General features: G+C 64.0%; 52 protein-coding genes (2 of these 52 cut by a window edge). 36 read left to right on the top strand and 16 right to left on the bottom strand.

Features of this window, described 5'->3' with window-relative positions; all coding sequences use genetic code 11:
* The 11 genes from J1C48_RS09385 to J1C48_RS09335 form a co-directional block, all read left to right on the top strand.
* Positions 1-1456 carry the 3' portion of a UDP-N-acetylmuramoylalanyl-D-glutamyl-2,6-diaminopimelate--D-alanyl-D-alanine ligase gene (locus J1C48_RS09385; RefSeq protein ID WP_207257575.1) on the top strand. It extends 32 nt beyond the left edge of the window, so the window shows 1456 of its 1488 coding nt (coding positions 33-1488); its start codon lies beyond the left edge, outside the window; its stop codon occupies positions 1454-1456.
* A complete protein-coding gene (mraY, locus tag J1C48_RS09380; protein ID WP_207257574.1) occupies positions 1453-2535 on the top strand; it encodes a phospho-N-acetylmuramoyl-pentapeptide-transferase in 1083 nt (360 codons plus the stop codon). Before J1C48_RS09385 ends, mraY begins: the two co-directional genes overlap by 4 nt.
* Positions 2536-2545: 10 nt before the next feature.
* Positions 2546-3937, top strand: a complete 1392-nt coding sequence (gene murD / locus J1C48_RS09375; protein ID WP_207257573.1) for a UDP-N-acetylmuramoyl-L-alanine--D-glutamate ligase — start codon at positions 2546-2548, stop codon at positions 3935-3937.
* 17 nt (positions 3938-3954) lie between these two features.
* Positions 3955-5109 carry a putative lipid II flippase FtsW gene (ftsW, locus tag J1C48_RS09370; protein ID WP_425523493.1) on the top strand — a complete coding sequence of 385 codons (1155 nt, stop codon included), beginning with the start codon at positions 3955-3957 and terminating at the stop codon, positions 5107-5109.
* Positions 5110-5240: 131 nt separating this feature from the next.
* Positions 5241-5384: a hypothetical protein gene (locus J1C48_RS09365; RefSeq protein ID WP_207257572.1), complete on the top strand. Its 144-nt coding sequence runs from the start codon at positions 5241-5243 to the stop codon at positions 5382-5384.
* A gap of 128 nt (positions 5385-5512) precedes the next feature.
* The gene (gene murG / locus J1C48_RS09360; RefSeq protein WP_207257571.1) at positions 5513-6613 is read left to right on the top strand and encodes an undecaprenyldiphospho-muramoylpentapeptide beta-N-acetylglucosaminyltransferase; all 1101 of its coding nucleotides are present in this window, start codon (positions 5513-5515) and stop codon (positions 6611-6613) included.
* Positions 6614-6642: 29 nt separating this feature from the next.
* Positions 6643-8070 carry a UDP-N-acetylmuramate--L-alanine ligase gene (gene murC, locus J1C48_RS09355; protein ID WP_207257570.1) on the top strand — a complete coding sequence of 476 codons (1428 nt, stop codon included), beginning with the start codon at positions 6643-6645 and terminating at the stop codon, positions 8068-8070.
* Positions 8004-9017, top strand: a complete 1014-nt coding sequence (gene murB / locus J1C48_RS09350) for a UDP-N-acetylmuramate dehydrogenase (protein ID WP_207257569.1) — start codon at positions 8004-8006, stop codon at positions 9015-9017. Before murC ends, murB begins: the two co-directional genes overlap by 67 nt.
* Before the next feature lie 652 nt (positions 9018-9669).
* A complete protein-coding gene (locus J1C48_RS09345; protein ID WP_207257568.1) occupies positions 9670-10956 on the top strand; it encodes an outer membrane protein transport protein in 1287 nt (428 codons plus the stop codon).
* Between the two features lie 281 nt (positions 10957-11237).
* Positions 11238-12962 carry a dihydroxy-acid dehydratase gene (gene ilvD / locus J1C48_RS09340; RefSeq protein ID WP_207257567.1) on the top strand — a complete coding sequence of 575 codons (1725 nt, stop codon included), beginning with the start codon at positions 11238-11240 and terminating at the stop codon, positions 12960-12962.
* Positions 12949-13788: a tetratricopeptide repeat protein gene (locus tag J1C48_RS09335; protein ID WP_207257566.1), complete on the top strand. Its 840-nt coding sequence runs from the start codon at positions 12949-12951 to the stop codon at positions 13786-13788. The genes ilvD and J1C48_RS09335 overlap by 14 nt, the downstream gene beginning before the upstream one ends.
* Positions 13789-13845: 57 nt before the next feature.
* Here J1C48_RS09335 and xth read toward each other — a convergent pair whose 3' ends face one another.
* Positions 13846-14628, bottom strand: a complete 783-nt coding sequence (gene xth, locus J1C48_RS09330; protein WP_207257565.1) for an exodeoxyribonuclease III — start codon at positions 14626-14628, stop codon at positions 13846-13848.
* Positions 14629-14641: 13 nt separating this feature from the next.
* The gene (gene erpA / locus J1C48_RS09325) at positions 14642-14983 is read right to left on the bottom strand and encodes an iron-sulfur cluster insertion protein ErpA (RefSeq protein ID WP_207257564.1); all 342 of its coding nucleotides are present in this window, start codon (positions 14981-14983) and stop codon (positions 14642-14644) included.
* A 234-nt stretch (positions 14984-15217) separates the two neighbouring features.
* On the opposite strand from erpA, the gene J1C48_RS09320 reads away from it, so the two are divergent.
* Together J1C48_RS09320 and argS are read left to right on the top strand one after the other, a co-directional pair.
* A complete protein-coding gene (locus J1C48_RS09320; protein WP_207257563.1) occupies positions 15218-16435 on the top strand; it encodes a deoxyguanosinetriphosphate triphosphohydrolase in 1218 nt (405 codons plus the stop codon).
* 168 nt (positions 16436-16603) lie between these two features.
* A complete protein-coding gene (argS, locus tag J1C48_RS09315) occupies positions 16604-18349 on the top strand; it encodes an arginine--tRNA ligase (RefSeq protein ID WP_207257562.1) in 1746 nt (581 codons plus the stop codon).
* A 28-nt stretch (positions 18350-18377) separates the two neighbouring features.
* On the opposite strand, the gene J1C48_RS09310 is transcribed toward argS, so the two are convergent.
* Positions 18378-18929 (bottom strand): hypothetical protein, encoded by a 552-nt coding sequence (locus J1C48_RS09310; protein ID WP_207257561.1) that lies wholly within the window; start codon positions 18927-18929, stop codon positions 18378-18380.
* Between the two features lie 195 nt (positions 18930-19124).
* On the opposite strand from J1C48_RS09310, the gene J1C48_RS09305 reads away from it, so the two are divergent.
* From J1C48_RS09305 to J1C48_RS09260, 10 genes are all read left to right on the top strand, one after another.
* Positions 19125-20573 (top strand): SPOR domain-containing protein, encoded by a 1449-nt coding sequence (locus J1C48_RS09305; RefSeq protein ID WP_207257560.1) that lies wholly within the window; start codon positions 19125-19127, stop codon positions 20571-20573.
* Between the two features lie 235 nt (positions 20574-20808).
* Positions 20809-21831, top strand: coding sequence for a beta-N-acetylhexosaminidase (nagZ, locus tag J1C48_RS09300; protein ID WP_231081665.1), 1023 nt, complete (start codon positions 20809-20811; stop codon positions 21829-21831).
* Between the two features lie 150 nt (positions 21832-21981).
* Positions 21982-23106 (top strand): ABC transporter ATP-binding protein, encoded by a 1125-nt coding sequence (locus J1C48_RS09295; RefSeq protein WP_231081664.1) that lies wholly within the window; start codon positions 21982-21984, stop codon positions 23104-23106.
* A gap of 45 nt (positions 23107-23151) precedes the next feature.
* Entirely contained in the window at positions 23152-23385 is a 234-nt protein-coding gene (locus J1C48_RS09290) for a twin-arginine translocase TatA/TatE family subunit (RefSeq protein WP_207257558.1), read from the top strand.
* A gap of 104 nt (positions 23386-23489) precedes the next feature.
* Positions 23490-24002 (top strand): Sec-independent protein translocase protein TatB, encoded by a 513-nt coding sequence (gene tatB / locus J1C48_RS19160; RefSeq protein WP_343217689.1) that lies wholly within the window; start codon positions 23490-23492, stop codon positions 24000-24002.
* Complete coding sequence (gene tatC / locus J1C48_RS09280) at positions 23999-24814, top strand: twin-arginine translocase subunit TatC (protein ID WP_207257557.1); 816 nt, start codon at positions 23999-24001, stop codon at positions 24812-24814. Before tatB ends, tatC begins: the two co-directional genes overlap by 4 nt.
* A gap of 46 nt (positions 24815-24860) precedes the next feature.
* The gene (gene serS, locus J1C48_RS09275) at positions 24861-26141 is read left to right on the top strand and encodes a serine--tRNA ligase (protein ID WP_207257556.1); all 1281 of its coding nucleotides are present in this window, start codon (positions 24861-24863) and stop codon (positions 26139-26141) included.
* A 2-nt stretch (positions 26142-26143) separates the two neighbouring features.
* On the top strand, positions 26144-26899 hold the full coding sequence (gene surE, locus J1C48_RS09270; protein WP_207257555.1) for a 5'/3'-nucleotidase SurE: 756 nt from the start codon (positions 26144-26146) through the stop codon (positions 26897-26899).
* A complete protein-coding gene (locus tag J1C48_RS09265; RefSeq protein WP_207257554.1) occupies positions 26896-27546 on the top strand; it encodes a protein-L-isoaspartate(D-aspartate) O-methyltransferase in 651 nt (216 codons plus the stop codon). Before surE ends, J1C48_RS09265 begins: the two co-directional genes overlap by 4 nt.
* 137 nt (positions 27547-27683) lie before the next feature.
* Positions 27684-29030 carry a peptidoglycan DD-metalloendopeptidase family protein gene (locus tag J1C48_RS09260; protein WP_207257553.1) on the top strand — a complete coding sequence of 449 codons (1347 nt, stop codon included), beginning with the start codon at positions 27684-27686 and terminating at the stop codon, positions 29028-29030.
* Between the two features lie 300 nt (positions 29031-29330).
* Here the strand turns inward: J1C48_RS09260 and J1C48_RS09255 are convergent, their stop codons facing one another.
* Positions 29331-31085 carry a flagellar biosynthetic protein FliO gene (locus J1C48_RS09255; protein WP_207257552.1) on the bottom strand — a complete coding sequence of 585 codons (1755 nt, stop codon included), beginning with the start codon at positions 31083-31085 and terminating at the stop codon, positions 29331-29333.
* Between the two features lie 408 nt (positions 31086-31493).
* Here J1C48_RS09255 and cckA point away from each other — a divergent pair, with 408 nt between their 5' ends.
* Positions 31494-34031 carry a cell cycle histidine kinase CckA gene (cckA, locus tag J1C48_RS09250; RefSeq protein ID WP_207257551.1) on the top strand — a complete coding sequence of 846 codons (2538 nt, stop codon included), beginning with the start codon at positions 31494-31496 and terminating at the stop codon, positions 34029-34031.
* A gap of 47 nt (positions 34032-34078) precedes the next feature.
* On the opposite strand, the gene J1C48_RS09245 is transcribed toward cckA, so the two are convergent.
* Together J1C48_RS09245 and J1C48_RS09240 are read right to left on the bottom strand one after the other, a co-directional pair.
* Positions 34079-34999, bottom strand: coding sequence for a pseudouridine-5'-phosphate glycosidase (locus tag J1C48_RS09245; protein WP_207257550.1), 921 nt, complete (start codon positions 34997-34999; stop codon positions 34079-34081).
* 8 nt (positions 35000-35007) lie between these two features.
* Complete coding sequence (locus J1C48_RS09240) at positions 35008-35967, bottom strand: carbohydrate kinase family protein (RefSeq protein WP_207257549.1); 960 nt, start codon at positions 35965-35967, stop codon at positions 35008-35010.
* 153 nt (positions 35968-36120) lie between these two features.
* Between J1C48_RS09240 and recA the strand changes: the two genes are divergently transcribed.
* The gene (recA, locus tag J1C48_RS09235) at positions 36121-37194 is read left to right on the top strand and encodes a recombinase RecA (RefSeq protein WP_207257548.1); all 1074 of its coding nucleotides are present in this window, start codon (positions 36121-36123) and stop codon (positions 37192-37194) included.
* Positions 37195-37429: 235 nt separating this feature from the next.
* The gene (alaS, locus tag J1C48_RS09230) at positions 37430-40093 is read left to right on the top strand and encodes an alanine--tRNA ligase (RefSeq protein ID WP_207257547.1); all 2664 of its coding nucleotides are present in this window, start codon (positions 37430-37432) and stop codon (positions 40091-40093) included.
* Between the two features lie 220 nt (positions 40094-40313).
* On the opposite strand, the gene J1C48_RS09225 is transcribed toward alaS, so the two are convergent.
* A complete protein-coding gene (locus J1C48_RS09225; protein WP_207257546.1) occupies positions 40314-41531 on the bottom strand; it encodes an NADP-dependent isocitrate dehydrogenase in 1218 nt (405 codons plus the stop codon).
* A 498-nt stretch (positions 41532-42029) separates the two neighbouring features.
* On the opposite strand from J1C48_RS09225, the gene J1C48_RS09220 reads away from it, so the two are divergent.
* From J1C48_RS09220 to J1C48_RS09190, 7 genes are all read left to right on the top strand, one after another.
* Positions 42030-42836, top strand: coding sequence for an RNA methyltransferase (locus tag J1C48_RS09220; protein ID WP_231081663.1), 807 nt, complete (start codon positions 42030-42032; stop codon positions 42834-42836).
* Positions 42836-43657, top strand: coding sequence for a glutamate racemase (gene murI, locus J1C48_RS09215; protein WP_207257544.1), 822 nt, complete (start codon positions 42836-42838; stop codon positions 43655-43657). The genes J1C48_RS09220 and murI overlap by 1 nt, the downstream gene beginning before the upstream one ends.
* 341 nt (positions 43658-43998) lie before the next feature.
* Positions 43999-44157 (top strand): YqaE/Pmp3 family membrane protein, encoded by a 159-nt coding sequence (locus tag J1C48_RS09210; RefSeq protein ID WP_207257543.1) that lies wholly within the window; start codon positions 43999-44001, stop codon positions 44155-44157.
* A 228-nt stretch (positions 44158-44385) separates the two neighbouring features.
* Positions 44386-45003 carry a 30S ribosomal protein S4 gene (gene rpsD, locus J1C48_RS09205; protein ID WP_207257542.1) on the top strand — a complete coding sequence of 206 codons (618 nt, stop codon included), beginning with the start codon at positions 44386-44388 and terminating at the stop codon, positions 45001-45003.
* Between the two features lie 203 nt (positions 45004-45206).
* Positions 45207-45413: a hypothetical protein gene (locus J1C48_RS09200; protein ID WP_207257541.1), complete on the top strand. Its 207-nt coding sequence runs from the start codon at positions 45207-45209 to the stop codon at positions 45411-45413.
* Between the two features lie 330 nt (positions 45414-45743).
* Positions 45744-46646, top strand: a complete 903-nt coding sequence (gene ttcA / locus J1C48_RS09195) for a tRNA 2-thiocytidine(32) synthetase TtcA (RefSeq protein WP_207257540.1) — start codon at positions 45744-45746, stop codon at positions 46644-46646.
* Positions 46643-47473, top strand: coding sequence for an inositol monophosphatase family protein (locus tag J1C48_RS09190; RefSeq protein ID WP_207257539.1), 831 nt, complete (start codon positions 46643-46645; stop codon positions 47471-47473). The genes ttcA and J1C48_RS09190 overlap by 4 nt, the downstream gene beginning before the upstream one ends.
* 88 nt (positions 47474-47561) lie before the next feature.
* Here J1C48_RS09190 and J1C48_RS09185 read toward each other — a convergent pair whose 3' ends face one another.
* Positions 47562-48842 carry a multidrug effflux MFS transporter gene (locus tag J1C48_RS09185; RefSeq protein WP_207257538.1) on the bottom strand — a complete coding sequence of 427 codons (1281 nt, stop codon included), beginning with the start codon at positions 48840-48842 and terminating at the stop codon, positions 47562-47564.
* Between the two features lie 396 nt (positions 48843-49238).
* The gene (gene grxD, locus J1C48_RS09180) at positions 49239-49586 is read right to left on the bottom strand and encodes a Grx4 family monothiol glutaredoxin (RefSeq protein WP_207257537.1); all 348 of its coding nucleotides are present in this window, start codon (positions 49584-49586) and stop codon (positions 49239-49241) included.
* 583 nt (positions 49587-50169) lie between these two features.
* On the opposite strand from grxD, the gene J1C48_RS09175 reads away from it, so the two are divergent.
* Positions 50170-50406, top strand: a complete 237-nt coding sequence (locus J1C48_RS09175; RefSeq protein ID WP_207257536.1) for a hypothetical protein — start codon at positions 50170-50172, stop codon at positions 50404-50406.
* A gap of 164 nt (positions 50407-50570) precedes the next feature.
* Here J1C48_RS09175 and J1C48_RS09170 read toward each other — a convergent pair whose 3' ends face one another.
* Both J1C48_RS09170 and purL read right to left on the bottom strand, forming a co-directional pair.
* On the bottom strand, positions 50571-50804 hold the full coding sequence (locus J1C48_RS09170) for a BolA/IbaG family iron-sulfur metabolism protein (RefSeq protein ID WP_207257535.1): 234 nt from the start codon (positions 50802-50804) through the stop codon (positions 50571-50573).
* Between the two features lie 83 nt (positions 50805-50887).
* Positions 50888-53113 carry a phosphoribosylformylglycinamidine synthase subunit PurL gene (gene purL, locus J1C48_RS09165; protein WP_207257534.1) on the bottom strand — a complete coding sequence of 742 codons (2226 nt, stop codon included), beginning with the start codon at positions 53111-53113 and terminating at the stop codon, positions 50888-50890.
* A gap of 310 nt (positions 53114-53423) precedes the next feature.
* Here purL and J1C48_RS09160 point away from each other — a divergent pair, with 310 nt between their 5' ends.
* Together J1C48_RS09160 and J1C48_RS09155 are read left to right on the top strand one after the other, a co-directional pair.
* Positions 53424-53981, top strand: a complete 558-nt coding sequence (locus tag J1C48_RS09160) for a methanogen output domain 1-containing protein (RefSeq protein WP_207257533.1) — start codon at positions 53424-53426, stop codon at positions 53979-53981.
* Between the two features lie 65 nt (positions 53982-54046).
* Complete coding sequence (locus J1C48_RS09155) at positions 54047-55117, top strand: sensor histidine kinase (RefSeq protein ID WP_207257532.1); 1071 nt, start codon at positions 54047-54049, stop codon at positions 55115-55117.
* A gap of 115 nt (positions 55118-55232) precedes the next feature.
* Here J1C48_RS09155 and J1C48_RS09150 read toward each other — a convergent pair whose 3' ends face one another.
* The 5 genes from J1C48_RS09150 to purS form a co-directional block, all read right to left on the bottom strand.
* Positions 55233-55751, bottom strand: a complete 519-nt coding sequence (locus J1C48_RS09150; protein ID WP_207257531.1) for a hypothetical protein — start codon at positions 55749-55751, stop codon at positions 55233-55235.
* Positions 55752-55776: 25 nt separating this feature from the next.
* The gene (locus tag J1C48_RS09145) at positions 55777-56172 is read right to left on the bottom strand and encodes a hypothetical protein (RefSeq protein WP_207257530.1); all 396 of its coding nucleotides are present in this window, start codon (positions 56170-56172) and stop codon (positions 55777-55779) included.
* A gap of 10 nt (positions 56173-56182) precedes the next feature.
* Positions 56183-56863 carry a phosphoribosylformylglycinamidine synthase subunit PurQ gene (gene purQ / locus J1C48_RS09140; protein ID WP_207257529.1) on the bottom strand — a complete coding sequence of 227 codons (681 nt, stop codon included), beginning with the start codon at positions 56861-56863 and terminating at the stop codon, positions 56183-56185.
* A 225-nt stretch (positions 56864-57088) separates the two neighbouring features.
* Complete coding sequence (locus J1C48_RS09135) at positions 57089-57304, bottom strand: hypothetical protein (RefSeq protein WP_207257528.1); 216 nt, start codon at positions 57302-57304, stop codon at positions 57089-57091.
* Between the two features lie 15 nt (positions 57305-57319).
* Positions 57320-57529, bottom strand: partial view of a phosphoribosylformylglycinamidine synthase subunit PurS gene (gene purS / locus J1C48_RS09130; protein ID WP_207257527.1) — the 3' portion only. It continues 39 nt past the right edge of the window; the window shows 210 of its 249 coding nt (coding positions 40-249); its start codon lies beyond the right edge, outside the window; the stop codon is at positions 57320-57322.

Below are 57529 nucleotides of genomic sequence, written 5' to 3'. Positions count from 1 at the left end.
TTCGGATGTGATGCAAGCGCGGCCGATGGGCCCGCTGCCGCGCGGGGTGAGCGGCATCTCCATCGACACCCGCACGCTTGAGGCGGGCGATGCCTTCTTTGCCATCAAGGGCGAGCGGTTCGACGGGCATGAGTTCTTGACCGCCGCCCAGCGCGCCGGTGCCGCCTTGCATGTCGTCGCCGAGCACAAGCTGCCGGCGCTCGGCCGGGTGCAGGTGCCGATGCTGGTCGTCGACGATGTGATGAAGGCGCTGACGCGGCTGGCCGAAGCCTCGCGGGCGCGGGCCAAGGCGAAGATCGTCGCGGTGACCGGCAGTGTCGGCAAGACCACCACCAAGGAGGCGCTGCGCCATGGCCTCAGCGCCGTCGGCAGCGTCCACGCCAGTGCCGCCTCGTTCAACAATCACTGGGGCGTGCCCTTGTCCCTGGCGCGACTGCCGGCCGATGCCGATTTCGGCATTTTCGAGATCGGCATGAATCATCCGGACGAGATTCGGCCGCTGGTCAAGCTCGTTCGGCCGCATGTCGCTATTGTCACGCTGATCGCGCCGGCTCATCTCGGCCATTTCCGCGACATCGACGAGATTGCCGCCGCCAAGGCGGAGATTTTCGAAGGCGTCGTGCCCGGCGGCACGGCGATCCTCAATGCCGACGATCCGAAGTCCGATCTCTTGGCCGATTACGCCCGCAAGGCCGGCGTCTCGAAGATCGAGACCTTTGGCGAAGCCGGCCGCGCCGACTTTCGCCTCATGGCGTTCGAAGCAACGCGCGAGGGCGTGTCGATCGACGCCAAGATTGAGGGCGAGCGTTTGCACTTTTCCCTGGCAACGCCCGGCCGCCATATGGCGCAGAACGTTCTTGCCGTGCTCGGCGCGGCGCAGCGGATCGGGGCTGATGTCGAGCGGGTCGCCACGGCGCTGTCCAGCTGGCGGGCGGTCAAGGGGCGGGGCGCCCGTCATCGCCTAAAGCTCGCCACGGGTGGCACCGCCACCTTGATTGACGACAGCTACAACGCCAATCCCGCCTCGATGCGGGCGGCGCTGGATGTGCTGGCGCGCGGCGAGCCCGGGCAGGGCGGGCGCCGGATCGCGGTCCTCGGCGACATGCTGGAACTCGGCACGACGTCGCCGACGCTCCATGCCAACCTCAAGACGCCGATCCTTGCGGCCGGCGTCGATGTCGTGTTTCTCGCCGGCGATGAGATGAAGGCGCTCGACGACGTTCTTGCCGGCGCTCTGACCTGCCAATGGCACGAAAACAACGAGGAACTGCTCGCCGCATTGTCCAAGACGATGCGCAGCGGCGACATCATCCTCTTCAAGGCCTCCAAGAGTATAGGATTTTCCCCGTTGGTTGAAACGTTGCTGTCACGCTACGAGGACAAGGACACCGAACCTGTGAAGCCTGCCGAGATGGTGGCCGCTGGCCAGGTCGATGCCGGTGGAGAGGCTGAATGATCGCCTATCTCGGAGAGTTCGCCGACGTCTTCCCGATCCTCAACGTCTTTCGCTACATCACCTTCCGCACCGGCGCGGCGATGATCACGGGCTTCATCGTGGTGTTCCTGTTCGGGCCGGCGATCATTTCGGCGCTGCGTCTGCGCCAGGGCCGCGGTCAGCCGATTCGAGCCGACGGGCCGCAGACTCACTTCAAAAAGGCCGGGACGCCGACGATGGGCGGCCTGATGATCCTCTCCGGGGTGATCGTCTCGACGTTGCTCTGGGCGGATCTGAAGAACATCTATGTCTGGACAGTGCTGCTCGTCACCGTCGGCTTCGGCGCGATCGGCTTTTACGACGACTATCTCAAAGTGACGAAGCAGAGCCATCTCGGCTTTTCCGGTAAGGCACGACTTGCCATCGAATTCGTCATCGCCGCCCTGGCGGTGGGGGCGATCGTCTATGCCGGCACCGGAAGCTTCGCGACGTCGCTGGCCTTTCCCTTCATCAAGCGCGTCCTGCTCGATCTCGGCTGGTTCTACCTGGTGTTCGGCGCCTTCGTGGTGGTCGGCGCGGCCAATGCGGTCAATCTGACCGACGGGCTCGATGGCCTGGCGATCGTGCCGATCATGATTGCCGCCGCCGCTTTTGGCCTCATTGCCTACATCTCCGGCAATGTGAACTTCTCGAACTATCTGCAGATCCACTATGTCGCCGGCACCGGCGAATTGTCGCCGCTCTGCGGCGCGGTGATCGGCGCCGGACTCGGCTTTTTGTGGTTCAACGCGCCGCCAGCGGCGATCTTCATGGGCGACACCGGTTCGCTGGCGCTCGGCGGCATGACCGGCACGGTCGCGGTGGCGACGAAGCACGAGATCGTCTTGGCCATTATCGGCGGCCTGTTTGTCATCGAGGCGATGTCGGTGATCATTCAGGTCGTCTCGTTCAAGCTGACCGGCAAGCGGGTCTTCCTGATGGCGCCGATCCATCACCATTTCGAAAAGCTCGGCTGGACCGAGAGCCAGGTGGTGGTGCGGTTCTGGATCATCGCCTTCATGTTGGCCTTTGTCGGCCTCTCCACCCTGAAACTGCGCTGAGTGAGGGCAGATGATCGCAGTCGAGACGTTTGCCGGAAAACACGTCGCGCTCTTCGGTCTCGGGGGCTCGGGAATGGCGACCGCCCGCGCCTTGGTGGCCGGTGGCGCCAAGGTCGTCGCCTTCGACGACAATCCGGCGAGCGTCGACAAGGCGATGGGCGAGGGCATTGCGATCGCCGACCTGCGCAATGCCGATTGGTCGGCTGTTGCCGCGCTGGTGCTCGCGCCGGGCGTGCCGCTGACCCATCCCAAGCCGCATTGGACGGTCGATCTGGCGCGCGTCCACGGCGTGCCGGTGATCGGCGACATCGAGCTGTTCTGCCAGGAACGCCGCGCCGCCGCGCCGGCCGCTCCCTTCGTGGCGATCACCGGAACCAACGGCAAGTCGACGACGACGGCGCTGATCGCCCACTGTCTCAAGGTCGCCGGGCGCGACATCCAGCTTGGCGGCAATATCGGCGTTGCCATCTTGTCGCTCGATCCTCTCGAGCCGGAGCGGCATTACGTCGTCGAATGCTCCTCCTATCAGATCGACCTGAGCCCGACGATCGATCCGACTGTCGGCGTGCTTTTGAACCTTTCGCCTGATCATCTCGATCGCCACGGCTCGATGGGCAATTACGCGGCGATCAAGGCACGGCTGGTCGCCGGCGCGTCGATGGCGGTGATCGGGGTCGACACCGAGCCGTGCCGCCACATCGCGGCCGGGCTCGAATCCGACGGTCATCACGTCACCCGGATCTCTCAGACCGGGCCGGTGAGCGGCGGCATCGGGTTCGACGGGCAAAGCCTCCTGCGCGATATGCCGGGCGCGTCCAAGGCGGCGTTTGACCTCACTCAGATCGGCTCGTTGCGCGGCCGCCACAATGCACAAAATGCGGCGGCGGCCGTCGCAGTCCTGACCAATCTTGAGGTCGACGACGCGACCATTGGGCGGGCGCTGGCGAGCTTTCCGGGGCTCGCCCACCGCATGGAAGAGGTGGGGCGCGCCGGGCCGGTACTGTTCGTCAACGATTCCAAGGCCACCAATGCCGACGCCGCCGCGCCGGCACTTGCGGCATTTCATCGCATCTACTGGATCGCTGGCGGCCTGCCGAAAGAGGGCGGTATCGCCGCGCTCAAGCCGTTCTTTCCGCGCATCGCCAAGGCCTATCTGATCGGCGAGGCCGCGCCCGCCTTTGCCGCGACTCTTGGTGAACGAATTCCTTACGAAATTTCTGGCACACTGTCGGTTGCCGTCGCGCATGCGGCGGCCGATGCGCAGGCAGCGGGCGAGGACGCGGCGGTTCTGTTGTCTCCGGCCTGCGCAAGCTTCGATCAGTTTCGTAATTTCGAAGTCCGGGGCGACGCCTTCCGAGCGGCGGTGGCGGCTCTTCCCGGTATCGAGGGACCGCACGGGTGAATTTCATGACCACGACTGTGACGACGCGGATGACCGGCAATCTGATTGCCGACTGGTGGCGCAGTGTCGACCGATGGCTGCTGGCCGCCTTTGTCATTCTGCTGGTCGGCGGCGTCATGCTTTCTTTTGCCGCCAGCCCGCCCGTCGCCGAGCGGATCGGCCTCGACCCCTTCCACTTTGTCAAGCGGCACGCGCTGTTTCTTATCCCATCGGCAATGGTGATGTTCGGCGCCTCGCTGCTGACGCCGCGCGGCGTGCGGCGTGCCTCCTTCATCATCCTGATCGTCTCACTCGTCTTGATGGTCGCGGCGCTGTTTTTCGGCGCCGAGATCAAAGGCGCGCGGCGCTGGATCGACATCGGCCCGCTCAACATCCAGCCCTCGGAATTCATGAAGCCGTGCTTCATCGTGATCTGCGCCTGGCTTCTGGCGGAAAAGGTCAAGCGGGCCGACGTGCCGGGCAATCTCTACGCTCTGATCTTGCTGTTGATCGTCACCGCCTTGCTGGTGGCCCAGCCTGACCTCGGCCAGACGATGCTGGTCTCGACCTCCTGGGGCGGCCTGGTGTTCATGGCCGGGCTGTCCTGGCTTTGGATCATGGTGCTCGGCGGTGTCGGCGTGGTCGGCGCGGCGGGGGCTTATTTCGTCTTCCCGCACGTGGCGAGCCGCATCAACCGCTTTTGGACCGGCCAGGGCGACACTTTCCAGACCGACCGCGCCAAGGAAGCGATCCTGAATGGCGGCTGGTTCGGCAAGGGACCGGGCGAGGGCACCGTGAAGCGGTTGCTCCCGGACAGCCACACCGACTTTGCCTTCTCGGTGCTTGCGGAAGAGTTCGGCATCATCGCCTGCATCGCCTTGGCGGCGATCTTCGCGTTCATCGTCCTGCGCGGCCTGTCGGTGGCGCTGAAACAGCGCGATCCATTCGTTCGCCTGGCGATCAGCGGTCTCGTCTTCATTTTCGGCCTGCAGTCGATCATCAACATGTCGGTGAACCTGCAGCTGATGCCGGCCAAGGGCATGACGCTGCCGTTCATCTCCTATGGCGGCTCGTCGATGATGGCGATCGCGCTGTCGGCCGGGTTCTTGCTGGCGCTCACCCGCAAGCGAGCGGAAAATCGATCCTACACCGACCAGCTCGTGCAGCGCACCATGGTCCTGCATGGCGCATGAACCATGCCGCAGACGGGGCGTTGCATCTCCATGCTCTCGGCTCTGGCTTTGACCACTTTTGCCCGATGTTGGCTTTGACGAGTGTTCATGACTAGATAGACGATATGATGCTCACTGAAGGAGCTTGACCGATGAGCACTTTGGAAACGGCGCTTTTGATGGCGATCATTCCTGCCAGCGCACTGGTGCTTGCGGCTGTCGCTTGGCGGGACGCCCGGCGGGTGGCGATCCGGGCCAAGGTGCGGCGCCGCGTCGACACTCGTCGCGCGCGCTGAGGCGCGTCCAGACCCTCGTTTCGGCCGGCTTGTCTGATCGCCCATCACGGCTCTTGCGAGAGTGGCCGTAAGGTGCTTGTCGTGTGCTTCGTATTCTCAAAGCTTCATCTCACCTTCGACGAGCGTGCATGACGACCATTCTTCTTGCCGCCGGCGGCACCGGCGGCCATTTGTTTCCGGCCGAAGCGCTTGCCCATGAGCTCATCGCGCGAGGCTTCACCGTCGAGTTGGTCACCGATGATCGGGCCGGGCGGTTTGCCGACCGCTTTCCGGTCGGGGCGGTTCATCACGTCCGCTCGGCGACTTTTGGCGCGAAAAATCCGCTGGCGATGGCCAAGACGCTGTGGACGCTCTGGCGCGGCTTTCGTGAGGCCGCAGCGCTCGTTCGTCGATTGCGCCCGGCGGTGGTGGTCGGCTTCGGCGGTTATCCGACGGTCCCGCCGCTGATGGCGGCGACGCGAGCCGGGCGGCCGACGATCATTCACGAACAGAACGCCGTGATGGGCCGCGCCAATCGGTTCCTGGCTTCGCGTGTTGATCGCATCGCCGCAGGCATTCCACAGGACGATGTGGCCCCGGCGTTCGCGGGCAAGATCGCCGTCACCGGCAATCCCGTCCGTCCGGCGGTGCTTGAGGCAGCCAAGACGCCTTATCGGGCCCCGGGGGCGGGCGAGGTCTTCAATCTCGTCGTGTTCGGCGGCAGCCAGGGCGCATCGTTCTTCTCCGAGGCGCTTCCCAAGGCGATCGACGCGCTGCCGGCGGCGATCCGCAGGCGCTTGCAGGTCACCCAGCAAACCCGCCGCGAGGACGAGGCGACGGTCCGCGCCTTTTATGCCGAGCGCGGCGTCGCGGCTGATGTCTCGCCCTTCTTCACCGACATGGCGGCGCGGATCGGTGCGGCGCATCTCGTCGTCAGCCGCTCCGGCGCGTCGACCGTGTCGGAAATCGCGGTGATCGGCCGTCCCGCCATTCTCGTGCCCTATCCCTATGCGCTCGATCATGATCAGGCTGCCAATGCTGCGAAACTCGCGGCGGAAGGCGGTGCGATCGTGTGTGCGCAAAAGGATCTGTCGCCCGAGCGTCTCGCGGGCTTCATCGAAGCGATTGCCGGCGATCCGAGCCGAGCGGAGGCGATGGCGACCGCCGCCAAGGCAACCGGCGTTCCGAATGCCGCCGCCTTGCTCGCCGATCTCGTAGCGTCTATGCCCGGCGCCCAGGATCAAGACTGACAATTCGTTGCAAAACGCGGGGATCAACCATGAAGATGCCACCGAATATCGGGCCGGTTCATTTCATCGGAATCGGTGGCATCGGCATGAGCGGCATCGCCGAAGTGCTGATCAATCTCGGCTATACGGTTCAGGGCTCTGACCAGAGCGAAAATGCCAACGTTCTGCGTCTGCGCGAAAAGGGCGCGACGATCCATATCGGCCATTCCGCCGATAATCTCGGCAGTGCCGAGGTCGTCGTGGTCTCGACCGCGATCCGCCGCTCCAATCCGGAGCTTTCGGCGGCGCGCGAGCGCCTCTTGCCGATCGTGCGCCGCGCCGAAATGCTCGCCGAGCTGATGCGGTTTCGCCAGGCGATCGCCATCGGCGGCACCCATGGCAAGACGACGACCACCTCGATGGTGGCGACACTGCTCGATGCCGGCGGCATGGATCCGACCGTCGTCAATGGCGGCATCATCAACGCCTACGGCACCAATGCCCGTATGGGCGATGGCGACTGGATGGTGGTCGAGGCCGACGAAAGCGACGGCACCTTTTTAAAACTGCCGGCCGATGTGGCGGTGGTGACCAATATCGATCCGGAACATCTCGATCACTACGGCACCTTCGACGCGGTGCGGGCAGCCTTTCGCGCGTTCGTCGAAAACGTTCCCTTCTACGGTTTTGCGGTGATGTGCCTCGATCATCCCGAGGTGCAGACCCTCGTGGGTGAGATCGAGGACCGCCGGGTCATCACTTATGGCGAAAACCTGCAGGCCGACGTGCGGATCGAAAACGTTCGGTTCGAGCCGGGACGCTCGCTGTTCGAGGTGACCATGCGCGACCGCGTCAGCGGGGCGGTCGAGAAGATTCCTGATCTCGCGCTGCCGATGCCCGGCCGCCATAACGTCTCCAACGCCACGGCGGCGATCGCGGTCGCCCATCGTTTGGGTATTCCCGCCGAGGCGATCCGCAAGGGGCTGGCGGGCTTTGGCGGCGTGAAGCGGCGCTTCACCTTGACTGGCACCATCGGCGGCGTCGCCGTCTACGACGACTACGGCCATCATCCGGTGGAGATCCGCGCGGTGCTCTCGGCGGCCCGCTCCTCGGCGACTGGCCGCGTCATCGCCGTCGTCCAGCCTCACCGCTACAGCCGCCTGCAGGCGCTGTTTTCCGATTTCGCCTCCTGCTTCAACGATGCCGACACGGTGATCATCGCGCCGGTCTATGCCGCCGGCGAGGAGCCAATCGAGTTCGTCAATTCCGAAATGCTGGTCGAGCGGCTGAAGCTCGGCGGCCATCGCGACGCGCGGTTGATCGATGGGCCGAAGGAGATCGCGCCGTTGGTCAAGCAGGTGGCGGAGCCGGGCGACATGGTGATTTGCCTCGGCGCCGGTTCAATCACCCAATGGGCCTATGCGTTGCCGCAGGAACTGACCGCTCTCGGGCTCGGCGCCGAGGGAGGCGCTCAGTGACGCTGCTCGATCGGCTTGGCGACCGGTTGTCGGGCATTCGCGGGCGGTTGACGCCCGATGCCCCGATGCGCAAGCTCACCTGGTTTCAGGTGGGCGGGCCGGCGGACCTGTTTTTTCAGCCGGCCGATGAGGACGATCTCATCCTGTTCCTTCAGCGGCTGCCCGAGGAGATTCCGGTTCTCGTCGTCGGCGTCGGATCGAATCTGTTGGTGCGCGACGGCGGGATCGAAGGTGTGGTGATCCGGCTCTCGGCCAAGGGGTTCGGCGCGGCGGAACAGATCTCGCAGACGCGGATTCGCGCCGGGGCCGCGATCCCCGACAAGCGGCTCGCCGCATCGGCGCTCGATGCCGGGATCGGCGGGTTTCATTTCTATCATGGCATTCCTGGTGCCGTCGGTGGTGCGTTGCGCATGAATGCCGGCGCCAATGGTGTCGAGACGGTCGAGCGGGTGGTCGAAGTTCACGCCGTCGATCGCCACGGCCGTCGCCATGTCCTGTCGAACGCCGACATGGGCTACAGCTATCGCCACGCCAGCGCGCCGGAAGGGCTGATCTTCACCGCAGCGGTGTTCGAGGGCTATCGCTGCGAGCCGTTGGAGATCCGCGCCAAGATGGACGAGGTGCAGACCCATCGCGAGAGCGTCCAGCCGATTCGCGAAAAGACCGGTGGCTCGACCTTCAAAAACCCGCCGCAAAGCTCGGCGTGGAAAGAGATCGACAAGGCCGGCTGCCGCGGGCTGACGATCGGCGGTGCGCAGATGTCCGAGATGCACTGCAACTTCATGATCAACACCGGCGATGCCACCGGCTTCGATCTGGAGACGCTTGGCGAGACGGTGCGGCGGCGGGTGCTTCAGACCTCCGGCATTGTCCTCGACTGGGAGATCAAGCGGCTCGGGCGGTTCGAAGCCGGCCGCATCGTGACGCCTGCGAGCGACTCCGATTGATCGTTTGCTTGGCCGTTCGGCGATTGCAGCGGAGAGGGGCGCCGACCGGCGCCTGTCTTGATTTGGTTGGTGCTTCCTTTTCGGAATGGGAAGGTCGCTCTCACCCTTTGAATCGACGCATCGTGCTTTGCCGAAAACCGATTCCGATTTTCGGGCCGATGCTGTAGCCACCGATCGCCGGCTTCTCGCGTGCTCCATCGTGGGGTTCGCGGCCGGCCTTGTCCTTGACGGCGTCGGGCGCTTGGCAGTTGCGTCGGGATTCAGATGCTAGTTGCGCATGTTTTTCAAGCAGATGTTGTTGTGATCTTTCGCGGAATGCTTTCGCGAATAACGTTGACGTATGCGTAAGTTTCCAAATTTGTCACATTTCGGCCACGCGTGTTGCAAAATGCGCGGCGAGATCGCAGGGAGAAGGGAGAGTGCCGCCCTGCCGATGCGCCGATGTCGCAGTTTAAAAAATACGTTTATTTTGAGAGGAAAATAATTTTTGTGAATCTATTTATATTCATATGATTTTACCTGGAAGTCATAAGTCGTTCGACTGGTTCTGTGACGATACCCAAGCCTTGGCTTTTCGCTTATGCTTGTTCGTATGGACGGTGTTTCCGGCCTGCAAATTTGGTCGGCTGCACTATGGAATCGGGGGGAATTCATGGGACTGGCCCGTAAACGCATTTCAATCGCCGCGCTTGTCGTGGCTCTTTCCGGCAGCAGCGCGCTGGCCGGCGGCTTCCAGCGCGGCACGGCCGATACTGACATTCTGTTTGAGCCCGGTACGGTCAATTCCCGGGCCAGCATCACCTATATCGACCCGCAGCGCGGTTTCACCTCGCTTAACGGGGTCGACGGCGACTACTCGACCTATACCGGCGATTACGGGATCCCAAGCTATGCGGTCGCGGTCGGCAACGACATGATCGGCTGCGCCGGCACGGCGACCGAGCCCTTCGCGGCGAATGCCGACTACTCCGGGCTGCCGGGCGGCGCGCTGCCGGCTCAGGTCAGCTCGACTCAGAGCATGTCGACGGCCGATCGCACCAATTTCGCCGCGGCCTCGTCGATCGCGCGGGTCCAGAAACTCTCTTTCAAGTCGAGCGAATTTGGCCTGACCTGCCGCTTGAGCTACACCTCCGGTTCGAGCCGCTACAGCCTGCTCGGCGGCGCCTTCGTCGAGGACTTTCATTTCGAAGGGACGAGTCTCGGCTCGACCTATCTCGCGCCCGGCGTGCCGTTCACGGTTGCGACCAGCCGCATCGATGTTGAGAGCGATGGCGCCTACAAGCCCGGCTTCCGAATCGGTGCTGCCTATGAGATCCCCGAATATGCCCTGCGCATTCAAGCGATGTATCGCTCGGAGGTGAAGCACGACGACATCTCCGGCGACGGCACGGTGACGATCCTGAGCTCGCTCGTTCCGACGCTGCCGGCCGGCACGGTCATTCCGGTCAATTCGTTCCTCAGCGAAGCGATCAGCCCGCAGTCTGTGGAAATCAAGGCGCAGACTGGCATCGCGCCGGGCTGGCTGGTGCTTGGCTCGTTCCGCTGGACCGACTGGTCGACCAACCAGGTCTCCGTCAGCTCGATCTCCAACGCCGCCGCCGGCATTTCATCCTCCTCCTACGCGCCGTATCACTGGCGCGACGGCTACACCGCGCAGATCGGCGTCGGCCATGCCTTCACCGACCAGATCTCCGCGGCACTCGGCGTTGGGTACGATCGGGGCGTCTCGACCGGATCCGAGACCACCTATACCGATCTCTACACGCTGGTCGGCGGCCTCTCCTACAAGCCGGCCAAGGCCGTCGACATCCGCTTTGGCGGGGTGGTCGGCTACTGGACCGACGGCAGCCAGTCGATTTCGAAAGGCTCCTACTACAACGCGACCGTCGGCAACGACATGGTCTATGGCCTGAACGCCTCGCTGAAGATCTCCTTCTGATCGACGGGTCGGGGCGCGCGCATAGCCCCGGCTTCCCCAACGGCCAAGGACAATTCGAAGGGCGTGCCGGTCTGCGGCGCGTCCTTTTCATCTGCCGGCTAAGCTTTCCCGGGGACGCGCGAAATGAAGCCTGTGATTTCGCGGCAACACTATTGCATCGATGCACCGGCTATAGTCTCGGCAGCGGGATCGGCGCCCCGTTGCCGCCACAAAACACCGTCACCTCAATCCTTGGCTGAGTTCTCGGCAGAAGGGCACGGCCGGGTGACGAGGGGGATTTCATGGACGCGAAAACCATCGACAAGGCGAAGCTGCCAAGCCGCCATGTGACGGAAGGGCCGGCCCGGGCCCCGCATCGCTCCTACCTCTATGCCATGGGCCTTTCGAAGGAAGAGATCCACCAGCCGCTGGTCGGCGTCGCCTCCTGCTGGAACGAGGCTGCGCCCTGTAATATTGCGCTGATGCGTCAGGCGCAGGTCGTCAAGAAAGGCGTCGCGGCCGCCAGCGGGACACCGCGGGAATTCTGCACCATCACGGTCACCGACGGCATCGCCATGGGTCACCAGGGTATGAAGTCGTCTCTGGTGTCGCGCGATCTGATCGCCGATTCGGTCGAGCTGACCATGCGCGGCCATTCTTACGATGCGCTCGTGGGGCTCGCGGGCTGCGACAAATCGCTCCCTGGCATGATGATGGCGATGGTGCGGCTCAATGTGCCGTCGGTCTTCATTTACGGCGGCTCGATTCTGCCCGGGAACTTTCGCGGTCAGCAGGTGACCGTTCAGGACATTTTCGAGGCTGTCGGCAAGCATTCCGTCGGCGACATGTCGGATGACGATCTCGATGAAATCGAGCAGGTGGCCTGCCCCTCGGCCGGCTCCTGCGGGGCCCAGTTCACCGCCAACACCATGGCGACGGTCGCCGAGGCGATTGGCCTTGCGCTGCCCTATTCCTGCGGCGCGCCGGCGCCTTACGAGATTCGCGACCGGTTTTGCTACGCCTCCGGCGAAACCGTCATGGAGCTGCTCGCCCGCAACATCCGGCCGCGTGATATCGTCACCCGCAAGTCGCTGGAAAACGCCGCGGCCGTCGTTGCGGCGACCGGCGGATCGACCAACGGCGCGCTGCATCTGCCGGCAATCGCCCATGAATGCGGCATCGAATTTGATCTCTTCGACGTCGCCGAGATCTTCAAGAAGACGCCCTACGTCGCCGATCTCAAACCGGGTGGGCGATATGTCGCCAAGGATATGTTCGAGGCCGGCGGCATTCCGCTGCTCATGAAGACGATGTTCGAACATGGCTATCTGCACGGTGACTGCATGACGGTCACCGGCCGTACGCTCGCCGAGAACATGCAGAAGATAGCCTGGAATCCGCGTCAGGACGTGGTGCGTTCGGCCGACAATCCGATCACCGCCACCGGCGGCGTCGTTGGGCTCAAAGGTAACCTCGCCCCCGACGGCGCGATCGTGAAGGTCGCGGGAATGAAGAATTTGAAATTCTCCGGTCCCGCCCGCTGCTTCGACTCCGAAGAAGAGTGCTTCAAGGCTGTGTCCGATCGCTCCTACAAGGAAGGCGAGGTTCTCGTCATCCGCTACGAGGGGCCGAAAGGCGGCCCCGGGATGCGCGAGATGCTGGCCACCACCGCCGCACTCTACGGGCAAGGCATGGGCGATAAAGTCGCGTTGATCACCGATGGACGTTTCTCGGGCGCGACGCGAGGGTTCTGCGTCGGCCATGTCGGCCCCGAAGCGGCCGTTGGTGGGCCAATCGGTCTGTTGGAAGACGGGGACATGATCACCCTCGACGCGGTGGTTGGAACTTTGGACGTCGCACTGAGCGATGCCGAACTTGACGAGCGGCGCCGCCATTGGACGCCGCGCGAGACCGATTATGCGTCGGGTGCGATCTGGAAATACGCCCAACAGGTCGGCACGGCCCGCAAGGGCGCGGTGACCCATCCGGGCGGCGCTGCGGAAAAGCATTGCTATGCGGACATTTAAGCTGCTTCTCCTGGCCCCGTTGGTGGTCGGCGCGGCGGTCTTTTACGCCGACCGGCCCGGCTTTGCCCTCGATCCGGCGGCCCAGGTCGACCCCAATGCCGGGCCGCTGGAACTCTTCTCCTTCGGCTTCAAGGCCTATCAGCGCGGCGAAAAGCTCGAGGCCTTCGAGGCCCTGCGCTATGCCGCCGACAAGGGTCATCCCGGCGCGCGCTGGAAGCTCGGCAAGATGTATGCCGATGGCGACGGCGTGCCGGAAAACGACTACGAGGCGTTCAAGATCTTCGAGCAGATCGTCCGCGATCAGGACGACGAGACCGGCAGCTATTCCAACGCCGCCTATGTGGCGAGCGCCGTGGTCGCGCTGGCGGATTACCTGCGCCAGGGCATTCCGAACAGCCCGGTGACCATCGATCTGCCGCGGGCTCGCCAGTTCTATTTCCACGCCGCCTCCTTCTTCGGCGACGCCAAAGCCCAGTTCGAGCTCGGCCGTATGCTGTTGAAGGGTGAGGGCGGTCGCGCCAATCCCCGGCAGGCGGCGCGCTGGCTGAAGCTGGCCGCGCAAAAGGGACATGTCGGCGCCAAAGCGCTGCTCGGCTATCTGCTCTTCGACGGGCACAAGATCTCGATGCGGCCGGAGCATGTGCGCGGCCTCGCCATGCTGACGATCGCCATGCGCCAGGCCGGGCCGAGCGATCAGGCCTGGATCCGGCCGCTGCAGGAAGAAACCTTCTCGCTGGCCAGCGAAGATGAGCGGCGCGCCGCGCTTGCCTATGCCGATCAGCAGGTGGCGGCGGCGAGCAACGCGGTCGCCAGCGCCAACAACTGACGCGCAGGCCGGCGGCGTGTCTGCGCGGGCTCGCACCGCGCCTGTGATCTTCGACGATCAGGCGGCGAGTTCGATCATCACCGGCACGTGGTCCGACGGCTTTTCCCAGCCGCGTACATGCTTTTCGATCCCGACCGAAACGAGGCGATCCTGCACCTCCGGCGAGATCAGCATGTGATCGATGCGAATGCCGTTGTTCTTCTGCCAGGCGCCGGCCTGGTAGTCCCAGAACGTATACGTCTTTGCCGCATCCGTCGTTGCCCGCAGCGCGTCGGTGAGACCGAGATTGACCAGCCGGCGCCAGGCGCCGCGGCTTTCCGGCTGGAACAGCGCATCATCCACCCAGTCTTTCGGATGAGCGGCGTCGATCGGCATCGGGATGACATTGTAGTCGCCGGCGAGAACCAACTCGTCCTCGGTCAGCAGACGGCGTTCGGCATGGGCGATCAGCCGGTCCATCCAGGCGAGCTTGTAGGGGAATTTCTCGCTTCCGAGCGGATTGCCGTTCGGCAGATAGATCGAGGCGACTCGCAGCCGGCGCCTGTTGATCGACCACAAGCCTTCCATGTACCGCGCCTGCTCGTCGCTGTCGTCGCCCGGCAGGCCGCGCAGCACCTCGGCGGGCTTGTCTTTCGACACCAGCGCGACGCCGTTGAAGCCCTTCTGGCCGTGGGTCTCGACATGATAGCCGAGATCCTCGATCGCCTGGCGCGGAAAGCCCTCGTCGACGCTCTTGATCTCCTGCAGGCAGGCAATGTCCGGAGCGGCCGTCTCAAGCCAGGCGACGAGCGCGTCGATGCGTGCCTTGACGCCGTTGATGTTCCAGGTGGCGATCAGCATGGCAGGTTTCGTCTCAGATCGAAAAGCTCGTGCCGCAGCCGCAGGAGGCGACGGCGTTGGGATTGCGGATCTGGAACGATTGCCCCATCAGATCGTCGACGAAATCGACCACCGATCCTTCGAGATAGACCAGGGAGACCGGATCGACGAGCACCCGGGCGCCGTCGGTTTCGATGACGAGGTCGTCGTCTTCACGGGCTTCGGTGAGATCATATTTGTAGGAAAAGCCCGAGCAGCCGCCGCCTTCGACGGAAATCCGCAGGCTGGGGTGCCCGTCGCTCTTCGCCAGGATCGACGAGATGCGCTTGACGGCGCTGGTCGAAAGGGTGACAGGCTGGGCAACTGTCTCGCTCATCTGATCGACGACGCGGCATCTCTGCCTTGCGCCGCTCCTTGTTTGCGTCCGGTCCATTAGTTATGGACGCAGAGGTGGCCGGTCAATTGCTACAGTATCGGCCCAAAAATCGGAATCGATTTTCGGCAAGCCCGATGCGCAGACTCAATAACAGTGCGTGTCCTTGGTGCGTCCCGCCGGATGCACGGCACGCGAGACCGACAGCCGACGAGACGGACAGGGAGGCGTCGATCCATGGGCGGGACCGCGCAGGCGTTCCAAACCGGGTGCGGACAGATCGGGCGGGCGGCCTACGCTGAACAGCCCGGTGTCTCGCGCGGCCGTGTGGTGCCAGAGTCGGACAGCCCGACCCGGACGCCGTTTCAACGGGACCGCGATCGGATCGTCCATTCCGCCGCCTTTCGCCGCCTCAAGCATAAGACACAAGTTTTCGTGCCGTACGAGGGTGATCACTTTCGCACCCGGCTGACTCACACGATCGAGGTCTCGCAAATCGCCCGGGCCCTGGCGCGGGCATTTCGGCTGGACGAGGATCTGACCGAGGCGGTCGCGCTGGTTCATGATTTCGGCCATACCCCCTTCGGCCATGCCGGCGAGCGGGCTCTCGACCGCCGCATGCAGGCCTATGGCGGCTTCGAGCACAACGCCCAGTCGCTGCGCATCGTCACCACGCTGGAATCGCGCTATGCCGATTTCGACGGCCTCAACCTCGCCTTCGAGACGCTGGAAGGTCTCGTCAAGCACAATGGTCCGCTAACCGGGCCGAACGCCGCCAAGTCCCATCCGGTGCCGCGCCCGATCCTCGATTTCGACGCGTCTTTTCCGCTCGGGCTCGATCGCTTCGCCGATCTCGAGGCGCAATGTGCCGCGATCTCCGATGATATCGCCTACAACACTCACGATCTCGACGACGGCCTGCGGGCCGGTCTGATCAACCTTTGCGATATCGAAGAGCTGGACCTGGCCGGCTCGATCTTTCGCGACGTGCGCGAGCGCTATCCCGGGCTCGATCATTCGCGCACGGTGCACGAAATCATGCGCCGCCATATCACCCGCCTCGTCGAGGACGTCATCGGCACCACCAATGCCGAGCTGGAGCGCGCAGCCCCGCAAAGCGCCGACGCGGTGCGCGATGCCGGCCGGCAGTTGGTGCGCTTTTCCGAGACGATGGAGAGGGCGGTGACGCAAACCCGGCATTTCCTTTTCCGTAAGGTCTATCGCTGCGAAAGCGTGATGCGGGTGATGTGCGAGGCCGAGCGGGTGGTGGAGGCGCTGTTCGACCGGTTCGTCGAGCGGCCGGAGCTGATGCCCCGCGACTGGGCATTGGGCGTTGGCGATCTCGCCGACGACAAGCTGGCGCGGCGGATTGCCGACTATCTCTCCGGCATGACCGACACCTACGCCATCGCCGAATATCAGCGTCTGTTTGACGCGGTGCCGCAATTGCGCTAGCCGCCGGGCTCGAATTGAGAGGCGCCACGACATCTGGATTTCGGACGGGCGTGCCTGAAGGCGGGTTCGCCGGGATGTCTCAGCAGGGCGTGCGCGCCGGATCGACGCGAGCGGTTCGGATCGGAGCCGTAGGGGCGTCGCAGGTCGATCCCTGAAAAGGAAATGAGAATGAACGTCTTTGCCGACTTCGAAGATCGGGTCAAGAAAGCGGTTGAACCAATTGTTTCCGCTGGTGAAGAGGTTGATCTGTCTCGCGTGACCGTTGAGCCGCCACGCGATGCGGCCCATGGCGATCTTGCGACCAACGCGGCGATGGTTCTCGCTAAGGGCCTGGGGATGAAGCCGCGCGACCTGGCCGAGAAGATCGCGGCGACGCTTGGCGATGACGGGGATGTTCAGACCGTCGCAATCGCCGGGCCTGGCTTCATCAATCTGACGCTGACGCCCGCCTTCTGGACGCGCCACCTCGCCGGCTTATTGAATGCCGGCGCCGATTACGGCCGGGGCGCGCCGACGGGGCGCAAAATCAATGTCGAATATGTCTCGGCCAATCCGACCGGCCCGATGCATGTCGGCCATACGCGCGGCGCCGTCGTCGGCGACGTGATTGCCCGGCTGCTCGCCTTCGCCGGCAATGACGTCACCAAGGAATACTACATCAACGACGCCGGTGAGCAGGTGAACGTCCTCGCCCGTTCGGCCTTTCTGCGCTACCGCGAGGCGCTTGGTCAGGCGATCGGCGAAATCCCTGCGGGTCTTTATCCCGGCGACTATCTGAAGCCGGTCGGCGAGGCCTTGGCGGCCGAGTTCGGCGATCGTCTCGTCGGCAAGGACGAAGCCGAGTGGCTGCCGATCGTCCGCGACCGCGCGATCGACGCGATGATGGCGATGATCCGGACGGATCTGCAGACGCTTGGCGTTGAACATGACGTGTTCTTTTCCGAACGCACGCTGCATGCCGGCGAGGGCGGCAAGATCGCCGCCACGATCGCCGATCTGACGGCCAAGGGCTTTATCTATCAGGGCACGCTGCCGCCGCCGAAGGGCCAGACGCCGGAGGATTGGGAGGATCGCGAGCAGACCTTGCTGCGCTCGAGCGATGTCGGCGACGACCAGGACCGGCCGCTCGTCAAGTCGAACGGCGCCTACACCTATTTCGCCGCCGATGTTGCTTATTTCAAAGACAAGTTCGAGCGTGGCTTTGCCGAGATGGTCTATGTGCTCGGCGCTGACCATGGCGGCTATGTGAAGCGCTTGGAAGCCGTGGCGCGGGCGATTTCCGGCGGTGCGGCGGTGGCCGACTGCGTCCTCTGCCAGCTCGTCAAGCTCTACCGCAATGGCGAACCGGTGAAGATGTCGAAGCGCTCCGGCGATTTCGTCACCCTGGCCGAGGTGGTCGAGGAGGTTGGTCGTGACCCGGTGCGGTTCATGATGCTTTACCGCAAAAGCGACGCGCCGCTCGATTTCGACTTCCAGAAGGTCACCGAGCAGTCCAAGGACAATCCGGTCTTTTACGTTCAATACGCCCACGCCCGGGCCGCGGCGATCTTCCGTCAGGCGGCCGAGGCGGGCATCGATCTGCCAGATTTTGCTGCGGCCGATGTCGCGATGCTGGGCGGGCTTGAGGATGTCGGCGAGCTCGGTCTGTTGCGTAAGCTTGCGGAGTTTCCGCGGCTGATCGGCCAGGCCGCCGATGCCAAGGAACCACACCGGCTGGCGTTCTATCTCAATGACCTCGCGGCCGACTTCCATGCGCAATACAACCGCGGTAAAGACTTGCCGCAGTTACGCTTTGTTAACCAAGCTGAGCCAAAACTGTCCATAGCGAGGCTTGGACTCGTCAAAGCTGTCGCGACCGTGCTTTTCATCGGTCTCGATCTGATCGGCGCCAATGCGCCGGAAGAAATGCGTTAGGTCATCACGCTTTGGCCAATTTCCTCGCCTAATGATCAATTTTGTGGAGACTCAGGTCTCCATGAGGGGAAAGGCGGGGTGTTGTATGGCGATGGGGGACCTGACCGGTACCGCCCGCACGGGCGGTCAGGCGTTCGACGACGAGCTGGACGACCCGTTCGAAGAGCTGGCACGGATTCTGGAAGAGCCGCTGCGTGCGCGCGCCGGATTGGCGCAGTTTTCTCCGTCGAATTCTGACGGTCTTCAATCGAAGTCGATTGCTGACGATGCTGTCGCGTCTCAGGCGGGGGGTGTTTCGCAGCCGGTTGCCCACGATGCGATCGCCAAAAGCGCTGAGCATGACGACGATGCGGCTGATGCGTTTGGCGGTGCCGCAGCCTTCGACGAAGCTTCGCTGAGCGAGGCGCTGTCCGCCGCGCTCGAAACGGCCGCTGCTGGCGTGACCTTCGCCATTGATGACGTTGTCGCCGAAGACGATCGGAACAACGAGGCATCGGCCGCGCAGCCGGCGGATGAGTCCGTCGCCGCGATGTCCACGGTCGGAGAGACCGAGATGGGCGCGGGCGATGACGTTTGGCAAGATGCGGCCGAAGCCGCCCCCGCTGTTTCTCACTCACACGCCGCCGACCGCAGCGAACGCGCCTCTTCTGCCCCGGCGGCCGCAGCCTTTGTCGCAGCCGCTGCGCCAGCGGCCGCCGCTGCGACTACGGCAACCTCTGGTGCGAAGTCTGGTCCGGTCAGTTTCGACGCCGAGTTCGAGGAAGCGTTGCGCGGCTTGTCAGCACCCGCCAACCCCCGGCAGTCGACGATCTATCAGGCCGAAGCCTTCGCGCCCGATCGCCAGGCGGTCAGCGCCGAGCATCAGCCGCAAAATCGGGTCTTTGACGATTTCGACGAGCTGATCGCTAGCGAGCTTGCGGCGATCAAGCAGGAAGCGCCGGCCGTCAGTCCGTTCGCCGCCGAAGAGGTCGTCGGCGAGGGGCCGGCCGAAGACGAGTGGCAGGACTATGCAGCCGCGCCTGGCCAGGAGGACATCGATCACGCCGCCGGCTACGCACCCGAGGATTTTCCGGAAGGTGAACAGGTGTTTCGCCCGACGCCGGCTGTGGCGGCGCGCGGTCGCCTCGGCAGCAGCGCGCTGGTCGGCGCGGGGCTCGGTGCCATCGCTTTGATGGTGGTCGCCGGTGGTGCCTACGTTCTTCTCGGCGGCGGATCGGGCGTGGTCGGCGACGGCAGCGTGCTGATCGTCAAGGCCGATCCCAATCCGGTGAAGGTCAAGCCGGAGAATCCGGGCGGCCGTGAAATTCCGAACCAGAACAAGGTTGTCTATTCGCGGGTGGCGAGCAGCGACGCGATCGTGACGCCGGAGCAAAAGCAGCTCGTCAACACGTCGGAGACGCCGATCGCCTTGCCGACCGGCCAAGACGACAGCCTGTCGAACCTGCCGGGCGTCGAGTTGGGCGTCACGCCCGCCAATGCCGCCGAGACGGCCAAGACCGCCGATGCCGTCAGCGCGGCCTCGCCGATTGCAGTTCTCTCGCCGCGCCAGGCAAAGACCTATTCGGTGCGCCCGGATGGAACGCTGGTGGTGGCGAACGCGCAAGACAATGTCGATGCACCGCGGGGCCCGCTGATCGAAGCCGCCTCGAAGCCGGTCAATCTCGATCCGTCGACCGATCCGGCGGTCATGCCGACCGGCGAGGCGAAGCAGGGTGAGGGCGCCGCCGCGCCGGCGGCCGCGACCCAGACCGCCGGCACCGATCTGATGCCGATCGGGACCCCGGCACCGAATGTGCCGATCCCGACGCTGCGTCCCTCGCCATCCGGCAGCGGCGCGTCGATGGTGATGGCATCGGCAACAGTCCCGACGACGCCTGCCGCAACCGATCGGATCCAGACGGCGGCCCTTGCGGCTCAGCCGCAGACGCCGGCTGCGGGCTCGACGCCGGCTCCGGCGCCGACGGCCCAGATCCCGACGCCGGACGGCTATTACGTCCAGATTTCCTCGCAGCCCTCGCGTGAAGCGGCCGAGGCCTCCCAGCGCAATCTGTCGCGGCGCTATAGCAGCGTGATTGCCGGCCACGATGTTGTCATTCAGTCCGCTGACATTCCGGGCAAGGGCACCTATTACCGGGTCCGCGTTCCGGTCGGCTCCAGAGGCGAGGGCAACACGCTTTGCGGCGATCTGAAATCCGCCGGCGGGAGCTGCTTCGTCGCACGCTAGACCGTTCTGCTTCCGATCGGACGCAGAAAGGTCGCTCTAAGCCTTTGAATCGGTGCATCGTGCTTTGCCGAAAATCGATTCCGATTTTCGGGCCGATGCGGTAGGTGGCGGCGCGGCAATCTTTCTGGGTGGCATGATGGAGCGTGCCGCCGATCCTTCATCGATCGAGCGATTGCGCCGGGCGGGCGAAAGGTCTGCGCCCGGCGCTTCGCGCGGGACTGCGGAGATAAGCACAATGGGTGGGTCGAAAGCCTGGATCGCGGGGGCGGCGGGCCTCAGCCTGTCGCGCGAGGAGCGGGACTTCTTCGCCGGTGAGCGGCCCTGGGGCTTTATTCTCTTTGCCCGCAACATCGACTCGCAGGCCCAGGTGAGCGACCTCGTCGCTGCCATGAAGGAGGCCGGTGGCCGCGATACGACGCCGGTTTTCGTCGATCAGGAGGGCGGACGCGTCATGCGGCTGCGTCCGCCGCTCGCGCCGGCCTATCCGACGCCGGCCAGCATCGGCCGGTTGTTTTCCCTGGATCGGCAGGCCGGTGAGCGCGCGGCGTGGCTGCAGGGGCGGCTGCTGGCGGCGGATGTCGCCGCCTTCGGCTTTAACGCCGATTGCGTGCCCTGCCTCGACGTGCCCGTCGAAGGCGCCCATTCGGTGATTGGCGAGCGGGCCTATGGTCTCAATCCCGATACGGTGGCAACCCTTGGTCGGGCAGTGGCCGATGGCGCGATGGCGGGCGGCGTTCTGCCGGTGATAAAACACATTCCCGGCCATGGCCGTGGCGATGCCGACAGTCATCTGGAGTTGCCGCGCGTTCACACATCCCGCGCCGCGCTCGCCGTCAGCGATTTCGCGCCGTTCCGCTCGCTCAACACGCTGCCGGCGGCGATGACCGCGCACATCCTCTACACCGACATCGATCCGGTGCGCCCGGCGACCCTGTCGCCGATCGTGATTTCCTCGGTCATTCGCGAGGAGATCGGCTTTGACGGTCTGTTGATGAGCGACGACATCTCGATGAAGGCGCTGTCCGGCGACCTTTATGACCTCTCGGCCCAGGCACTGATGGCGGGCTGCGACCTGCTGCTCCATTGCAATGGCGACATGGAGGAGATGCGGCGCGTCGCCGCGGCTGCTCAGCCGTTGCACGGCGATGCGCAGCGCCGCGCCGATGCCTGCGAGGCGATCATCGGTCGGGGCGGTGAAGCGGCTTCGATCGAGGCTATGCGGGCCGAATATCAGGATCTGATGGCGCAGGTGGCCTGACCGCTTCCGGTTGCGTCTGAGCGGGCAAGACGCTAGGCAAACGCCCGGCGAGGCGGGGCGACCCCGTCCGCGTCTTGTTTCGACAGGCGATGGCGAAAGCGCGGCCCCGGCGGCAACGGCGTCGTCATCGCTGCAATGATCGGGCGATTTGTGCGCGCAACGGCACTTCCAGTATCGGCATCCGGCGACGCCGCGCGGGCCCGCACCCGCGCCGGCGTCAGCTTTGCTGCGAGCCTTCGCTTCGACGATGTCAGCCATTCGGTGGACGGTACGGCGATCCTGAAAGGCATCACGCTCGAAGCCGCGCCCGGCGAGGTGCTCTGTCTGCTCGGTCCCTCCGGCTCCGGCAAGACGACGATGTTGCGGATCGCGGCGGGGATCGAGCGGCAGACCGGGGGGCGGCTGCTTCTGAATGGCCGCGAGATCGCCGGACCGACACGCTTCGTGGCGCCGGAACGCCGGGGCATCGGGTTAATGTTTCAGGACTTTGCCCTGTTTCCGCACATGACGATTCTCGACAATGTGCGATTTGGTCTGAGCGCGTTGAATGGCGGCGCGGCGAAGCGTGAAGCGTTGTCGGCGCTGGCGCGGGTGGGGCTCGATCACATCGCCGACAGCTATCCGCATATGCTGTCGGGCGGCGAGCAGCAGCGTATCGCCTTGGCCAGGGCTTTGACGCCGCGGCCATCCGTGCTGTTGATGGACGAGCCCTTTTCCGGTCTCGACAGCCGATTGAAGGACGTCGTCCGCACCGACACGCTGCAGATCCTGAGGGAAAGCCGGGCAACGGCGATCATCGTCACCCATGACGCCGAAGAGGCGATGCGCCTCGGCGATCGGATCGCGCTGATCAAGGACGGTGCATTGGTGCAGGTTGGTACCGCGGCTGAACTCTATGGCCGACCGGCCAATCTTTTCGCCGCCGGCTTCTTTTCCGAACTCAATCTCATCGACGGCGAGGCGCTGGGCGGCCGGATCGTCACGCCGCTCGGGCCCGTGGCGGACACGACATTGTCGGACGGCACCCTGTTCACCGTCGCCCTACGGCTCACGGGGGTGCGGCTGAACGAGCGGCCGAACGGCGTCTTCGGGCGCATCGTCGCCAGGCGTTTCCTGGGGGGCGTCGACCTTTTGACCGTGGCGATCGAAGGGCTCGATGCGCCGCTGCGCTCCCGCATGCGGGCAGGATCGGTGCCGGAAAATCTTCAGGACGTCGTCGTGTCGATTGATCCGCAAGACGTTATCGTGTTTGCAAAAGCCTCCGGGGATCGCTAGCTAAGGATTCAGGCGGTCAACGCGCTCGAGGGAGAGATTAAGGTTATGGGTAGCTTCAGCATTTGGCACTGGCTCATCGTTCTTGCCGTGGTGCTTCTCCTGTTCGGTCGCGGCAAGATTCCCGAACTGATGGGCGACGTCGCGAAGGGTATCAAGAACTTCAAGAAGGGCATGGCGGACGACGAAGCCGAGCCGAAGCCGGCCGAGCGGCGCTCGCTCGATCACCAGGAAGGCGACGTCGTCGCGCGCGACGTGAAAACCGAGAAGACGGTGAGCTAAGTTCGGCGTAAAAGGTGCGGGCCGGAGCGGCTCGCTCCGGCTCCGATTGTTTCCTCGAAGTCGCAACGCCTCGGCGCTCCGCGACGTCTTTAGGCGGTTGAGTTGTGCTGTTCGATGTCGGCTGGTCCGAACTTCTGGTGATCGCGGTCGTCCTCGTGGTCGTCGTCGGCCCGAAGGATCTTCCTGGAATGTTGCGGACGTTCGGCCGCGTCACGCGTCAGTTGCGGGCGATGGCGGGCGACTTTCGCCGTCAATTCGACGATGCTTTGAAAGAAGCCGAGCTGGACGATGTTCGCCAGGGCATCAACGACATGCGCTCGCTCGATCCGCGCAAATCCATCCGTGAGGCGATGAGCCCGATGCGGGCGATCGGCGATGAGATTCGCTCCTCGTTGAACAGTGCGACGGCGGCACCGGAGCCGAAGGTGCCGAGCGCCTCCGAGACGCTGGCGCCGGAGATGGAGCCGCTAAAGAGCGGGCCGGTCGAGACCGCAGCCGCCGAGGGTGAGGCGCCGAAGACATCCGTGGCGGCCACCGAGACAAAGGGCGGCGGCACCGAAGACGGGGATGAAGACAGGGATGGCGTGAGCGCCAAGCAGGCGAAGGACGTAGCGTGACCAGCCGCGACGACGAGATCGAGGCGTCTTCCGCCCCGCTGATCGAGCATCTGATCGAATTGCGACGGCGGCTGATCTGGTCGATCGCCGGCTTCTTCATCGCCTTTCTGATCTGCTTCTATTTCGCCAAGCCGATCTTCAACCTGCTCGTCGTTCCGTATCAGACGGCGACCGGCTGGGCGGGGATGACCGGCAAGCAGGTCGAGCTGATCTATACCGCGCCGCAAGAGTTCTTCTTCACCCAGGTGAAGATCGCGGCCTTTGGCGGGTTCTTCCTGGCCTTCCCGCTGATCGCCTCGCAGATCTACAAATTCGTCGCGCCGGGGCTGTATCGCAACGAGCGGCAGGCCTTCGTGCCCTATCTGGTGGCGACGCCGCTGTTGTTCCTGATGGGCGCGGCGCTGGTCTATTTCTTCTTCACCCCAATGGTGATGTGGTTCTTCCTGTCGATGCAGCAGTCCGGCGGCAGCGGCGAGGCGACGATCCAGCTGTTGCCGCGCGTCTCCGAATATCTGTCGCTGATCATGACGCTGATCTTCGCCTTCGGTCTGGTGTTCCAGCTGCCGGTTGTCGCGACGCTTTTGGTGCGCGCCGGTATCACCTCATCCAAGGGTCTTTCGTCGAAACGCAAATACGCCATCGTATTGGCATTCGTCGCGGCGGCGGTGCTGACGCCACCCGATCCGATGTCTCAGATCGGCCTTGCGATGCCGACGATCCTTCTCTACGAGATCTCCATTCTGGCGGCGCGGATGATCGAGAAGAAGAGGGCGGAGACCGCCGCCGAGGGCGAGGCGCAATCTGAGGCCTAAGGGCAGCGGCGCCTGACCGTCCCTCGCCGCTTAAGACGAGGGGAATATGCTCGATATCAAATGGATCCGAGACAATCCTGACAAACTGGACAAAGCGTTGGAAACGCGCGGCGCGCCGGCCATGGCGATGGATCTCATCAAGCTCGACGAACGCCGCCGCGATCATTTGAAGGTGCTGCAGGATCTGCAGAACCGGCGTAACGAAGCCTCCAAGGAAATCGGCAAGGCCAAGGGCTCGGGTGATGCGGCGCGGGCCGACGCGCTGATCGAGGAAGTCGGCAGCATCAAGGCCGAGATTCAGGACGGCGAGGAGACGGAACGCCGGATCGACGCAGAGCTTGAGGACGCGCTCGCCCGGATCCCGAACGTGCCCCTCGACGACGTGCCGATCGGGGCGGACGAGGCCGATAATGTCGAGGTTCGCAAGGTCGGTGAGCCGCCGCGCTTCGATTTTGCCGCGAAGGAGCATTTCGACCTCGGCGAAGCCCTCGGCATGATGGAGTTCGAGCAGGCTGCCAAGATCTCGGGCGCCCGCTTCACCATTCTCAAAGGTCAGCTCGCGCGGCTCGAACGGGCGCTCGGGCAGTTCATGCTCGATCTCCACACCGGCGAGCACGGCTATCAGGAAACGGTCGTTCCGCTGCTGGTGCGCGACGAAGCCCTCTTCGGCACCGGCCAACTGCCGAAATTTGCCGAAGACCTGTTCCACACCAGCGAGGGCCGTTGGCTGATCCCGACAGCCGAGGTGACGCTGACCAACCTGGTCCGCGAGACGACGCTCGATGCCGCCGATCTGCCGATCCGGGTGACGGCGCTGACGCCGTGCTTCCGCTCGGAGGCCGGGGCCGCCGGTCGCGACCAGCGCGGGATGCTGCGCCAGCATCAGTTCTATAAGGTCGAACTGGTTTCGGTCACCGACGAGGACGGCTCGATCGCCGAACTCGACCGGATGACCGCTTGCGCCGAGGAGGTGTTGAAGCGCCTCGGTCTTGCCTATCGCGTCGTGGCGCTGTGCACCGGCGACATGGGCTTTGGCGCCCGCAAGACCTTCGATATCGAAGTTTGGCTGCCCGGGCAGGGCATGTACCGCGAGATTTCCAGCTGTTCGGTCTGCGGCGATTTCCAGGCGCGGCGGATGAACGCCCGCTATAAGGTCGCTGGCGAGAAGGCCCAGCGTTTCGTCCACACGCTGAACGGCTCCGGCGTCGCCCTCGGGCGGGCGCTGATCGCGGTGATGGAAAACTATCAGAACGCCGACGGCAGCATCACGGTGCCAGAGGCTCTGCGCCCCTATATGGGCGGTATCGAGACGATCGCGGTTGCCTGACCATGCGCATTCTCATCACCAATGACGACGGCATCAACGCCGAAGGCCTCGCGGTCCTGGAGCGGGTGGCGCGCCAGCTCTCGGACGACGTCTGGACCGTCGCGCCCGAGACCGACCAGAGCGGCCTGTCACACTCGCTGACGTTGTCCTCGCCGCTGCGGCTGCGCCAGCTCGACGAAAGGCGCTTCGCCGTGCGCGGCACGCCGACCGACTGCGTCATCATGGCGGTGCGCAAGGTCATGGACGATCTGCCGGATCTGGTGCTATCGGGTGTCAATGCCGGGCAGAACATCTGCGAGGACATCAGCTATTCCGGCACCGTGGCGGGCGCCATGGAGGGCATGATGCTCGGCATTCGCTCGCTCGCTCTCAGTCAGGCGTTCAGCCCCGATACGGAGCGCGAAGCGCTCTGGAAGACGACGGAGACTCACGCTCCGGCCGTGATCGAGAAGCTCGCCGCCTTCGATTTGCCGGACGGCCATCTCTTGAACGTCAACTTCCCGGCGGTCGAAGCCGAGGCGGTGGCGGGCATCGCGGTCACGCGACAGGGCAAGCTCGACTATTCGCTGGGGCTTGAAGAGCGCCGGGATGGCCGGGGTTTTCCGTATTTCTGGCTGAAATTCGGTCGCCAGATCGGTCCCGACGTCGCCGAATCCGACATTGCGGCGGTCAATGCCGGCTATATCTCCGTCACGCCGCTGCAACTCGATCTGACGGCGGAAAAGCTGCGTGGCCAGCTCGCCGACGCTCTCAAATGACCGCGCCGGAGGGCGACCGCGAGCGGCTGGCCGAATTCCTTTTTCGGCTACGCGGCGAGCCGCATATGTCGCCGGCTTTGCTGAAGGCGGTTGAGAGCGTGCCGCGCCGGCTGTTCGTGCCGGCTGGCATCGACGACCCGTATGAGAATCGCACCGCGCCGATCGAGTGCGGCGAGACCATGCCTGGGGCGCTGGCGGCGGTGCGTCTGGCCAACTGGCTGGAACCGCAGCCGGAACAGCGGGTGTTGGAGATCGGGACGGGCAGCGGTTATGTCACCGCCCTGCTGGCGCGGATCGTCGGCCATGTCACCACCTTCGATCGCTATCGGCGGCTGTTGAAAAGCGCCTCGCAGCGCTTTCGCGAGCTCGGCATCAGCAATGTCACCGCGATCTTCGAGGATGGGCGCGAGGGATTTGCGAGCGGCAGCCCCTACCACCGCATCATCATCCACAGCGCCTTTCCCGCGCCGCCCAAGCAGTTCCTTGATCAGCTCGGGCCGCATTCGGCTCTCATCTGCGCGATCGGGCCCGGCGATGGTCAGCAAGAGCTGGTGCGATTGCGCAAGGTCGGCAGCCGCTTCGAGCGCGAGGATCTTGGCACCGTGCGCTATCAGGCGGTCGCTTTCGGCAAGGCCGACGTCCTGTGACGCCGAACGGCCACACCGTCCGGCCGCTTTGCCGAGCCTGCGAAAATTCATCTTTTGACCGGAGGACTTAACCGAGCAGTAAGATTAACGCGCTTCAATGTTCCTTGAAGATTTCATCGCCTACCAAAGGGACTGTGATGCGCTTACTCGTGTTGAGCCATTCGCGCCGACGCATGTTCGGTTCCGCCGCCACAATCGCCATGGCGGCCTTCCTCGCTGGCTGTAGCGGCAACATCGCGCGTTTCGACGATGGCTTCTATACGGGCGCCGTTCCACAGACGGTTCCCGTGCAGCAGTCGGACGCTTCCCAGCCCTATCCCGGTGCCGTCGACGGGATGGCGACCGGTGGCATCGCGCCGAGCGGCAATACCGGCGGTGGCGGCTTCCTGCCAAGCCCACAGTCGCAGCCTTATCCGGCCGCCGAATCGGGTCAGCAGATGGAGCGCAGCCAGCTGCCGCCGCCGCCGTCATATCGCACATCCAGCCAGGTTCAGCAGTCGGCGCCGGTTTCTCAGCCCTCGATGCCGGCACCCGCCCACATGGCCTCGCGCGACGGCACGCCGATCACCCGCGGCGCCCCGCCGTCGACCTTGCAGGCTGAAGCAGCGCGGCTCGCCGTGCCTCAGTCCCGCCCGCTCAACGAGCGCCCGGCTTCGACCCAGGAGCGCCGCGCGGCCAGCCGCACGGCGGCCGGCACGATCACCGTCGAATCCGGCGATACGCTGCTCGGGATCGCCCGGCGGACCGGCGTCTCGGCTGCCGCGATCCGGCAGGCCAACGGTATGACCTCCGACACCGTCCGCCTCGGTCAGCGTCTGACCATTCCGGCAGGGGGAACGGTCGCAAGCCAGACCCAAATTCACAGCCGCACCGTCGCTGCGGCGGACACGCGCAGCCGCATCTCGGCGCCCCCCGCCGCTCATACGGCGACGCGTGAACCCGCGCCGAGCGTCAAAATGGCGGAGGCCAAGCGCGAGGACAGCGAAGTCACCGCCAGCAAGAGCGGGCGCATCGCCCAGGCTGAGCCAAAGGTCGACAAGACGGAGACCGGATCGGTGAAGGCCGACATCGCCCGCGACGTCGCGGCGGTCGCGCCGAATTCGACGGGCATCAGCGCCTTCCGCTGGCCGGTGCAGGGCCGGGTCATCAATCGCTTCGGCGAGAAAGTGGATGGCAAGCGCAATGACGGTATCAACATTTCGGTGCCGCGCGGGACGCCGGTGAAGGCCGCCGAGAACGGCGTGGTCATCTATGCCGGCAACGGCCTCAAGGAATTCGGCAACACGGTGCTCGTCAAGCACGAGGACGGTCTCGTCACGGTCTATGGCAATGCCGAAGACCTGCTCGTAAAGAAGGGCGACGACGTGCGCCGGGGGCAGATCATCGCCAAATCGGGCATGACCGGCGACACCACCGTGCCGATTCTGCACTTCGAGGTTCGCAAGAACTCGGCCCCGGTCAATCCGGCGCAATATCTCCAGTAACGGGCAGGGCCTAAAGCGCCACGCCGCCGCTCGCATGCGGGTGAGAAGATCCATCGGGTTTCACACGAGTGAACGAATCCGGCCGACAATCGGGATCGATTTTCGGCAAAGCCCGATGCGGCGCTCTCAGATGTGCGGCAGCCAAGCGATGCGCATCCCAACGGACATTTGGCCCGCGCCGTCCGGAGGCTTTCGCTCCGTCAAACGCCGACCTCCAGGCGTCAAAGAACCCGGTCGCGATTTCCCAATCGTCGCGATCGGGTTTTTTGCGTCGCGCCGGAACTCCCAAATCGCTCGTGTCTATTTGGTTTTTTTGTCGCTTTCGGCCGTAGTGGCGCCGAGTTCGCCGAGGAGGCGTTTCATCTCCTCTTCGAGATCAAGCTCGGCAGCTTGCGGCGTGTCGACCTTACCCTGTGCCGTTGCCGAGAGCGGGTGGGGAATTGGCATGACTGTTTCGGGACTATCGCTCTTGGGCTTTGCAGCCGGCTGGGGGTCCGCCGACGATGGCGCGGGTTTCGGTTTTGCTGTCGGAACCGGCTCGGAGGGGGATGGCTTGGCCTGCGCAGGCGCCGACGCCGGCGCAGGGTGTTCGGCGATGTCACTTGCGGTCGCCTTGGCTGGCGTTGCCGCCGGCTTTGGCTGGGGCGGACGAGGTTCTTTTGCCTCCAAGGCTTCTTCGGCGAGGCTCGAATGAAGTTCGGCGGCCAAGAAGTCCTCTAGGCTCTTTTCGAGGGCATTCTTCTCGGCTGAGGCCTGGGGCGCCGGTTGTTCGATTGTCTTGCGCGACTCGGCTTGCGGAAGATGGGGGGCCGCCGGTCCAGGGCCGGTGGGGACCGGTCGCGGCTCAGCCGCGCGGGCCGGGATTTTCGGCCCGGCGCTCGAAACCGCGGCAACGCCGCGCTCCGAGGTGTCGCGGCTCTGGACCGCGCTGACGAAGCTGCGGACCGAAAGCGGGCGGGGTCTCGCTTGGGTGTCCGCGCTCGGCCACTCGACATCGCCGCTGCCGGAGGGCAGGGGCGCCGTGGCCGCATCGCCGTCGCCGGACGTGCGATCCCCTGCTGGACGCAGGGCACGTGCTTCACGACGAGCCGGCTCTGGTTCGAGTCGGGCATCCGAATAAGTCTCGCCGGGCATGGCAAGCTGCGGTTCAATGCGACCGGACGGACGGGGAGCCGGCTCGGCGACCGGTGCCATCGAAAGATCCGGCTCGGCCTTGCTGGGAAGGGTCGGCGTTGCCCGCGAAAACGGATGGGTGGAGGGATTGAGCGAGGCCCGCTCGGCCAAGGGCATCGCGGGCTGCGGCGCGGCGCGTTCCGTCGGAACCTCGGCGCGGGGCGCGGCCGGCCGCAGGCGCGGCAGTCGCTCGCTCAACGGAATGTGGCGGTCGGTCGACGGCGTTGCCGGCGGCAAAGCGGGCTCGGCGCGGGTTGCTGCCTGGCTGCGCGGGGATTTGGCCTCGACGGGGCGAGCGCGGTCGAGATTGATCTCAGGGGCCGGCGCGGCGCCGGGTGTTGGCGCGGCGCGGCGCGGCGGTGTCGGCTGAGGGGCGAGGACCGGCGCGGCCGGCGCTGGGACCGCTGCGACGGCAGGTGCGCGCTGCGGCGCCGGTTGGCTGTCGCGCCGGGGCTCCTGTCGAGGCGTCGTCGTCGTTCCGCCTGCCACCGGCGGCGCAGCGGCGACGCGTGGCTGCTGGGGCGCCATCGCCGGACTATCGAGCCGGGCGTCGCCGTCGCTCGGCCTGCCGCGCGCTGGGCTCGGCAGGCGCAGGATCGATCCCTCCACCAGAATGTCGGTCTGGCCGCCGACAAGCACCAGATGTTCGACTTCGTCGCGACGGACCAGGACCAGCTTGCGCTTCTCGTCGACCCGAACGACGTCAAGCACTTGGAGCCGCGGTGCCTTGACCTTCGGCCCAATCTTGACGCCGCCTGCCATCAGCTTTTTGGCCATCAACAGGACAACGATCGCGAGTGTGCAGACAAGGGCCGCGACGACCGCAACCCACACGAACGGCGCCAGACTGTCCCCGAAAATATCGATGATCCACTGCGGCATGTCGTTGTCTACTCCTGGTCGGCATCGGCCCTCGGGCATGAAAAATCACGCTAGAACCGGTGCCGCATATTCGTCTGTCGGGCAAGGCCGATTGATGCCTACAGCATCGGCCGTGCAGCCGAAATTGCATTTCTCTACCAAGACCCGAATCGCGTCCGTGAGGGACTTCGGGCAAGCCCCGGCTGATATAGTGCCCGTGAGCCAAGAGCGAATCACAGTCGGTGGCCGCGGCTGGTTCAACACCCGAGAGCCGGTGTGGAGTGTGGTATCATGTCGGTCGGACCGGTCTCGATCAGTTTGAAAAGTAATTTTGCTTCTTCTCCCGATCCTGTAGCTGTCAGGGCCTCGCTCTGGCGGGAAAAGTGATTCACAATCTGCGGCGACGGCAGGGCAAGAGGGGCAAGGGTCATGAATGGAGCGGCTCAGGGCACGATCGACAAGCCGTTGATCGACCGGACGGCGGCCGCATCGGGCGTGCGGCGCCTTCTGCTTCTTGGCGGCGCCTTGATTCTCGTCAGCGCCGCCTTGGCGCTGCTTGGCCACCGCTATGGGGAAATGGCGCTGCTGGCGATTTTTGGTCTTCTCGCGATGGTCGGGATCGTGGCGATTTTCGCCGTCGCGCTCGGCTTCGTGCGGATGACGGGTCGGGCAAGCGACGGGGGTATTGTCCGCGACTTCGTCGACACGGCGCATGCCGGCGTTCTGATCCTCGATCGCAAGGGGCAGGTCGTCTATGCCAACCGCTCCTATGGCGACTTGACCGGCGCGTCGAAGCCCGCCGAGATCCGCAGCCTCGAACGGCTTTTGTCCCGCGAGACCGAGGCAACCGAGGCGATCTATTATCTCGCCAATCTTGCTCGCGATGGCCGCTCCGGCCAGCGTGAATTCCGCTTGGCGCACGCTCTGACCGCATCTGATCCGACCGAGGCGAATGCGCCGTGCTGGTACCGCGTATCGGTGCGCCCGCTGGCGACCCGCAGCGGCGCGATGCAAGCTTGGCAGATCGTCGACATCACCGCCGATCGCAAGCACGAGGAGAGCTCCTTCCAGGATCTGCAGCATGCGATCGATTATCTCGACAAGGCGCCGGCCGGCTTCTTCGCCGCCGATTCCGGCCACCGCATCGCCTATATCAACGCCACGCTCGCCGAGTGGATCGGCATCGACCTCGCCGATGTCAAACCCTATCAGCGCACGTTCGAAGACTTCTTGACGCCCGCTTCGCGCGCGCTCTTTGCGGACAGCGCCAAGGGGGAAGTCGAGAGCATCATCGATCTCGACCTGCAGACGATATCGGGCACGAGCCTCCCGGTTCGGCTGCTGCGGCGGCCGGTGCGGGACGACAGCGCCGCGCCGGGCATCGTGCGCACCCTCGTCCTCGATCGCAGCGGCGAATATGATACGGCAACGCCGGTCGAACTCGCCGAGGCGCGTTTCACCCGTTTCTTCAACTCGTCGCCAATGGCGATCGCGACCTTGAATCCCGAAGGCCGCGTGGTCCGTTCCAACGCCGTCTTCCGCAAGATTTTCGGTGTCGACGCGGCCGAGGGAAAGGCGGGTTTTTCGACGGCGATCCGCAACAATGGCCACGACGCCTTCCGCAAGGCCCTGGCGGAAGCCAGCACCGGCCGCGCGGGGATCGCGCCGCTTGATATCGACGTTCAGGGCGAGCCGGTGCGCACCGTGCGGCTCTATCTCAGCGCTGTCCCGAAGGTCGGCGCTGACGGCGAGGAATGCGCGATTCTCTACGGCGTCGACATCACCGAGCATCGGGCGCTCGAAGAGCAGATCGCCAAGAGCCAGAAGATGCAGGCGGTGGGTAATCTCGCCGGCGGCATCGCCCATGATTTCAACAACGTTTTGACGATCATCACCGCGTCGGTCGACTTTCTGCTGCTCAACCACCGCACCGGCGATCCGTCGTTCCAGGATCTCTTGCTGATCAAGCAGAGCGCCAACCGGGCCGCCTCGCTGGTGCGGCAGCTGCTGGCCTATTCGCGTCGGCAGACGATGCGGCCGAAGATGCTCAACCTCACCGATGTGATCGCCGACATGCATCTGCTTTTGAAGCGAGTGAGCGGCGACCATGCGACGCTGGAACGCCAGCACGGCCGCGATCTATGGCCGGTGATGGCCGATATCGGCCAATTCGAGCAGGTGATCACCAATCTCGTCCAGAACGCCCGCGACGCGATGCCAGACGGCGGCAAGATTACCATCGCGACCCGCAATGTCGGCGCGAGCGAAGCCCGGCGTTTCGGCTATGGCGAGCTGGTCGACGGCGATTACGTTCTCATCGAGGTGGCCGACACCGGCACCGGCATGCCGCCGGATGTCGCCGAACGGGTGTTCGAACCCTTCTTCACCACCAAGGAAATCGGCAAGGGCACCGGCCTCGGCCTGTCGATGGTGTACGGCATCATCAAACAGTCGAACGGCTTCATCTTCGTCGATTCCAAGTCGGGGCAGGGAACCACCTTCCGGATTTTCCTGCCGCGTTTCATCCCGAGCGAAGTCGGCGGCACGGTGCCGGAATCGGCTGCCGCCGCCGCCAATGCCAAGATGGATCTTTCCGGCACCGCGACGATTCTTCTGGTCGAGGACGAAGACCATGTGCGCGCCGGCAATGTCCGGGCGCTGAAGATGCGCGGCTACGACGTCCACGAAGCGGCCTCGGGCGTTGAGGCGCTGGAGGTTCTCGAAGATCTGGGCGGGGAGATCGATCTTGTCGTCTCCGACGTTGTCATGCCGGAGATGGACGGTCCGACGCTCCTGCGCGAGATGCGCAAGACGCGGCCCGATCTGAAATTCATCTTCGTTTCCGGCTATGCCGAGGATGCGTTCGCCAAGAACATGCCGGAGGGCGAGAAATTCGGCTTCCTGGCCAAGCCGTTCTCCTTGCGTGAACTCGCCGTCGCGGTGAAGACCGCGATCGATGAAAGCTGAGCATTCGCGATCATGCCGGCGTCATCGATCGGGTGACGCCGCGCCGATCAGCCGGTGGCTTTGAGCGCAACGGCGATCGCACCGGCAAGCCGGGCATTGGCCTTGATCAGAGCGATATTGGTGTCGAGCGAGCGCCCGTCGCTGAGTTCGACGATCCGGCCGAGCAGATAGGGCGTCACCGCCTTGCCGGTGACGCCCGCCGCCGCCGCATCGGCCAGGGCGCGGTCGATCCAGCCCTCGATCGTTCCGCGATCAATCGCCTGATCGTCGGCTAGCGGATTGGCGATCAGCATGCCGCCGGCAATGCCGAGCGCCTCGCGCGTCTTTTGAAACCGTGCGATTGCGCTGGCCGTATCGAGCCGCAAAGGCGTTGCGAAGCCCGATTCTCGAGCCCAGAAGGCCGGCAGGTCGTCGCTGCCATAGCTGACGACGGGAACGCCTTTGGTTTCCAGATATTCCAGCGTCCGGCCAATATCGAGGATCGCCTTGGCGCCCGCCGAAACGACAATGACGTTGGTCCGCGCGAGCTCCTCCAGATCGGCGGAAATATCGAGGCTGGTCTCGCCGCCGCGATGCACCCCGCCGATGCCGCCGGTGGCAAAGACGCCGATCCCGGCCGCCCGGGCGGCGATCATCGTCGCGGCGACGGTCGTCGAGCCGGTCTTGCCGAAGGCGATCGCATAAGCGAGGTCGGCCCGCGACAGCTTCATCACGCCCTCGGCCTTCGCCAGGGACGCGAGCTCGCCATCGTCGATGCCAATCTTCAAGGTCCCGTCGATGACGGCGATCGTGGCCGGCTCGGCGCCGCTCGCGCGGACCTCAGCCTCCACCGCCTGGGCTGTTTTCAGATTGGCCGGATAGGGCATGCCATGGGTGACGATCGTCGACTCGAGGGCGACCAGGGGTCTGCCCGCCGCCATCGCCGCTTCGACATGCGGCGAGAAGCACAGGCTGAGATCAAGGGACATGGCGGGGCTCAAAGATTTGTTTCAGACTCAGGAAGTTCGGCAAGCATTCGGTCGATTGCGGCATCGAAATCGGCGGGTGGAAACACCGGCGCGGACACTCGCACCGCGGCGGCGGCAAGTCCCAGGCGGGCGCAGGCGACGAAGTCGGCGGTGTGAATCGCGCTTGCCAATGCCACGGCGGCGAGCGTGTCGCCGGCACCGGTGACGTCCGTCGGCGTGACCTCTAACGGTTGTTGGAAGGTCAGGCGACCATGATCGATGACCGCGGCCGCGCGAGGGCCATCGGAGATGACGGCGCGTTTGGCGCCGAGTCGGGCAACCGCCGCGGCAATGGTCGCAAAGTCCGCGTCCGGATCCACATCGGCAAGGGCTGCCGCTTCGGCGCGGGAGAGGAAGATTGCCGCTAAAGACGGCAGCACGGCGAGCAGCCGCCGCACCTTCCAGGGCGACACGCCGATTGCCGCAACCGGTCGGCTGCCGGCAGCCGAAACCGCGGCCGCGATCGTCTCGGCTGGCAGGTTGGCATCGACTAACAGGGCGTCGGCCGTTTCCAACGCATCGCGCAGGTGCCGGCGTTGCAGCAGCCGCGGGCCCAGGCGATCATACAGTGCCATGTCGGCGATGCCGGCGACGAGTTCGCCGGTCTCGTCGAGGATCGCCGTATAGGTCGGCGTCGCGCGATCGAGAAAGGTGACGCTGAGATCGGTGAGATCCAACGCCTCGATCGCGGCGGCGACGCGCTCGCCATCATCGCCGCCGCCGCGCGCGCTGACGAAGCACACGGTGCAGCCGAGCGCCCTCAACGCAATCGCGGCATTGAACGCCGCGCCGCCGGGCGACTCCACCATCACGCCCGGATTGGAGGCCGCCGGCCGGAACGGCACCATCGCCTTGGCGCGTCGGTCGAGATGCGCGGCGCCGAGCAAAAACAGCGACGGCCGCTGTTTTGAATTAGAAAAAATCTTCATCGCATTTTAACGATCGACCTCGCCGTATGGCGATTCGCAAATGAGAACAAAAGAGGATTTTCGACTTGCCAATAGAGAACAAACCGCGTACATATGGGTGAGGATTTCGCATGTTGCACCCCTTACCGGCGCGTGAAATAAGGTCTCGTCACCATGGCACAAAATGCTCTCCGTCTCGTCGAGGATAATTCGTTGGACAAGAACAAAGCTCTCGATGCGGCTCTGTCGCAGATCGAGCGGGCCTTCGGCAAGGGCTCGATCATGCGGCTGGGACAGAACGAGAAGATCGTGGAGATCGAGACGGTATCGACCGGTTCGCTCGGTCTCGACATCGCGCTCGGCGTCGGTGGTCTTCCCAAGGGGCGCATCGTCGAGATCTATGGCCCGGAAAGCTCCGGCAAGACGACCATGGCGCTGCACACGGTTGCCGAAGCCCAGAAGAAGGGCGGCATCTGCGCCTTCGTCGACGCGGAACATGCGCTCGATCCGGTCTATGCCCGCAAGCTCGGCGTTGACCTCGAAAACCTTCTGATCTCGCAGCCGGACACGGGCGAACAGGCGTTGGAAATCGCGGACACGCTGGTCCGCTCCGGGGCGATCGACGTTCTGGTGGTCGACTCGGTCGCCGCGCTGACGCCGCGCGCCGAGATCGAGGGCGAGATGGGCGATTCTTTGCCGGGCATGCAGGCACGATTGATGAGCCAGGCGCTGCGCAAGCTCACCGGCTCGATTTCGCGCTCGAAATGTATGGTCATCTTCATCAATCAGATCCGCATGAAGATCGGCGTGATGTTCGGCTCGCCGGAAACGACGACGGGCGGTAATGCCTTGAAGTTCTACGCCTCGGTGCGTCTCGACATCCGCCGCATCGGCTCGATCAAGGATCGCGAGGAAGTCACCGGCAACCAGACCAGGGTGAAGGTCGTCAAGAACAAGCTTGCGCCGCCGTTCAAGCAGGTCGAGTTCGACATCATGTATGGCGAGGGCGTGTCCAAGACCGGCGAGTTGGTCGATCTCGGTGTGAAGTCCGGCATCGTCGAAAAGTCGGGGGCGTGGTTCTCCTATAACAGCCAGCGGCTTGGTCAGGGCCGGGAGAACGCCAAGGGCTTCTTGCGGAACAACCCGGAAATTGCCAACGAGATCGAGACGGCGATCCGTCAAAATGCCGGTCTCATTGCCGAGCAGCTTCTCAATGACGGTGGCGACGAGGATGCCGGCGAGGATTGATCGATCCGAAGGAGGGATCCGGCGGCGTCGTGACGCGGCGCCGGTTTGCCGGCCTCGGATGATCTCGTCTTGCTGAGGATGCTGGTTTTAAAGAGCGACGATTGCATGGTCGCTCTTCGCGCATGAGCCGTGGACACGACTTGTCGGCCTTTGTAAAAGGCCGTCTGTTTTGCCGGTTCCGCTCGATCGAGGTCGAACCGGCGGTGTTCCGCAATGTCTCGCGAAGGTCCCGCACATGAGTGGCAGTGGCGTCAACGAAATCCGTTCGGCTTTTCTCGCCTATTTCGAGAAGAACGGACATGAGCGCGTTGCCTCTTCGCCGCTGGTGCCGCGGAACGACCCGACCTTGATGTTCACCAATGCCGGGATGGTTCAGTTCAAGAACGTCTTCACCGGCCTTGAAAAGCGCCCCTACACCCGCGCCACGACGGCCCAGAAGGTCGTGCGGGCCGGCGGCAAGCACAACGATCTCGACAATGTCGGCTATACGGCGCGTCACCACACCTTCTTCGAAATGCTGGGGAATTTCTCCTTCGGCGACTATTTCAAGGAGCGGGCGATCGAGCTTGCCTGGAACCTGTCGACCAAGGAATTCGGGCTGCCGAAGGACCGCTTGCTTGTAACCGTCTTTTCCGAGGATGAGGAGGCGGCGAGCTTGTGGAAGAAGATCGCCGGGCTGTCCGACGATCGGATCATCAAGATCGCGACCTCGGACAATTTCTGGACGATGGGCGAGACCGGCCCCTGCGGCCCCTGTTCGGAGATCTTCTTCGATCAGGGTGAAAGCGTTGCCGGGGGTCCTCCGGGAAGCCCCGACGAGGACGGCGACCGGTTCTTGGAATTTTGGAATCTGGTCTTCATGCAGTTCGACCAGGTCGATGCCGACACCCGGCTCGATTTGCCGCGGCCGTCGATCGACACCGGCATGGGGCTCGAGCGCATGGCGGCGATCCTGCAGGGCGTGCATTCGAACTACGAGACCGATCTCTTTCGCACCCTGATCGGTGCGGTCGAGAGCGCGATCGGATCTGCGGCGGTCGGCGACAAGGTCGCCAGCCACCGGGTGATCGCCGATCATCTGCGTTCGACGGCCTTTCTGATCGCCGACGGCGTGCTGCCGTCGAATGAAGGCCGCGGCTATGTGTTGCGCCGGATCATGCGCCGGGCGATGCGTCACGCTCGCATGCTGGGTGCCCGTGAGCCGGTCCTTTATCGCTTGGTCTCGACGCTGACGGCCGAGATGGGCCGGGCCTATCCGGAGCTTGTGCGCGCCGAGGCGCTGATCGGCGAGACGTTGAAGCTTGAAGAAAAGCGCTTCCTGCAGACGCTTGATCGTGGACTGACGCTGTTGTCGGAAGCGACGGAAGGGATGTCGGCCGGCGAGCGCCTCTCCGGTGAGACGGCCTTCAAGCTCTATGACACCTACGGTTTTCCGCTGGATCTGACCCAGGATGCGCTGCGCCAGCGCGGCATCGAGGTCGATCTCGAGACGTTCAACACCGCGATGCAGCGCCAGAAGGCCGAAGCCCGCGCCAATTGGACCGGATCGGGCGAAGCGGCGGACGAGAGCGTCTGGTTCGCCATTCGCGATCGTGTCGGGGCGACCGAGTTCCTCGGCTATGACACCGAGCGGGCGGAGGCGGCCGTCGTCGCGCTGGTCAAGGATGGGGTGGAGATCGAGGCTGCCGGCGAGGGCAGCGAAATTTCTGTTATCGTCAACCAGACGCCGTTTTACGGCGAGTCCGGCGGCCAGCTTGGCGATACCGGCATGATGCGGGGTGAGGGCGCGGAGCTTGCCGTGTCCGATACCCGCAAATTCGCCGGGGGGCTGTTCGTTCATCGGGCCCGTGTGTTGCGTGGCAAGGTGAGCGTCGGCATGGCGCTGGACCTTGACGTTGATCATCGCCGTCGCAGCCAGATCCGGGCGAACCATTCGGCGACCCATCTTCTGCACGAGGCACTGCGCGAGGTGCTCGGCACCCACGTGGCGCAGAAGGGCTCGATGGTGTCGCCGGATCGGTTACGCTTCGACTTTTCCCATCCCAAGCCGATCGCGGCGGGCGAACTCGCCCAGATCGAGCGTCTCGCCAATGGGATCATCTTGCAGAATGCGCCGGTCGAGACCCGGCTGATGGCGGTGGACGATGCGATTGCGTCGGGCGCGATGGCGTTGTTCGGCGAGAAATACGGCGACGAAGTCCGGGTCGTTTCAATGGGCGTCGCTCAGGAAGGCGACAAGGCCGGCAAGGCCTATTCGGTCGAGCTGTGCGGTGGCACCCATGTGCGCGCCACCGGCGAGATCGGGCTCGTCCATGTCGTCTCCGAGGGCGGCGTGGCGGCGGGCGTGCGCCGCGTCGAGGCGTTGACGGGCGAGGCGGCGCGCCATCACCTCATGGAGCAGGATCAGCGCGTGCGCCGCATGGCCGCGGCGCTGAAGGTTGCGCAAAGCGAGGTGGCGGATCGTCTGGACGCGGTTGTCGAAGAACGGCGGCGGCTGGAGCGCGAACTGACCGAGGCCAAGAAGAAGCTGGCGCTGGTCGGCGACGGCGCGTCGGGCGACGCCCCGGTCAAGGAGGTCGCGGGGACGACCTTTGTCGGCCGGGTGCTTGACGGCGTTTCGGCCAAGGATCTCAAAGGCCTTGCCGACGAGACCAAGGCGCAGATCGGCTCGGGCGTGGTCGCCTTCGTGGCGGTGGCGGAGGGCAAGGCCTCGGTCGTCGTCGCGGTGACGGCGGATCTCACCGATCGCTTCGACGCGGTCGCTCTGGTGCGCGCGGCGAGCGCGGCGATCGGCGGGAAGGGCGGCGGTGGCCGGCCCGACATGGCGCAGGCCGGCGGCCCGGACGGCGACAAGGCGGCCGATGCGATTGCCGCTGTCGAGACGGCGATGGCCGGCTGAACCCTGCGGGCGGCGGCGCGATAGGTCGCACGCGGTGCTCGAGCGTTGCCATTTTGCTTTGGCAAGGTCTGTCGTTGACGTTGGCTGTGTCGGCGGGATGCTTGGCCTTTGATCGGTGCTGCCGCGATGGCTTTCAGCGGCTCGCAAAAATTGCGCCCAAACAAGAACGGCGCAGGAAACTCCCGCGCCGTTCTTGTTTGGGTTGTGCCAAATTCAAGGATCAGGACGCAGCCATCGCCTTCTGGAGGTTCTCGTCGATCTTGTCGAGAAAGCCGGTGGTCGACAGCCACGGCTGATCCGGGCCGATCAAAAGCGCGAGATCCTTGGTCATAAAGCCGCTCTCGACGGTCGAGATGCAGACCTTTTCGAGCTTGCCGGCGAATTCGGCGAGATCCTGATTGTCGTCGAGCTTGGCGCGGTGCGACAGGCCTCGGGTCCAGGCGAAGATCGAGGCGATCGAGTTGGTCGAGGTCTGCTCGCCCTTCTGATGCTGGCGATAGTGGCGGGTGACCGTGCCGTGCGCAGCCTCGGCCTCGACGGTCTCGCCGTCCGGCGTCATCAGCACCGAGGTCATCAGGCCGAGCGAGCCGAAGCCCTGGGCGACCGTGTCGGACTGGACGTCGCCATCGTAATTCTTACAGGCCCAGACATAGCCGCCCGACCATTTCAGATTCGAGGCCACCATGTCGTCGATCAGACGATGCTCGTAGGTGATGCCCTTTTCCTTGAACTTCGCGGCGAACTCGCTCTCGTAGACCTCCTGGAAGATGTCCTTGAAGCGGCCATCATAGACCTTGAGGATGGTGTTTTTGGTCGACAGATACACCGGATAGCCGCGCTGCAGGCCGTAATTCATCGACGCGCGGGCGAAATCCTTGATCGATTCGTCGAGGTTATACATCGCCATGGCGACGCCCGACGACGGGGCGTCAAAGACCTCGTGCTCGATTTCCTGGCCGTCTTCACCGACAAACTTGATCGTCAGCTTGCCTTTGCCGGGGAACTTGAAATCGGTGGCGCGGTACTGATCGCCGAAGGCGTGACGGCCGACGATGACGGGTTTGGTCCAGCCCGGAACGAGGCGCGGCACGTTTTTGCAGATGATCGGCTCGCGGAAGATCACGCCGCCGAGAATGTTGCGGATCGTGCCGTTTGGCGAGCGCCACATCTTCTTCAGGCTGAATTCCTCGACGCGGGCCTCGTCCGGGGTGATGGTGGCGCATTTCACACCGACGCCGTGGCGCTTGATGGCCTTGGCGGCATCGACCGTGACCTGGTCCTCGGTCTCGTCACGATGCTCGACACCGAGGTCGTAATATTCAAGGTCGATGTCGAGATAGGGATGGATCAGCTTGTCCTTGATGAACTGCCAGATGATCCGGGTCATCTCGTCGCCGTCGAGTTCCACGACCGGGTTTGCGACCTTGATCTTCGCCATGGGGGCCTTCCTTGAAATTCAGAGGTCCAAGCGCGAACGGTGCCCGTGCGTCGAACCGATGGGTGAGTGTGTGTCGGCCCTATAACACCCAGCGTGACAGACGCAAAGCGACCGGCGCCACGGCACCGATCGGCCATCGCCGCCTTGTCGCGCCGAAGGCCAAAGCGTCCTGAGCGCGGCCTATCTCAGCGTCGTGTCGGATGCGCGGTGCTGCGAACTGGCCGGGCGCATGCGCGACCATTGGTTGTTCCTTCCTGCGCACAGGCCGGCCGGGCGCGGCGTGGCCCGTCTATGCGGGCGTGGATCGCCCGACCATCTGATCGGGCGATCCACCGGGCCGTGGCCGAGCCGGCTTGGCGGATCGCCGCGGAAGCGTTATCCAGCCGACTAAACGCGCCCCGTTGCCACGATCGATGGCGGGGCGATCGATGCGGCACCACGATTGTCTCCTGGCGATTGTCTTCTGCCGCCTTGTCCGTTGCAAGGAGGAGTGGAGTCGTGAGCGAAGCCTTGGGCGAGGAACGCGCGCCGGGCGCCGGGCCGGCCATCGTTCTGGTCGAGCCGCAGTTGGGCGAAAATATCGGCATGGTGGCCCGGGCCATGGCGAATTTCAGTCTGACCGATCTGCGTCTCGTCAAGCCGCGCGACGGCTGGCCAAGCGAAAAGGCGCGCGCGGCGGCCTCGCGGGCCGATCACGTGATTGATGCGGTGCGCTTGTTCGACACGGTGGAAGCGGCAACGGCCGACCTCAATTTCGTGCTGGCGACAACGGCGCGGCCGCGCGACAGTTTCAAGCCGGTGCGGGGGCCGGAAGAGGCGTCGCTCGATTTACGTCGCCGAGTGGCGGAAGGACAGGGCACCGGGATCCTGTTCGGGCGCGAACGCTGGGGCCTCAACAATCACGAGGTCGGGCTCGCCGACGAGATCGTGACCTTTCCGGTCGATCCGAATTTCGCCTCGCTCAACATCGCCCAGGCGGTGCTGTTGATGAGCTATGCGTGGCAGGTGGCCGGCAAGGACGGCGATCTCAGCCCGCGCTTTTCGGCCAAGGCGCCGCCGTCGGCCGCAAAAGAGGATCTGTTCCGTCTCTTCGACCATCTGGAAGCCTCGCTCGAACGGGCCGGCTATTTCTTCCCCGAGCCGAAGCGTGAGGTGCTGACTCAAAATCTGCGCACCATGCTGACCAAGGCGAATTTTTCCGAGCCCGAAGTGCGCACATTGCGCGGTGTCATCAAAGCCTTTGATCACGAAGCCGGGCGGCTGGCCGGCGGCTCGCCGAACGCAGCTCGGGACGGCGAAGAGTGATGGATGAGCGAAGCGAAAAGCCGCTCTTGATCTTCGACAGCGGAATCGGTGGGCTGACGGTTTTGCGCGAGGCGCGGGTGCTGCTGCCGGACCGGCGGTTCGTCTATGTCGCCGACGATGCCGGTTTTCCTTATGGAGACTGGGACGAGCCGCCGCTGCGCGAACGGCTGGTCTCGCTGTTTGGCGCCCTGATCGCCGCGCATGACCCGATCGCCTGTGTGATCGCGTGCAACACCGCGTCGACACTGGCCCTCGACGCGCTGCGCACGGCATATCCGGCGATGACCTTCGTCGGCACGGTTCCTGCCATTAAGCCGGCGGCCGAACGCACCCGCTCCGGTCTGGTTTCAGTTCTGGCCACACCCGGCACCGTCAAGCGGCAATATACCCGCGATCTCATCGACCAATGGGCGACGAAATGCGAGGTGCGGCTGGTCGGAAGCGTCACACTCGCCGCGCTCGCCGAGCGCTACATGCGCCACGGCTTTGTCGATGAGGCGGCCGTCAGGGCCGAGATCATGCCGTGTTTCGTCGAGGCCGACGGTCGGCGGACGGATATTGTGGTGCTCGCCTGCACGCACTATCCCTTCGTCGTCAATCGCATGCGCAAGATGGCGCCGTGGCCGGTGGATTGGCTCGACACCTCCGAGGCGATCGCGCGCCGAGCCCTGGCGATCGTGCCCAGGATTTCCGAAGAGGCGGCGATTGAGCGGCATGACGACGTCGCCGTCTTTACGTCCGGCATCGCCGATCCCGTCACCCGCAGGCTGCTGCAGGGATTTGGTCTGACGTTCGCTGCCGGTTCAGTCGCCGCGAAATGAAAGATCCGAGATGATGACGGTTCTGCCGTCGACCTGTTCGATGACCTGCATGGTGAAACCGCCGCGGCTGCGATTGCGGATCACCATGCGCGCGGTCCGTGCCGTGGGCTGGCTTGGCCCATTTGACTTCAGGTCCAGCGTGTCGCCGCGCCGTTTGTCTTCAAACCTTCAAACGCCGCCGGGCCGCTTGTCGATCCGAGATAGGTGCCGCGTAAAGCCGCTGCGCGGATCAAGGGTCAAACGGGCGGCATTGTCGCGGCTGAGGACGATCAACGACTGCGGAACAGACAATCTCGCGTAGCGTTAAGGTTTAAAGCTTTGTCAGTGGAGTCCCATCGCCCATGGATCTCGTTCGTATCATCCTCGCCATCATCCTGCCGCCGCTCGGCGTCTTCATGCAGGTCGGCCTCGGTAAGCATTTCTGGATCAACATCCTGTTGACCCTGCTCGGCTATATTCCCGGCATCATTCACGCGGTCTGGGTGATTGCGAAATACTAAGATCGACGCCGTTTCCGGCACAGGGCCGGTTGACAGCGTCAAACTGTCATATTAACACCCCGACAACCGGCTGGAGCGTCGCTTCGGCCGGTTTTTAACGTGTCCCGTGAACGGCGTCGGTTTGTGCCCACGCTGTTCTGTCAGTCCGAAATGGACAGAGGAGGGCGCGTTTCCTGGACCGGCCCGCGGGCAACCGTGGGCCTTTGAATTTTGCCAAAGGGAAATGCGATGACCAAGCGCACATCCGCCAAGTATAAAATCGATCGCCGCATGGGCGAGAACATCTGGGGGCGTCCGAAGTCCCCGGTGAATCGCCGCCAATACGGTCCCGGCCAGCATGGCCAGCGCCGCAAGGGCAAGACGAGCGATTTCGGCCTGCAGCTGCGCGCCAAGCAGAAGCTGAAGGGCTATTATGGCGACATCCGTGAGAAGCAGTTCCGTAAGATCTACGAAGAGGCCGCGCGCCGCAAGGGCGACACCTCGGAGAACCTGATCGGTCTGCTCGAGAGCCGTCTCGACGCCGTCGTCTACCGCGCCAAGTTTGTGGCGACGGTGTTTGCGGCACGCCAGTTCATCAATCACGGCCACGTCAATGTGAACGGTCGCCGGACGAACATTCAGTCCTACGTCTGCAAGCCGGGCGATGTGATCGAGGTCCGCGAGAAGTCCAAGCAGAACGTCGCGGTGATCGAGGCGACCCAGCTCGCCGAACGCGACGTGCCGGACTATATCGACGCCGATCACAACAAGATGGTCGCGACCTACACCCGCATTCCGGGCCTGCATGACGTGCCCTACGCGGTACAGATGGAACCGAACCTGGTGGTCGAGTTCTATTCGCGCTGATCGTTTCGATCATGCGCCAGCGTTTCAAAGGGCCGCCTCCGGGCGGCCTTTTTCGTTTCCCGGGTTGGTCTCGCCCTCGTCACTGCGCGAATTTGATGTAGTCTCAACCGGTGCGTTTGGTGGGCGGTCGAGGGGCTCGAGATGTGACGACGAGTGGTTCCAGCCGTCCGCGCCCGCCCTTGACCGAGGCGGCAAAGGAGCAGGTGAAGCTGCGCGCCAACTGGCTGAACGGTCTGTCGGTCGCGACCTTCGCCGTGGGAACGCTTGCGTCGACCTCGCGCGCGCTGTTTGAGCCGCGTCTCCAAACGAGTGATGTCTTGACGTCGAGTTCGGTTGCTCTGATTTGTCTTTTCATCGCTTGGCGCATACATTTGCTCGCGTATAACGCGCTGAAATCACTCGACCCATGACGATCTATCAGATCCTTGTTTTGTCGATCATTCCGCTGGGTGCATTGTCACTGGCGGCGGCTGCCAGGTGGCACGATAAACGCCACCCGCTTGCACGCCAGCCTGCGGCATCCTTACGGACGGGACAGGGTCGCTCGGCGAAGGATCTAGATTAGAGCGCCCTGCGTCCGATCGGACGCAGAAAGGTCGCTCTCACCCTTTGAATCGACGCATCGTGCTTTGCCGAAAATCGATTCCGATTGTCTCGCCGATGCGGTAGCCGCGCCGCCAAACCCTTTCGCTTTCGCACTCGAGCCGATAAACGAGCCTCGTAAGCTTGCGAGGTGAACCATGCTCGACAGGGCAGAGGCGAGAGCCGTAACCGATGATGGCCGAGGCGATGACCCCATCGCGGAGGTGGCGGGCGAAGGTGCCCATCCGCTGTTTCGCGACACGCCGTCGAGCGTCGGCTTCAAGAAGCTCCGCAAGCGTCTCCTGCGCGAGATGCGCGAAACGATCGAACGGTTCGCCATGGTCCGCCCGGGCGCGCGGTGGTTGGTGGCGATTTCCGGTGGCAAGGATTCCTACGCCCTGTTGGCGCTGCTGCATGATCTGAAGTGGCGGGGGCTGCTGCCGGTGGATCTCTTGGCCTGCAATCTCGACCAGGGCCAGCCGAATTTTCCCAAGCACATTCTGCCGGAATGGCTGTCGGCGAACGGCATGGCCCATCGGATCGAATATCAGGACACCTATTCGGTCGTCACCGACAAGTTGCCTGAGGGCGCGACCTATTGCTCGCTGTGCTCACGCCTGCGCCGCGGCCATCTCTATCGAATCGCGCGGGAGGAGGGGTGCGAGGCGCTGGTGCTCGGGCATCACCGGGACGACTGCCTCGAAACCTTCTTCATGAATCTCTTGCATGGCGGCCGGCTGTCGGCGATGCCCGCCAAGCTCGTCAATGACGAGGGCGATCTCTTCGTGCTGCGGCCGCTCATCCATTCCGCCGAAAGCGATCTGGAACGGTTCGCCCAGGCGATGCAATTTCCGATCATCCCCTGCGATCTCTGCGGCAGCCAGGACGGCCTGCAGCGCAATCTCACCAAAGCAATGCTCGACGACATCGAAAGCCGCTATCCCGGACGCAAGACCGTCATGATGCGCGCGCTATCGAATGTTCGGCCCGGTCATCTCGTCGATCCGAGTGTCTTCGACTTTACCGGCCTGTCACTCAACACCGAAGGAACTGACACTTGACCTCGACTATCGATATCGCCCGCCTGGCCGATCTTCTGCGCGAGGCGGCGCGTGGGGAGATCATGCCGCGCTTTCGCAATCTCTCGGAAGCCGACATCCGCGAAAAGACCTCGGCGACCGATCTGGTGACAGAAGCCGACGAAGCGGCGGAGCGCTTCATCGCCCGCGAGTGCCGGAGCATCTTGCCGGATGCGCTGTTCGTCGGCGAGGAGTCGGTTGCCGCCGATCCCGCGCTGCTTGATCGTTTGAACGACGCGGACCTTGCGATCATCGTCGATCCGGTCGATGGCACGGCCAATTTTGCTGCCGGCGTGCCGCTGTTTGCGGTGATGATGGCGATCGTTCGTGGTGGTGAAACGGTGGCCGGCCTGATCTACGATCCACTCGGGGACGACTTCATGCTCGCCGAGAAGGGTGCGGGGGCCCGGCGGCGGACGGCGACGGGCGTCGAGACCGCGCTGAAGACGGCGGCCTTTCGCCCGATGAGCGAGGCGGTTGGCTGCATCAGCTACACCTATTTCCCGGATGCGCTGAAGACGGCCGTGCTGCCGCGTCTCGCCGGGGTGAAGATCACCGCCAATTACCGCTGCGCCGGCCACGAATACCGCCTACTCGCCTCGGGGGGCGCGGATTGCGCCGTTTATGCCAAGCTGATGCCCTGGGACCATCTGCCGGGCACCCTGATTGTCGCCGAAGCCGGCGGCTGCGTGCGCAAGGCTGACGGCACGCCTTACACGCCTCGCGATCGCGAGGGCATCCTGATTGCAGCGTCGAGCGAAGACAGCTGGCAGGCGGCGAAAGAGGCGTTGTTCCCGGATCGCGCCTGAGACGCCACTTTCGGCTCAGTCAAACGAAAGCGGCGGCGAGCTGAGAGGCTCGCCGCCGCTTTATTCGATCTTCGATCGCCGCCGATCCTTACTCTGCGGCGCTTTGTTCGGCCTGCTGCTGCGGCGACAGCGTCACGTCGTCATATTTCGGATCGAACAGCCGGCCTTCGGCGAGGTAGACGCACAAGGTCGAAATCGTTGACAGCAAGATGAAGCCGACGAGCAGCGGGATTACCGTGCCGTTGTAGAAATAGCCGATGATCGCGCCGAAGATGCCACCGCCGAAGGTCTGCATGAAGCCGAGAACCGCCGAGGCGGTGCCCGCGACATGGCCGAGCGGGTCCATGGCGAGGGCGTTGAAGTTCGTGCCGATGAAGCCGAAGATGCAGAAATTCAGCGTCATGATCGGAATGAAGAACCAGATCGGCGCTTGACCGCCGCAGGCCCAGGCGACCGCAAGATGCAGCACCGCGATGGCGGTGAAGGCGATCAGCGCGCCATGCGACAGGCGGCGCATCCCGAAGGTTTCGACCAGCCGCGAATTCATGAAGGAGGCCAGCGCCATGCAGATCGCCGTCGCCGAAAAGGCGAGGGTGAAGTAGGGGCCGAGCTGGTACACTTGGGTATAGAGCTGCTCGGCCTGATTGATGAAGCCGAAGAGCACGCCGAAGATCATTGCGGTGGCGATCGTATAGCCGAAGGCGATGCGATTGGTGAGGACGATACGGAAGGCTTCGGCGATCCGCTTGCCGGTCAGCTCCCGGCGGTTTTCCGGGGCTAGGGTTTCCGGCAGGCGGATGGCCGTCCACAGGGCGACGGCGGCGCCGAAGAGCGCGACGACGATGAAGATCTCGCGCCAGGTTCCGAACAGCATGATGCCCTGGCCGATATTCGGAGCGATCACCGGGATCGCCATGAACACCATCATCACCAAGGACATCACGCTGGCCATGCGCCGGCCGCCGAAGCAGTCCCGGACAACCGACACCGCGATCACGCGGGTCGCCGCCGCACCGATGCCCTGGATCGCGCGCAGCGCGAGAAGCATGGCGAAGGAGGTCGAGACCGTCGCCCAGCCGACCGCGAGGACGTAGACGGCGATGCCGAACAGCAGCACGCGGCGCCGGCCGAAGCGATCGGAGACGGGGCCGTAGACGATCTGACCGCCCCCGAAACCGAGAAGATAAGCAGTGATGACGAGCTGGCGTTGGTTGGCATCCGTTACACCGAGAGCGGATCCGATGTCCTGAAGCGCCGGGATGAAAATATCGATGGCCGCAGCATTCATCGCCATCAGGCAAGCGACCAAGGTCACCAGTTCCCAATAGGGCAGGCCGTGGGTATCGTTTTTCTGTGCTGGCTGAGCCATGCGGATCCTCTACAGCATCGGCCCGAAAATCGGAATCGATTTTCGGCAAGCACGATGCGTCAATTCAAAGGCTTAGAGCGACCGTTCTGCGTCCGATAGGACGCAGGGCGCTCTAGGCAATGCGAAGCGCCAAGCCTTCGCCGCAGCCAGAGCCGCTGTCGAATTGGCCAAGACGAATGGGGGCGGGGCCTCCCGGATCAACGCGGGAATCGGCCGACCGTAAGCACGATTAGCAAATAGCGCACGGATCTTAGACTGCCATCGCCGATCCCGCATGGCAGCAATTCGATCGTGTGATGCCGTAACGATAAAAAGGGCAGGAGCGTAGCTCAGCGCCTGCCCTTTGTCGAAGCGATCGCCCGCGGCCGGCCGCAGACGTTTATGGCCGCCGATAAATTAGCCGTTGGCGGCGGCGGTCTCGCTCGTCGCCACGCCGTTTTCGGCGAAAAAGCCCTTCAACTCGCTGGCTTGGAACATCTCACGAATGATGTCGCAGCCGCCGACGAACTCGCCCTTGACGTAGAGCTGCGGGATCGTCGGCCACGCGGAATAGTCCTTGATACCCTGGCGCAGGTCGTCGGACGTCAAGACATTGACGCCCTTATACTCGACGCCGAGATAGTCGAGGATCTGCACGACCTGGCCGGAGAAGCCGCATTGCGGAAAAGAGGGCGTGCCCTTCATGAAGAGGACGACGTCGTTCGACTTCACCTCGTTGTCGATCCAGTCGTTGATACCGCTCATAGCTCGGTCCTTTTCGTTTGTCGTCGTCAAGTCGCCGCTGGCGCCTCGTCGCGAAAGTGCGGAAACGCTCGAATACCCGGGTCGTCTGATCCACATCCGCCGTCGTGCCAGCGGCGATCCGGCGACGGCAGGAGCAGATGTTCGATCTGCCGGTAGATAGCATTCCTGCATCGGGAATTGAAGGATCGCCGGCGTGACGGCGTGTGTCGGCCGCCACGGGGCTGCTCGCATCAATTGATGGCATCTGACGCCAGGGTCCCGGCGGCGCTCGCAGGTCACGGCGCGTTGGCGGTCTGCAGCGCGTTCAAAAAGGACGGCGAGGCTCCAGGTATGGAGAAGCGGCTTCAAGTCAGCCGCCGTGTCAAAATAGCCGCTCTCGCTCCAGGACTGGATGTTCGACCAGAAGGTCGCGACCGCAGAAAGGCTCTGCAAATAATGCTTCAGATCGAGAGGGCTCATCACCGCCAAAGCGGCGATAGTCGACGTCGCCAGGACGACGAACAGAGCCGGCAGGATCCGCCGCGCCCGCCGCTCCCAGAATCCGAGCAGGCTGAACCGTCCGGCGTCGAGCTCGCCGATCAGGATGGTGGTGATCAGATCGCCGCTGATGACGAAAAAAAACGTCGACCCCGACGAAACCACCTGCAAAGCCGCCGACGCCTGCATGAAAGAGGACGACGGGCACAACCGCCATCGCGCGCAGGCCATCAATTTCGGGACGGTATTGCGTGAAGCCTGGGAGTGGGGCCGGGCTGAGTCCGCTGCATCGACGCCGCGCTGGTTCGAAATGGCGGCGCGGCGAGCGCGGATCAAAGCCTGACTGCAGAGATTTGACGATGGAAGCGGCGATGGACGGGCCGGAGACGGCCCATGGAGGTTCACAAACGCCGACGATACGGCAAAATCAAGGACAGCCCGCACTCGCCAAGCATGGCGTGCTCCGACAACGGGTTATGAGACTGTTGACGACCTCGTTGCGCGACATCATTTCGGTGCGCTGGTTTGCAGGGCGAGCGCGTGCAGTTCACCGCCCATATTGCCGCGCAGCGCCTTATAGACCATCTGATGCTGCTGCACCCGCGACTTGCCGCGAAAACTCTCGGAGATGATGTCGGCGGCGTAATGGTCGCCGTCTCCCGCAAGATCGCGAATGCTTACGACAGCGTCGGGAATCTCTTCCTTGATCATCCGTTCGATGTCCTGGGCATTCATCGGCATGATTGGTCTCCGGATTCTCTTGCTTCACTTGGCAAGATAGACGGCGTCTCGGCCCGCCGCAATGCGAGCCGGCCGTTTGCGCGTCAGGCTGCGGCCGATGGCTCGACCAGCGTCCCCGACATAAAACTCGGGAACCAGCTTTCATGGGCGCGTGTCATCGCCTCGAGCGCGAGGTCAAGCCGGCCGGCGATCGTAAGCCGGTCGCCGCCGGCCGTGCCGAGACGGCGCAGCGGCACGTTGCTTTCACGTGCGGCGGCGACGAAACGCTCGGCCTCATCGGCCTTCAGCGCGACGACGTAGCGGGCCTGGTCTTCGCCGAACAGAACCGCGTGATCCGGGCCGTCGCCAGCCTCGGCATTGGCGCCGCATCGCGACGCCATGCAGATCTCGGCGAGCGCGACCGCAAGGCCGCCATCGGACAGGTCGTGACAGGTGGCGACGACGCCGGCATGGATGAACGCACGGACAAAATCGCCGTGGCGCTTTTCCTCGGCAAGATCCACTGGAGGCGGCGCGCCTTCCTCGCGGCCCTCGATGGTCGACAGATAGGCCGAGGCGCCGAGATGGCTGCCGTCTCGGCCGACGAGGAACAGGACATCGCCCTCGCTCAACGTATCGACTCGGGCCGTGCGCGCGCGATCCTCGATCAGTCCGACACCGCCGATCGTCGGGGTCGGCAGGATCGCCTGACCCTGGGTCTCGTTATAGAGCGAGACATTGCCGGAGACGATCGGGAACGCCAGTGCCGTGCAGGCGGCGCCGATGCCCTCGATCGCCTTGACGAACTGGCCCATCAGCTCCGGCTTTTCCGGATTGCCGAAGTTGAGATTGTCGGTCGCCGCCAGCGGCTCGGCGCCGACCGCCGTCAGGTTGCGCCAACATTCGGCGACGGCCTGTGCGCCACCCTGATAGGGATCGGCCTCGCAATAGCGGGGCGTGACGTCGGAGGAGAAAGCGAGCGCCTTGGTCGCGTGGCCGTCAACCCGCACCACGCCTGCGTCACCGCCCGGTCGCTGCAGCGAATTGCCTTGGATCAGCGTGTCATATTGCTCGAACACCCAGCGGCGGGAGGAGAGGTCGGGCGAGCCGAGCAGCGATAAGAGCGCGGCGCCGCAGTCCTTGGGGTGCGGGATGCTCTCGGCGGTAAGATCAGGCCGGGCCTTCGGATCGACCCAGGGCCGGTCGTATTCCGGCGCCTCGTCGCCCAGCTCCTTGATCGGCAGGTTCGCCACTTCCTTGCCCTCGAACAGGATGCGGAAGCGCAGGTCGTCGGTGGTGCGACCGACGACGGCAAAGTCGAGCCCCCATTTGACGAAGATCGCCTCGGCTTCCTCACGCTTCTCCGGCCGCAGCACCATGAGCATGCGCTCCTGGCTCTCCGACAGCATCATCTCGTAAGGGGTCATCTTCGCCTCGCGCACCGGGACGGTGTCGAGATCGAGTTCGATGCCGAGATCACCCTTGGCGCCCATTTCGACCGCCGAGCAGGTGAGGCCCGCCGCACCCATGTCCTGGATCGCGATCACCGCACCCGTCTGCATGAGTTCCAGGCAGGCCTCCAGCAGGCATTTTTCGGTGAAGGGATCGCCGACCTGCACGGTCGGGCGCTTCTCCTCGATCGATTCGTCGAATTCGGCCGATGCCATGGTGGCGCCGCCAACGCCGTCGCGGCCGGTCTTGGCGCCGAGATAGACCACCGGCAGACCGACGCCCTCGGCCTTCGAATAGAAAATCGCATCGGTGCGGGCGAGGCCGGCGGCAAAGGCGTTGACCAGACAGTTGCCGTTGTAGCGGGCGTGGAAATTGACTTCGCCGCCCACCGTCGGCACGCCGAAGGAATTGCCGTACCCGCCAACCCCCGCGACAATGCCGGCGACGAGATGCTTCGTCTTTGGGTGATCCGGCGCGCCGAAGCGGAGAGCATTCATCGCGGCAATCGGTCGGGCGCCCATGGTGAAGACGTCACGCAAGATTCCGCCGACGCCTGTCGCCGCGCCCTGATAGGGCTCGATATAGGAGGGATGGTTGTGGCTCTCCATCTTGAAGACCACGCACAATCCGTCGCCGATGTCGACCACGCCGGCATTTTCGCCCGGGCCCTGGATCACCAGTTCACCCTTGGTCGGCAACGTGCGGAGCCAGCGCTTTGAGGACTTGTAGGAGCAGTGCTCGTTCCACATGGCCGAAAAGATGCCGAGCTCGGTCAGGGTCGGTGTGCGGCCGATCAGCGCCAGCACCCGCTCGTACTCGTTGGGCTTGAGGCCATGGGCGGCAACGAGTTCGGGCGTGATGTCGATATGGGCGGTCATGGCGGGTTCCAGGAGCAAGTCTGCGTTGGCGCGGTGTTACCATCAGCGAGCCCGGGGCAAAAGAGATTGCACGCCATAACCCACCCTTCCGTTCTGTTCCGCGCTGCTTGTCTGACCAAGGGCGCAAGGCTGCGACTCAATTGACTTTTTTTCCCGTTAAAAGGGCATAAATCTCGCAAGGGTTGTATTTCGGCGCGCCGAGATTTGAGCATCCTCGGATGGCTGACGAATTCAGCAACGCACGAATGAAGGCGATTTTTAGTCTCGTTAATCCGTCAGACTCACACTCAAGCCAAGAGGGGGTCTTCAGATGCATCGCAATGGCAAGGCGGACCGACGAACGATTAAACAGCTACCGCTCGATTTTGGTCGCGACCAGTTTTTCTGCCGAATGCTGCGTGAACTCAGCAATACAATTGAAGAGGTTGTCGGCACCGACGATGCAGCCGGTTATGTTGCGACGGTCGGGGGCGCGATCGGAGAGTGGATTAATCAACTCTATCACGCAAAATTAGGGCCGGAGGATTTCGACCTCGACACTTTGGCGCGCATCTTCGTCGATCTGAAGCGCCGGATCGATGGCGGGTTCTACATCAAGCAGGTCGCGGCCGATCGAATCGTTCTTGGCAATACCCGCTGTCCGTTCGGGAGGGACGTGATGAATCGCCCGATGTTTTGCATGATGACGTCGAATGTGTTTGGCCGGATCTGCGCGGATAACCATGGTTATGCGCGGGTCCGGTTGTCTCACACGATCGCCCAGGGCGATCGGGAATGCGAAGTCATTGTGAGTCTCAAGCCGCACGACGACCGGCTTGCGGATGAAAGGGAATATTATCGGTCGCCTCGTTTCGATGATCTGATTTAGAGGCCGTCATGAAGCGGAGTTCGTCGATCTCGGCTTTAGATCGATCCGTCCTGGATCGCCTTGAGATGGAACTCATGCTTCTCGACGACAGCGGAAAAATTGTTTTCGCCAATGCAAAAGCACGGGAACTGAACGAGATCGCCAATGGGGCGGCCAACGGATCGATCGAGAGTCCCCTGCGGTTCGGCGCGTTCTGGCTGGATGCACCCGACAAGGTCGTTCAGATAATGCGTCATCTCGCCGGAAGGTCGCAGTGGCAACCCTTTTCGCTGATCCGCGCCCGGGGTGATCAGAAAGGATTGCGCGCACTGTTCCGCGGCTGCCGCATTCACATGTCAGACGCTGAATGCGACGCGAGTTTGGTGATGATCACGTCGGAGCCGACGCAGAAGGTTCAGTTCGCTGAGCATCGTCGGCTCATTGCCAGCTTGAATCAGGCGTTGGCACAAGGGCAGCGGGCGGAAAAGACACTGACCGAGCTGCTTGCCAAGCAGCACCGCTTGCACCGTGAACTTGTTCATCGGGTTAAGAATAATCTCAATTTGCTTCTGCGGCTGCTCGACGCCGGAAAGCGGCAGACGCGCAATCTCGACTGCGCCGATCTGATCCGCGACATGCAGCGGCGGATCATCTCGGTGGCGGCGGTTCATGATCTTCTCGACAACACCGACCAGACCGATTTTGTCCAGGCGGACGAACTCATTGCGCGAATCTGCACCGGACTGCGGCAGGCACTCGCCAAGGACTCGATCGTCATTGACTGGGAATTGACTCCGGTGCGGCTGCATATCGAAGACGCCACTCCGCTTGCACTGATCGTCAACGAATTGGTGACGAACGCCCTCAAACACGCGTTTCCGCCTGGCAGAGGCGATGGCCGCGTGACGATCAGTCTCAAGCGCAACGGCGTCGACAAGCTTGAGGCGACGATTCACGATGATGGCGTCGGTCTGATCGAGGGGCCGCGGCAAAGCAAGGGGACGGGAACGCGCATCATCGCGGCACTTGCCGAGCAGCTGAATGGCGAGTTGACGCGATCAATCGAGGGGGGAACCAAGTGGCTGCTGATTTTTCCTCCGCGGTTTTTCGATTGTCCGGATCCCGTCCTCTTACCCGCAAGCGACACACGACACTGACAGGCCGCCTATCCCGGTCGAGATTTGGATTTGCCGCCTGCCTGTCTTCCGCTGCGTCGGTTTCGTGAGCCGACCTGGCCTGATGCTGCGTGCGCCTGCTTTCGCTGCGTCGGGGTCAGCTTGCGATGACCCAGGCGAGCGGGGCGCCGCGGCACGGCTCCGTGTCCGCCGGTCGCCGCATGACCAAAGTGTCGTCGTCGACCTGGGAAATCGCGCCGCCGCGAAGGCGATGGGGCATCAGGATCAGGATATAGTCGTAGCCTGAGCCCTTGCGGTCGGGCGCGCGCAAACACAAGCCATAGCCCGTGACCAGGCCGGCAGGGAGAAAGGTTTTTGCTCGCTCGGCCTTGCGGCGGCGGAACAGGCTTGCTGCCGTGGCCCTGGCATAGTCGATCTCGGCCGGGGAGGGCGATCGGCCGGACACGCCGATGCCGGCGGTTCGGAACGCAGCGTCGTCTCCCGCCATGTCCGATGACATGTCGATGCCCGACGACACGAGTTGCTCGCGCGTGCCGGTCGCTGCCACAGGTCGTGCTTCGGCGGCTTGTGGCCGGGCGGCGAGATCGAGAGCGTTCGCCGTACCGCTGGCGCTGCTGCATCCCGCGACAGCCTGCGCGGCGAGCACGACGCCCAAAATTTGACCGCCAAGCCGCATGGCGTCAGGACGCACAACCATTGTCGCCCGCCGACCAGCGCTTGATGTCGGCGCCGATGCGATGGCCGATGGTATCGCTCATCAACGGGCCATACGTCTCGATCTCGGACGAGCCGCTGCGTCCTTCGATGACGACCAGCGGGCGCTCCTCGGGTTTTCCCTTCGGCACCAGCAGGAAGCGCGGCCGGCCCGAAAAGGAGGAGAGTTCCGGGGCGAGGGTGTAGCGGGCAAAGGCCGGGTCCTTGGACTTGAACCAGCAGCGATGGGCGTTGAGCGTCAGCCGTTCCATCCGGTCAAGGCCGGTATCGGCGGCTTGGGTCGCGGCCGGCCGGGTCGCGCAGGCCGAAAGCGCGGTGAGAGCGACGATTGTCGGGATCGCAAAGGCGATGCGGATGTCCATCACCGGTACCTTACGCCGCAAGGCTCGCTGAGATGCCAAGCACGCTCTCGAAGATCCCGCGTCCGTCGGTGCCGCCATGTTCGGGTTCGATGAGATTTTCCGGATGGGGCATCATGCCGAGGACGGTCCCGGCGGCATTGACGATGCCGGCGATGTCATCGATCGCGCCGTTCGGATTGGTCCCCTCGGCGTAGCGGAAGACGATCCGCTCACCGTCCTGCAGCGTTTTCAGTGTCGCATCGTCGGCGAAATAATTGCCTTCGTGGTGAGCGACGGGGCAACGGATCACCTGCCCCTGCGCATAGGCCGAGGAAAAGCGCGTCGTGGCATTGGCGACTTTCAGCTTGACCTCACGGCAGACAAAGCGCAGCGCGGCGTTACGCATCAGGGCGCCCGGAAGAAGCCCGGCCTCGCACAGAATCTGAAACCCGTTGCAGACGCCAAGCACCGGAACGCCTTTGGCGGCAGCCTCGGCGACCGCGCGCATCACCGGCGACCGCGCGGCGATCGCGCCGCAGCGCAGATAGTCGCCGAAGGAGAAGCCGCCCGGCACGACGACGAGATCGACCTTGGGGATCACGGTCTCGGTCTGCCAGACCGTCTCCGGCACCTGGCCGGTAATCGTGGTCAGCGCGGCGATCATGTCGCGGTCGCGGTTGAGGCCTGGAAGAAGGACGACGGCGGTCTTCATACGGAGAATCCTGGACTTGCGGCCACTGGATGGAAGGATGGCCCGATGCGACGACGGCTTGATAAGCCGAATTATCGGCAAGAAAAAGAGGGGGCGGAGCAGCGCACTCGGCGCGCCGGATCCCAGTCGCGTTGTTGGACGACGCGATGCTGCGACCGGCCGCCCGAAGTCTGACAGCGACGTCTCTCATTCTGGAGCGTACGGACTGCTCGGTTCGGCCAATTCTCACCAATCCAAGCGGCGCTCGACGCGATCGAACCGCTCATCCACACGATCCAGTTTCATGTCGATGGTGTGAATATCATTTTGAGTCGACAGCATATGTCCGGGCAGGGCGATTCGCTCCTGCTTCACCTGCGACAGACCATGATCCAGCTTGTCGAAGCGTTCGTGAAAACGTTTTATCAGTTCGGAGATCAACTCATTCGTCGCGTCCGCCATCAGAGCGCTCCGGGATTACCGGTTGTCGATCTCCACAGCATAGTTCTCGATCACCGTGTTGGCGAGGAGCTGCTCGCACATCGCGTCGAGCGTGGCTTTGGCACCGGCCGCGTCCTCGCCCTCGATTTCGACGTCGAAGACTTTGCCCTGGCGGACCGAGCCGACGCCGTCGATGCCGAGATTGCCCAGGGCGGATTCGATCGCCTTGCCTTGCGGATCGAGAAC

Origin of the sequence: Jiella flava, assembly GCF_017349315.1 — a bacterium.
GTDB lineage: Bacteria > Pseudomonadota > Alphaproteobacteria > Rhizobiales > Rhizobiaceae > Jiella > Jiella flava.
Note: the sequence above shows the minus strand (reverse complement) of the source record. Positions and strands in the feature narration are given on the sequence as shown.

Coding starts and splice junctions, on each gene's coding strand:
- recA (WP_207257548.1), top strand. CDS start 36,121: ATGGCACAAAATGCTCTCCGTCTCGTCGAGGATAATTCGTTGGACAAG.
- J1C48_RS09260 (WP_207257553.1), top strand. CDS start 27,684: ATGCGCTTACTCGTGTTGAGCCATTCGCGCCGACGCATGTTCGGTTCC.
- J1C48_RS09240 (WP_207257549.1), bottom strand. CDS start 35,967: ATGAAGATTTTTTCTAATTCAAAACAGCGGCCGTCGCTGTTTTTGCTC.
- J1C48_RS09225 (WP_207257546.1), bottom strand. CDS start 41,531: ATGGCGAAGATCAAGGTCGCAAACCCGGTCGTGGAACTCGACGGCGAC.
- xth (WP_207257565.1), bottom strand. CDS start 14,628: ATGCTGATCGCCACCTGGAACATCAACGGCGTCAAGGCACGCATCGAC.
- rpsD (WP_207257542.1), top strand. CDS start 44,386: ATGACCAAGCGCACATCCGCCAAGTATAAAATCGATCGCCGCATGGGC.
- argS (WP_207257562.1), top strand. CDS start 16,604: ATGAACGTCTTTGCCGACTTCGAAGATCGGGTCAAGAAAGCGGTTGAA.
- purL (WP_207257534.1), bottom strand. CDS start 53,113: ATGACCGCCCATATCGACATCACGCCCGAACTCGTTGCCGCCCATGGC.
- J1C48_RS09135 (WP_207257528.1), bottom strand. CDS start 57,304: ATGGCGGACGCGACGAATGAGTTGATCTCCGAACTGATAAAACGTTTT.
- ilvD (WP_207257567.1), top strand. CDS start 11,238: ATGGACGCGAAAACCATCGACAAGGCGAAGCTGCCAAGCCGCCATGTG.
- surE (WP_207257555.1), top strand. CDS start 26,144: ATGCGCATTCTCATCACCAATGACGACGGCATCAACGCCGAAGGCCTC.
- alaS (WP_207257547.1), top strand. CDS start 37,430: ATGAGTGGCAGTGGCGTCAACGAAATCCGTTCGGCTTTTCTCGCCTAT.
- J1C48_RS09210 (WP_207257543.1), top strand. CDS start 43,999: ATGGATCTCGTTCGTATCATCCTCGCCATCATCCTGCCGCCGCTCGGC.
- J1C48_RS09245 (WP_207257550.1), bottom strand. CDS start 34,999: ATGTCCCTTGATCTCAGCCTGTGCTTCTCGCCGCATGTCGAAGCGGCG.
- J1C48_RS09185 (WP_207257538.1), bottom strand. CDS start 48,842: ATGGCTCAGCCAGCACAGAAAAACGATACCCACGGCCTGCCCTATTGG.
- J1C48_RS09365 (WP_207257572.1), top strand. CDS start 5,241: ATGAGCACTTTGGAAACGGCGCTTTTGATGGCGATCATTCCTGCCAGC.
- J1C48_RS09255 (WP_207257552.1), bottom strand. CDS start 31,085: ATGCCGCAGTGGATCATCGATATTTTCGGGGACAGTCTGGCGCCGTTC.
- murB (WP_207257569.1), top strand. CDS start 8,004: ATGGGCCTATGCGTTGCCGCAGGAACTGACCGCTCTCGGGCTCGGCGC.
- nagZ (WP_231081665.1), top strand. CDS start 20,809: ATGGGTGGGTCGAAAGCCTGGATCGCGGGGGCGGCGGGCCTCAGCCTG.
- J1C48_RS09335 (WP_207257566.1), top strand. CDS start 12,949: ATGCGGACATTTAAGCTGCTTCTCCTGGCCCCGTTGGTGGTCGGCGCG.
- grxD (WP_207257537.1), bottom strand. CDS start 49,586: ATGAGCGGTATCAACGACTGGATCGACAACGAGGTGAAGTCGAACGAC.
- J1C48_RS09320 (WP_207257563.1), top strand. CDS start 15,218: ATGGGCGGGACCGCGCAGGCGTTCCAAACCGGGTGCGGACAGATCGGG.
- J1C48_RS09175 (WP_207257536.1), top strand. CDS start 50,170: ATGGTGGTGATCAGATCGCCGCTGATGACGAAAAAAAACGTCGACCCC.
- purQ (WP_207257529.1), bottom strand. CDS start 56,863: ATGAAGACCGCCGTCGTCCTTCTTCCAGGCCTCAACCGCGACCGCGAC.
- J1C48_RS09160 (WP_207257533.1), top strand. CDS start 53,424: ATGCATCGCAATGGCAAGGCGGACCGACGAACGATTAAACAGCTACCG.
- J1C48_RS09155 (WP_207257532.1), top strand. CDS start 54,047: ATGGAACTCATGCTTCTCGACGACAGCGGAAAAATTGTTTTCGCCAAT.
- murC (WP_207257570.1), top strand. CDS start 6,643: ATGAAGATGCCACCGAATATCGGGCCGGTTCATTTCATCGGAATCGGT.
- J1C48_RS09170 (WP_207257535.1), bottom strand. CDS start 50,804: ATGCCGATGAATGCCCAGGACATCGAACGGATGATCAAGGAAGAGATT.
- J1C48_RS09345 (WP_207257568.1), top strand. CDS start 9,670: ATGGGACTGGCCCGTAAACGCATTTCAATCGCCGCGCTTGTCGTGGCT.
- murD (WP_207257573.1), top strand. CDS start 2,546: ATGATCGCAGTCGAGACGTTTGCCGGAAAACACGTCGCGCTCTTCGGT.
- ttcA (WP_207257540.1), top strand. CDS start 45,744: ATGCTCGACAGGGCAGAGGCGAGAGCCGTAACCGATGATGGCCGAGGC.
- mraY (WP_207257574.1), top strand. CDS start 1,453: ATGATCGCCTATCTCGGAGAGTTCGCCGACGTCTTCCCGATCCTCAAC.
- murG (WP_207257571.1), top strand. CDS start 5,513: ATGACGACCATTCTTCTTGCCGCCGGCGGCACCGGCGGCCATTTGTTT.
- murI (WP_207257544.1), top strand. CDS start 42,836: ATGGATGAGCGAAGCGAAAAGCCGCTCTTGATCTTCGACAGCGGAATC.
- erpA (WP_207257564.1), bottom strand. CDS start 14,983: ATGAGCGAGACAGTTGCCCAGCCTGTCACCCTTTCGACCAGCGCCGTC.
- serS (WP_207257556.1), top strand. CDS start 24,861: ATGCTCGATATCAAATGGATCCGAGACAATCCTGACAAACTGGACAAA.
- J1C48_RS09145 (WP_207257530.1), bottom strand. CDS start 56,172: ATGGACATCCGCATCGCCTTTGCGATCCCGACAATCGTCGCTCTCACC.
- J1C48_RS09265 (WP_207257554.1), top strand. CDS start 26,896: ATGACCGCGCCGGAGGGCGACCGCGAGCGGCTGGCCGAATTCCTTTTT.
- cckA (WP_207257551.1), top strand. CDS start 31,494: ATGAATGGAGCGGCTCAGGGCACGATCGACAAGCCGTTGATCGACCGG.
- J1C48_RS09290 (WP_207257558.1), top strand. CDS start 23,152: ATGGGTAGCTTCAGCATTTGGCACTGGCTCATCGTTCTTGCCGTGGTG.